The 54,480-nt window shown below is 59.1% G+C and carries 57 protein-coding genes, 4 tRNA genes and 1 pseudogene (2 of these 62 running past the window's edge); 37 read left to right on the top strand and 25 right to left on the bottom strand.

Annotation, left to right across the window (positions count from 1 at the left end; translation table 11 throughout):
• Both ACGJAX_RS02190 and ACGJAX_RS02185 read left to right on the top strand, forming a co-directional pair.
• A protein-coding gene (locus ACGJAX_RS02190) for a Lon protease family protein (protein WP_247254675.1) crosses the window boundary here: on the top strand, window positions 1-1,389 show its 3' portion. 1,050 nt of this gene lie to the left of the window's left edge; only the last 1,389 of its 2,439 coding nucleotides appear in the window; its start codon lies beyond the left edge, outside the window; the stop codon is at window positions 1,387-1,389.
• A gap of 319 nt (window positions 1,390-1,708) precedes the next feature.
• A complete protein-coding gene (locus ACGJAX_RS02185) occupies window positions 1,709-2,050 on the top strand; it encodes a hypothetical protein (protein ID WP_047533476.1) in 342 nt (113 codons plus the stop codon).
• Between the two features lie 3 nt (window positions 2,051-2,053).
• Here ACGJAX_RS02185 and ACGJAX_RS02180 read toward each other — a convergent pair whose 3' ends face one another.
• A complete protein-coding gene (locus ACGJAX_RS02180; RefSeq protein ID WP_390957309.1) occupies window positions 2,054-3,883 on the bottom strand; it encodes a hypothetical protein in 1,830 nt (609 codons plus the stop codon).
• A 170-nt stretch (window positions 3,884-4,053) separates the two neighbouring features.
• Here ACGJAX_RS02180 and ACGJAX_RS02175 point away from each other — a divergent pair, with 170 nt between their 5' ends.
• The 3 genes from ACGJAX_RS02175 to ACGJAX_RS02165 all read left to right on the top strand — a co-directional run bounded on the left by ACGJAX_RS02175 (window position 4,054) and on the right by ACGJAX_RS02165 (window position 5,715).
• Entirely contained in the window at window positions 4,054-4,542 is a 489-nt protein-coding gene (locus tag ACGJAX_RS02175) for a TIGR00645 family protein (protein WP_090325297.1), read from the top strand.
• Between the two features lie 122 nt (window positions 4,543-4,664).
• Window positions 4,665-4,976: a DUF6482 family protein gene (locus ACGJAX_RS02170; protein WP_090325295.1), complete on the top strand. Its 312-nt coding sequence runs from the start codon at window positions 4,665-4,667 to the stop codon at window positions 4,974-4,976.
• A gap of 121 nt (window positions 4,977-5,097) precedes the next feature.
• Complete coding sequence (locus ACGJAX_RS02165; RefSeq protein ID WP_090325294.1) at window positions 5,098-5,715, top strand: FKBP-type peptidyl-prolyl cis-trans isomerase; 618 nt, start codon at window positions 5,098-5,100, stop codon at window positions 5,713-5,715.
• Window positions 5,716-5,844: 129 nt separating this feature from the next.
• Here ACGJAX_RS02165 and ACGJAX_RS02160 read toward each other — a convergent pair whose 3' ends face one another.
• From ACGJAX_RS02160 to ACGJAX_RS02150, 3 genes are all read right to left on the bottom strand, one after another.
• Entirely contained in the window at window positions 5,845-6,102 is a 258-nt protein-coding gene (locus tag ACGJAX_RS02160; protein WP_090325293.1) for a hypothetical protein, read from the bottom strand.
• A gap of 197 nt (window positions 6,103-6,299) precedes the next feature.
• Window positions 6,300-6,641, bottom strand: a complete 342-nt coding sequence (locus ACGJAX_RS02155; RefSeq protein ID WP_090325292.1) for a zinc ribbon domain-containing protein YjdM — start codon at window positions 6,639-6,641, stop codon at window positions 6,300-6,302.
• A gap of 205 nt (window positions 6,642-6,846) precedes the next feature.
• The gene (locus tag ACGJAX_RS02150) at window positions 6,847-7,815 is read right to left on the bottom strand and encodes a polyprenyl synthetase family protein (protein WP_090325291.1); all 969 of its coding nucleotides are present in this window, start codon (window positions 7,813-7,815) and stop codon (window positions 6,847-6,849) included.
• A gap of 240 nt (window positions 7,816-8,055) precedes the next feature.
• Here ACGJAX_RS02150 and rplU point away from each other — a divergent pair, with 240 nt between their 5' ends.
• The 5 genes from rplU to ACGJAX_RS02125 all read left to right on the top strand — a co-directional run bounded on the left by rplU (window position 8,056) and on the right by ACGJAX_RS02125 (window position 11,812).
• Window positions 8,056-8,370, top strand: a complete 315-nt coding sequence (gene rplU, locus ACGJAX_RS02145) for a 50S ribosomal protein L21 (RefSeq protein ID WP_007950961.1) — start codon at window positions 8,056-8,058, stop codon at window positions 8,368-8,370.
• Window positions 8,371-8,405: 35 nt separating this feature from the next.
• Complete coding sequence (gene rpmA / locus ACGJAX_RS02140; protein ID WP_003281574.1) at window positions 8,406-8,663, top strand: 50S ribosomal protein L27; 258 nt, start codon at window positions 8,406-8,408, stop codon at window positions 8,661-8,663.
• A gap of 195 nt (window positions 8,664-8,858) precedes the next feature.
• A complete protein-coding gene (cgtA, locus tag ACGJAX_RS02135) occupies window positions 8,859-10,082 on the top strand; it encodes an Obg family GTPase CgtA (RefSeq protein WP_077047081.1) in 1,224 nt (407 codons plus the stop codon).
• A gap of 134 nt (window positions 10,083-10,216) precedes the next feature.
• On the top strand, window positions 10,217-11,335 hold the full coding sequence (gene proB, locus ACGJAX_RS02130) for a glutamate 5-kinase (protein ID WP_390959790.1): 1,119 nt from the start codon (window positions 10,217-10,219) through the stop codon (window positions 11,333-11,335).
• A gap of 12 nt (window positions 11,336-11,347) precedes the next feature.
• Window positions 11,348-11,812, top strand: a complete 465-nt coding sequence (locus ACGJAX_RS02125; protein ID WP_390957308.1) for a CreA family protein — start codon at window positions 11,348-11,350, stop codon at window positions 11,810-11,812.
• Between the two features lie 124 nt (window positions 11,813-11,936).
• Here ACGJAX_RS02125 and rpsT read toward each other — a convergent pair whose 3' ends face one another.
• Window positions 11,937-12,215: a 30S ribosomal protein S20 gene (gene rpsT, locus ACGJAX_RS02120; RefSeq protein ID WP_007970922.1), complete on the bottom strand. Its 279-nt coding sequence runs from the start codon at window positions 12,213-12,215 to the stop codon at window positions 11,937-11,939.
• 252 nt (window positions 12,216-12,467) lie between these two features.
• Here rpsT and murJ point away from each other — a divergent pair, with 252 nt between their 5' ends.
• Window positions 12,468-14,006: a murein biosynthesis integral membrane protein MurJ gene (gene murJ, locus ACGJAX_RS02115; RefSeq protein WP_248915573.1), complete on the top strand. Its 1,539-nt coding sequence runs from the start codon at window positions 12,468-12,470 to the stop codon at window positions 14,004-14,006.
• On the opposite strand, the gene ACGJAX_RS02110 is transcribed toward murJ, so the two are convergent.
• Entirely contained in the window at window positions 13,953-14,219 is a 267-nt protein-coding gene (locus tag ACGJAX_RS02110; RefSeq protein ID WP_247254717.1) for a hypothetical protein, read from the bottom strand. The genes murJ and ACGJAX_RS02110 overlap by 54 nt on opposite strands.
• Here ACGJAX_RS02110 and ribF point away from each other — a divergent pair.
• The 5 genes from ribF (at window position 14,136) to ispH (ending at window position 19,961) form a co-directional block, all read left to right on the top strand.
• Window positions 14,136-15,086, top strand: coding sequence for a bifunctional riboflavin kinase/FAD synthetase (gene ribF / locus ACGJAX_RS02105; RefSeq protein WP_008058292.1), 951 nt, complete (start codon window positions 14,136-14,138; stop codon window positions 15,084-15,086). The two genes, ACGJAX_RS02110 and ribF, sit on opposite strands and share 84 nt — an antisense overlap.
• Complete coding sequence (gene ileS / locus ACGJAX_RS02100; protein ID WP_248915572.1) at window positions 15,087-17,918, top strand: isoleucine--tRNA ligase; 2,832 nt, start codon at window positions 15,087-15,089, stop codon at window positions 17,916-17,918.
• Entirely contained in the window at window positions 17,911-18,423 is a 513-nt protein-coding gene (gene lspA, locus ACGJAX_RS02095) for a signal peptidase II (protein ID WP_090325278.1), read from the top strand. Before ileS ends, lspA begins: the two co-directional genes overlap by 8 nt.
• Window positions 18,424-18,430: 7 nt before the next feature.
• Window positions 18,431-18,868: an FKBP-type peptidyl-prolyl cis-trans isomerase gene (gene fkpB, locus ACGJAX_RS02090; protein WP_174552507.1), complete on the top strand. Its 438-nt coding sequence runs from the start codon at window positions 18,431-18,433 to the stop codon at window positions 18,866-18,868.
• A 145-nt stretch (window positions 18,869-19,013) separates the two neighbouring features.
• On the top strand, window positions 19,014-19,961 hold the full coding sequence (gene ispH / locus ACGJAX_RS02085; RefSeq protein ID WP_390957307.1) for a 4-hydroxy-3-methylbut-2-enyl diphosphate reductase: 948 nt from the start codon (window positions 19,014-19,016) through the stop codon (window positions 19,959-19,961).
• On the opposite strand, the gene ACGJAX_RS02080 is transcribed toward ispH, so the two are convergent.
• Window positions 19,930-20,481, bottom strand: coding sequence for a GspH/FimT family pseudopilin (locus tag ACGJAX_RS02080; RefSeq protein ID WP_390957306.1), 552 nt, complete (start codon window positions 20,479-20,481; stop codon window positions 19,930-19,932). The two genes, ispH and ACGJAX_RS02080, sit on opposite strands and share 32 nt — an antisense overlap.
• 130 nt (window positions 20,482-20,611) lie before the next feature.
• Between ACGJAX_RS02080 and ACGJAX_RS02075 the strand changes: the two genes are divergently transcribed.
• Genes ACGJAX_RS02075 through thiO form a run of 7 tightly spaced genes read left to right on the top strand, consistent with a single transcriptional unit; the run spans window position 20,612 to window position 24,709 of the window.
• Complete coding sequence (locus tag ACGJAX_RS02075) at window positions 20,612-21,085, top strand: GspH/FimT family pseudopilin (protein ID WP_090325271.1); 474 nt, start codon at window positions 20,612-20,614, stop codon at window positions 21,083-21,085.
• Entirely contained in the window at window positions 21,082-21,531 is a 450-nt protein-coding gene (pilV, locus tag ACGJAX_RS02070; RefSeq protein ID WP_390957305.1) for a type IV pilus modification protein PilV, read from the top strand. Before ACGJAX_RS02075 ends, pilV begins: the two co-directional genes overlap by 4 nt.
• Complete coding sequence (locus tag ACGJAX_RS02065) at window positions 21,528-22,241, top strand: prepilin-type N-terminal cleavage/methylation domain-containing protein (RefSeq protein WP_390957304.1); 714 nt, start codon at window positions 21,528-21,530, stop codon at window positions 22,239-22,241. Before pilV ends, ACGJAX_RS02065 begins: the two co-directional genes overlap by 4 nt.
• Before the next feature lie 11 nt (window positions 22,242-22,252).
• Window positions 22,253-22,732: a PilX N-terminal domain-containing pilus assembly protein gene (locus ACGJAX_RS02060; RefSeq protein ID WP_390957303.1), complete on the top strand. Its 480-nt coding sequence runs from the start codon at window positions 22,253-22,255 to the stop codon at window positions 22,730-22,732.
• Entirely contained in the window at window positions 22,719-23,135 is a 417-nt protein-coding gene (locus ACGJAX_RS02055; RefSeq protein WP_390957302.1) for a hypothetical protein, read from the top strand. The genes ACGJAX_RS02060 and ACGJAX_RS02055 overlap by 14 nt, the downstream gene beginning before the upstream one ends.
• A 14-nt stretch (window positions 23,136-23,149) precedes the next feature.
• Window positions 23,150-23,551, top strand: coding sequence for a type IV pilin protein (locus ACGJAX_RS02050; protein WP_090325261.1), 402 nt, complete (start codon window positions 23,150-23,152; stop codon window positions 23,549-23,551).
• 57 nt (window positions 23,552-23,608) lie between these two features.
• Window positions 23,609-24,709 (top strand): glycine oxidase ThiO, encoded by a 1,101-nt coding sequence (gene thiO / locus ACGJAX_RS02045; RefSeq protein WP_390957301.1) that lies wholly within the window; start codon window positions 23,609-23,611, stop codon window positions 24,707-24,709.
• A gap of 18 nt (window positions 24,710-24,727) precedes the next feature.
• Here the strand turns inward: thiO and ACGJAX_RS02040 are convergent, their stop codons facing one another.
• The 4 genes from ACGJAX_RS02040 to ACGJAX_RS02025 all read right to left on the bottom strand — a co-directional run bounded on the left by ACGJAX_RS02040 (window position 24,728) and on the right by ACGJAX_RS02025 (window position 29,032).
• The gene (locus tag ACGJAX_RS02040; RefSeq protein WP_390957300.1) at window positions 24,728-26,065 is read right to left on the bottom strand and encodes a sigma 54-interacting transcriptional regulator; all 1,338 of its coding nucleotides are present in this window, start codon (window positions 26,063-26,065) and stop codon (window positions 24,728-24,730) included.
• Entirely contained in the window at window positions 26,062-27,651 is a 1,590-nt protein-coding gene (locus ACGJAX_RS02035; protein ID WP_390957299.1) for an ATP-binding protein, read from the bottom strand. The genes ACGJAX_RS02040 and ACGJAX_RS02035 overlap by 4 nt, the downstream gene beginning before the upstream one ends.
• Window positions 27,641-27,874 carry a PP0621 family protein gene (locus ACGJAX_RS02030; RefSeq protein ID WP_090325254.1) on the bottom strand — a complete coding sequence of 78 codons (234 nt, stop codon included), beginning with the start codon at window positions 27,872-27,874 and terminating at the stop codon, window positions 27,641-27,643. Before ACGJAX_RS02030 ends, ACGJAX_RS02035 begins: the two co-directional genes overlap by 11 nt.
• A 135-nt stretch (window positions 27,875-28,009) precedes the next feature.
• Window positions 28,010-29,032, bottom strand: coding sequence for an outer membrane protein assembly factor BamD (locus ACGJAX_RS02025; RefSeq protein WP_390957298.1), 1,023 nt, complete (start codon window positions 29,030-29,032; stop codon window positions 28,010-28,012).
• A gap of 151 nt (window positions 29,033-29,183) precedes the next feature.
• Here ACGJAX_RS02025 and rluD point away from each other — a divergent pair, with 151 nt between their 5' ends.
• From rluD to ACGJAX_RS01980, 9 genes and pseudogenes are all read left to right on the top strand, one after another.
• Window positions 29,184-30,146, top strand: a complete 963-nt coding sequence (gene rluD, locus ACGJAX_RS02020; protein WP_090325250.1) for a 23S rRNA pseudouridine(1911/1915/1917) synthase RluD — start codon at window positions 29,184-29,186, stop codon at window positions 30,144-30,146.
• Complete coding sequence (gene pgeF, locus ACGJAX_RS02015; protein WP_090325248.1) at window positions 30,143-30,862, top strand: peptidoglycan editing factor PgeF; 720 nt, start codon at window positions 30,143-30,145, stop codon at window positions 30,860-30,862. Before rluD ends, pgeF begins: the two co-directional genes overlap by 4 nt.
• 179 nt (window positions 30,863-31,041) lie before the next feature.
• On the top strand, window positions 31,042-33,606 hold the full coding sequence (gene clpB, locus ACGJAX_RS02010) for an ATP-dependent chaperone ClpB (RefSeq protein WP_090325246.1): 2,565 nt from the start codon (window positions 31,042-31,044) through the stop codon (window positions 33,604-33,606).
• 401 nt (window positions 33,607-34,007) lie between these two features.
• Window positions 34,008-34,083 (top strand) — tRNA-Asn (locus ACGJAX_RS02005).
• Window positions 34,084-34,092: 9 nt separating this feature from the next.
• Window positions 34,093-34,169 (top strand) — tRNA-Pro (locus ACGJAX_RS02000).
• Between the two features lie 5 nt (window positions 34,170-34,174).
• Window positions 34,175-34,250, top strand: a tRNA-Lys gene (locus tag ACGJAX_RS01995).
• A gap of 95 nt (window positions 34,251-34,345) precedes the next feature.
• Window positions 34,346-34,422 (top strand) — tRNA-Pro (locus ACGJAX_RS01990).
• A gap of 144 nt (window positions 34,423-34,566) precedes the next feature.
• Window positions 34,567-35,289: pseudogene (locus ACGJAX_RS01985) on the top strand (MCP four helix bundle domain-containing protein); the annotation flags it as partial.
• Window positions 35,290-35,328: 39 nt separating this feature from the next.
• On the top strand, window positions 35,329-36,192 hold the full coding sequence (locus ACGJAX_RS01980) for a methyl-accepting chemotaxis protein (RefSeq protein WP_390959788.1): 864 nt from the start codon (window positions 35,329-35,331) through the stop codon (window positions 36,190-36,192).
• Between the two features lie 119 nt (window positions 36,193-36,311).
• On the opposite strand, the gene ACGJAX_RS01975 is transcribed toward ACGJAX_RS01980, so the two are convergent.
• Genes ACGJAX_RS01975 through ACGJAX_RS01960 form a run of 4 tightly spaced genes read right to left on the bottom strand, consistent with a single transcriptional unit; the run spans window position 36,312 to window position 39,049 of the window.
• A complete protein-coding gene (locus ACGJAX_RS01975; RefSeq protein ID WP_247254691.1) occupies window positions 36,312-37,610 on the bottom strand; it encodes an NAD(P)/FAD-dependent oxidoreductase in 1,299 nt (432 codons plus the stop codon).
• Window positions 37,611-37,670: 60 nt separating this feature from the next.
• On the bottom strand, window positions 37,671-37,844 hold the full coding sequence (locus tag ACGJAX_RS01970; RefSeq protein ID WP_047533382.1) for a DUF3094 family protein: 174 nt from the start codon (window positions 37,842-37,844) through the stop codon (window positions 37,671-37,673).
• Between the two features lie 54 nt (window positions 37,845-37,898).
• Window positions 37,899-38,426 carry an MOSC domain-containing protein gene (locus tag ACGJAX_RS01965; protein WP_390957296.1) on the bottom strand — a complete coding sequence of 176 codons (528 nt, stop codon included), beginning with the start codon at window positions 38,424-38,426 and terminating at the stop codon, window positions 37,899-37,901.
• Window positions 38,423-39,049: a DUF1780 domain-containing protein gene (locus ACGJAX_RS01960; RefSeq protein ID WP_090325235.1), complete on the bottom strand. Its 627-nt coding sequence runs from the start codon at window positions 39,047-39,049 to the stop codon at window positions 38,423-38,425. The genes ACGJAX_RS01965 and ACGJAX_RS01960 overlap by 4 nt, the downstream gene beginning before the upstream one ends.
• A 127-nt stretch (window positions 39,050-39,176) precedes the next feature.
• Here ACGJAX_RS01960 and ACGJAX_RS01955 point away from each other — a divergent pair, with 127 nt between their 5' ends.
• The 3 genes from ACGJAX_RS01955 (at window position 39,177) to ACGJAX_RS01945 (ending at window position 40,609) form a co-directional block, all read left to right on the top strand.
• Window positions 39,177-39,644: an FAD/FMN-containing dehydrogenase gene (locus tag ACGJAX_RS01955; RefSeq protein ID WP_390957295.1), complete on the top strand. Its 468-nt coding sequence runs from the start codon at window positions 39,177-39,179 to the stop codon at window positions 39,642-39,644.
• Window positions 39,641-40,330, top strand: coding sequence for an energy-coupling factor ABC transporter permease (locus tag ACGJAX_RS01950; RefSeq protein ID WP_247254694.1), 690 nt, complete (start codon window positions 39,641-39,643; stop codon window positions 40,328-40,330). The genes ACGJAX_RS01955 and ACGJAX_RS01950 overlap by 4 nt, the downstream gene beginning before the upstream one ends.
• 63 nt (window positions 40,331-40,393) lie before the next feature.
• Window positions 40,394-40,609, top strand: coding sequence for a hypothetical protein (locus tag ACGJAX_RS01945; protein ID WP_047533370.1), 216 nt, complete (start codon window positions 40,394-40,396; stop codon window positions 40,607-40,609).
• A 9-nt stretch (window positions 40,610-40,618) separates the two neighbouring features.
• Here the strand turns inward: ACGJAX_RS01945 and yacG are convergent, their stop codons facing one another.
• From yacG to ACGJAX_RS01925, 4 genes are read right to left on the bottom strand one after another with little or no spacing between them, the layout of a single operon-like run.
• Entirely contained in the window at window positions 40,619-40,819 is a 201-nt protein-coding gene (gene yacG / locus ACGJAX_RS01940) for a DNA gyrase inhibitor YacG (protein WP_248915558.1), read from the bottom strand.
• Window positions 40,816-41,439, bottom strand: coding sequence for a dephospho-CoA kinase (gene coaE, locus ACGJAX_RS01935; RefSeq protein WP_390957294.1), 624 nt, complete (start codon window positions 41,437-41,439; stop codon window positions 40,816-40,818). The genes yacG and coaE overlap by 4 nt, the downstream gene beginning before the upstream one ends.
• Complete coding sequence (locus ACGJAX_RS01930) at window positions 41,436-42,308, bottom strand: A24 family peptidase (RefSeq protein WP_248915556.1); 873 nt, start codon at window positions 42,306-42,308, stop codon at window positions 41,436-41,438. Before ACGJAX_RS01930 ends, coaE begins: the two co-directional genes overlap by 4 nt.
• Before the next feature lies 1 nt (window position 42,309).
• Window positions 42,310-43,527, bottom strand: a complete 1,218-nt coding sequence (locus ACGJAX_RS01925) for a type II secretion system F family protein (protein ID WP_390957293.1) — start codon at window positions 43,525-43,527, stop codon at window positions 42,310-42,312.
• A gap of 420 nt (window positions 43,528-43,947) precedes the next feature.
• Between ACGJAX_RS01925 and ACGJAX_RS01920 the strand changes: the two genes are divergently transcribed.
• Together ACGJAX_RS01920 and ACGJAX_RS01915 are read left to right on the top strand one after the other, a co-directional pair.
• Window positions 43,948-44,367, top strand: a complete 420-nt coding sequence (locus ACGJAX_RS01920; RefSeq protein ID WP_390957292.1) for a pilin — start codon at window positions 43,948-43,950, stop codon at window positions 44,365-44,367.
• A gap of 308 nt (window positions 44,368-44,675) precedes the next feature.
• Complete coding sequence (locus ACGJAX_RS01915; RefSeq protein WP_090325225.1) at window positions 44,676-45,029, top strand: BON domain-containing protein; 354 nt, start codon at window positions 44,676-44,678, stop codon at window positions 45,027-45,029.
• Window positions 45,030-45,218: 189 nt separating this feature from the next.
• Here ACGJAX_RS01915 and ACGJAX_RS01910 read toward each other — a convergent pair whose 3' ends face one another.
• The 6 genes from ACGJAX_RS01910 to panD form a co-directional block, all read right to left on the bottom strand.
• Complete coding sequence (locus ACGJAX_RS01910; protein WP_390957291.1) at window positions 45,219-48,173, bottom strand: DUF748 domain-containing protein; 2,955 nt, start codon at window positions 48,171-48,173, stop codon at window positions 45,219-45,221.
• A 93-nt stretch (window positions 48,174-48,266) separates the two neighbouring features.
• On the bottom strand, window positions 48,267-49,283 hold the full coding sequence (locus tag ACGJAX_RS01905) for a class I SAM-dependent rRNA methyltransferase (RefSeq protein ID WP_090325220.1): 1,017 nt from the start codon (window positions 49,281-49,283) through the stop codon (window positions 48,267-48,269).
• A gap of 89 nt (window positions 49,284-49,372) precedes the next feature.
• Window positions 49,373-50,245 carry an oxygenase MpaB family protein gene (locus tag ACGJAX_RS01900; RefSeq protein WP_390957290.1) on the bottom strand — a complete coding sequence of 291 codons (873 nt, stop codon included), beginning with the start codon at window positions 50,243-50,245 and terminating at the stop codon, window positions 49,373-49,375.
• Window positions 50,246-50,299: 54 nt separating this feature from the next.
• On the bottom strand, window positions 50,300-52,237 hold the full coding sequence (gene acs, locus ACGJAX_RS01895) for an acetate--CoA ligase (protein WP_390957289.1): 1,938 nt from the start codon (window positions 52,235-52,237) through the stop codon (window positions 50,300-50,302).
• A gap of 208 nt (window positions 52,238-52,445) precedes the next feature.
• Complete coding sequence (gene pgi / locus ACGJAX_RS01890; protein ID WP_390957288.1) at window positions 52,446-54,110, bottom strand: glucose-6-phosphate isomerase; 1,665 nt, start codon at window positions 54,108-54,110, stop codon at window positions 52,446-52,448.
• Between the two features lie 244 nt (window positions 54,111-54,354).
• Window positions 54,355-54,480: the 3' portion of an aspartate 1-decarboxylase gene (gene panD / locus ACGJAX_RS01885; protein WP_008153310.1), read on the bottom strand. The gene runs 255 nt beyond the window's last position; the window shows 126 of its 381 coding nt (coding positions 256-381); its start codon lies beyond the right edge, outside the window; it ends in the stop codon at window positions 54,355-54,357.

Raw genomic sequence — 54,480 nt, 5'->3', positions numbered from 1 at the left:
CTGCGGCCGGGTGCGTTGCACCGGGCCAACGGCGGTTTCCTGATCCTTGAAGCGGAAAAAATGCTCAGCGAGCCGTTTGTGTGGGACGCGCTGAAGCGCGCTCTGCAATCGCGCAAGCTGAAGATGGAATCGCCGCTTGGCGAACTGGGGCGCCTGGCCACCGTGACCCTGACCCCGCAAAACATTCCGTTGCAGGTCAAAGTCGTAATCATCGGTGCCCGCCAGCTCTATTACACGCTGCAGGACCTCGATCCGGACTTCCAGGAGATGTTCCGTGTCCTGGTGGATTTCGATGAAGATATCCCGATGGTCGACGAGAGCCTGGAGCAGTTCGCCCAGTTGCTCAAAACCCGCACTTCGGAAGAAGGCATGGCGCCGTTGACTGCCGATGCGGTGGCGCGGCTGGCGACTTACAGCGCGCGCCTCGCTGAGCACCAGGGGCGTTTGTCGGCGCGCATCGGCGATCTGTTCCAGTTGGTCAGCGAAGCGGATTTCATCCGTCACCTGGCGGGCGACGAAATGACCGATGCCGGCCATATCGAGCGTGCGCTCAAGGCCAAGGCCACCCGTACCGGGCGTGTGTCGGCGCGGATTCTCGACGACATGCTGGCCGGGATCATCCTGATCGACACCGACGGCGCGGCCGTCGGCAAGTGCAATGGCTTGACGGTGCTGGAAGTCGGCGATTCCGCCTTCGGTGTACCGGCACGGATTTCCGCCACGGTGTATCCGGGCGGCAGCGGTATTGTCGACATCGAGCGTGAGGTCAACCTCGGTCAGCCGATTCACTCCAAAGGCGTAATGATCCTCACCGGTTACCTGGGTAGTCGCTACGCCCAGGAATTCCCGTTGGCGATTTCCGCGAGTATCGCGCTGGAACAATCCTACGGTTACGTCGACGGCGACAGTGCCTCGCTGGGTGAGGCGTGCACGCTGATCTCGGCCCTGTCGAAAACGCCGCTCAAGCAGTGTTTTGCGATCACCGGCTCCATCAACCAGTTCGGTGAAGTGCAGGCGGTGGGCGGGGTCAACGAGAAGATCGAAGGTTTCTTCCGTCTCTGCGAGGCACGCGGATTGACTGGCGAGCAGGGCGCGATCATTCCCCATGCCAACGTCGCGACGCTGATGCTCGACGAGAAAGTGCTGGCGGCGGTGCGCGCGGGGCTGTTTCACGTTTACGCTGTGCGCCAGGCGGACGAGGCGCTGAGCCTGCTGGTCGGCGAGCCGGCGGGCGAGCCGGATGAGAACGGCGAGTTCCCTGAAGGCAGTGTCAACGCGCGGGTGGTTGAACGCTTGCGGGTCATTGCGGAAATGATCAGCGAAGATGATCTCAAGGAAGCCGAGAAAGAAGCGGCGCAGGAGGCGCTGGTCGAAGCCAAACCGGCCTGATACAAAACAATCCATGGATTAAACCGGTCCACTGCGGGAGCGAGCCTGCTCGCGATGACGGATTCACATTCAGCATGTTTGTTGATTGTCAGTCTGTTATCGCGAGCAGGCTCGTTCCCACATTTGTTTGTGCGTATCCCAAAGTGCCATCACTCTGGCGTCAATATTCACACTATGACCATTCGGCGCCTTCTGGTCTCACTTGACGTGCTAGTCAGACTTTTCTTCTATTATCTGCTCAAGGATATCGACAGTAATCACTGGATCGAGACAGCCTTCCCGTGGGGGCTGAATACCGGATCTAACGAGGGTCGCCGCCATGTCGCGCAACCTCTGCCTCACCCGTCAATGCCTGGGTCTTGTGACCCGTATCGAATGCGCCATCAAGCCGTTAGCAGGCGATACGGGCATGTGGACCTTACTCTTCGCCGCCGGAATGGCGGGCGAGCAACCATCAGCCATCAAGGCTCAAGGCCCGTTTCATGGCCCATTTGTCGCTGAGTCGATACTCGATACCATCGTTGAAAGCCTGACCCTGCACGGCTATGAACTGGCCGATGACCCGCAGATCTGGTGCCTGCATCTGCAAGCCCAGTTGCGGGAAATCAACGGTGGTCGTTGCCGTAGCGTCGGTGGCTTCGAGTTCCGGCCCGAGCACTAATCACTATTGGACCAGATGGGACGTGTCGGCCTTGTCGAGCTTGACCTCGAAACCATATTGCACAGTGGCGAGGTCAGTTCGCTGATAGGTTTCCAGCTGCGTGGGTTGCCCGTAGAAGTAATGCACGGCAAATAATCCAGGACCTTCCGGGCTCGCATCGTGATTGACCGCCAGAATTTCCTTCAGGTAGTTGCCGGTGTCATCCTTGGCGAAAAAACGCCAGTCCTGATCGGGAAACACTTTCAGATCCACCACCAGCGCATTGCCCTTTAGCTCAAGCCCCTTGGGCAACTGATGGGCGTCGACGGTCTTTTTTTCGACCGTCGCCAGGAACAGCGGCATGGAGCCCACCACATAGGCCGGAGTTTCCGGAAACAGGTTCAGGTCGTAGGTGATCGTGCCGCGTAGCGGATCGACCTGGTAGGCCTCGGCCGGCAGTTCGATGGGCTCGTCGCGTTTGCCGCGACTGTCCTCAGTGAAGAAACTGACGGGGCTGTCGCCGGGATTGAAGGACGAGCCAAGCAGTTCATCGTTGAAACTTCTCAGGTGACTGAATTCGACCCGTGCAGCGCTGGGGTCATCCACTGATTGGCTGATGCTGACACCTTTCTTGAGCTGTTCCTCGGTCAGCGTCGCGCCTTTGAGCCAGGTCGTGGCCTGGTCGTCATACACCACCACCGGCAGGCTCAATGGCTGGATGGTTTTCTCCGTAGTGTTGCGGTCGAAGCGACGGACCGGCAGGTTTAAATCCTTGCGAGTCACGGTGGCGCCGGAAAAATCCAGCAGGCTGACTTCGAGGGTTTCGATCGGCCCATTGAAATACACCTTCGAGTAATGACGGGTCTGCTTCTTCTCAAAGGCGCGCTGTTCTTCGTCGAGCTGTTTACCGAATGCTTCGCTCCAGGTCTTCTGCTGCTGCATTTTTGCCAGCTGTTGTTGGTAGAAGGCAATTTGCGTGGGGGTTTCGTTGATCGAGCCCGAGCGCGTGAGGAACTGTCCGGTGGTGTCCCTGGCCTGGACGATCAGAGGATTGAGCGGGGTGTCGCCGATTTCCGGCGCAAGCGGCGCGCTGTTGTTGAATTCTATTTCGGCGTAGTTATGGGCCAATTTGAGCAGGGTGACGCTGAGGTTGTCATCGGTGCGAGTCTGACCCACGTCCTTTTTCGTCAGGTTGAAGCTGTGGAGCCGGCGCGGCGCAATGACTTCCAGCTTGCCCTGCAGGCTTACCGGTTGCGGCTGGTTCTTGTGGTCGATGTCCAGGCCTTCGATGAACGGGTAGGTGACCGTGAGGTCATCGGGGTTGTTCAGGCTGGAGCTCGACGGGCTCAACTGAATGCCCGGATCGGTTTCCGACCATTCGGGCTGAAAGGTTACGACACGTTTGTTGCTCAGCGTGACCGACTGCCATTCCAGCCCATGGGGAAACAGAAACGCTGCTGGTGCGTTGAAGTTGAAGGGAAAGATCGGTTGCAGGTCGGTGAGGTAGTCGGAACTGGAGTCTTTGCGCAGCACAAAGAGGCCGTTGACGTAGGTGTCGACCAAGGCCTGGGGCGTGGGGTAGTGCTTGAGTACGGCGAGGGCGTCCTCGCCGTATTCGGTTTCAACGGGTTTGCGGTTGAGCTTGAGTTGCGCGCGCTCCAGCAGCAATAGCGAGCCGCCCAGCTCAGCCACGGCATCCTTGAGTTTTGGGTCGGTGATGGCGTCCAGGGATTTTTCGAACTGCGCGGTCCTTTCCTCGAGACTGACCTGACGCTTCTCTTCGCCGGGTGAGCAGGCGCCCAACAACAGGGCCAGGCAAATTCCAGCACTCGTCAAAGGTAGTCGCACATCCATTTCCACTCTTCCTGTCCGATATCACGGGGCTGTCAACAGTTTGGACACTAGCAGAAAAACTTTGATACACACGCGCAGGTGGCGGATTTCCCAACGGTTTCTGGCTGCTTTTGGGTAAAGACAGGCGACTGTTATACTCGCGGCCATTTTCAAACCACGTGTGAGATTCAATGGAACGCTTTGTCGAAAATGCAATGTATGCATCCCGCTGGCTGCTGGCGCCGATCTACTTCGGTCTGTCCCTGGGACTGTTGGCGCTGGCACTGAAATTTTTCCAGGAAGTCTTCCACGTCATTCCCAACGTCTTTTCGATGGCCGAGTCGGACCTGATCCTGGTGCTGCTGTCGTTGATCGACATGGCGCTGGTGGGCGGTTTGCTGGTGATGGTGATGATTTCCGGTTACGAGAACTTCGTTTCCCAACTGGATATCGACGACCACAAGGAAAAGCTCAACTGGCTGGGCACCATGGATTCGTCTTCGTTGAAGATGAAAGTGGCCGCTTCCATCGTGGCCATTTCCTCCATCCACTTGCTGCGGATTTTCATGGACGCCAAGAACGTCGACCCCGAGCATTTGAAGTGGTACGTGATCATTCACATGACGTTTGTGGTGTCGGCCTTTGCCATGGGTTACCTGGACAAGCTGACCAAGCACTGACACCGGGCAAGCCGCAACGAATTTCGCCAAAACAGACGGGCGGCATCGTTTGTGGCTTGTACTTTGACGCGCCGAGGCATATCCCTGTAGAGGTCTTGGCTCGCCCCTGTGTGAGGTGCTTCATGAACCTGCAAGAGTTGAATGCCTATGCCGTCGCCGGGAAGGTCGATGAGCTGAACCTGATCTCGATGGAAGGTGGAATTTACTTGCTGGAAGCGCGCATGCATGGCGCGGCGTATCCGTTGAGCGATGCTCGCGGACAGATGTTTCACCTGCGTTCGGTCGAGCATGCCCGTGAAGTGCTGCACTCCTTTCCCGAGTTGCCGTTCAACCTTGTGCACACTTCGGTTCATGATGAAATGTGCGGGTTCAGTGCCAGCGCCGAGGAAAGTCTGAAGGTGCCGATCAGCTTCCGTTCCATAAAGCAGGGCTGACGTCCCTCATCAACTCCATGGCATCTGTGCTAGTCTGCTGGCCCTTTTGATTCCGGGCGCTCCGGGACGCGCTGTGCACGCACGGCAAGTTTCCGGGCCGTCCGCACAGCGGAGCAGTGTCATGTCCGAAGTAAATCTGTCCACCGACGAAACCCGCGTCAGCTACGGTATTGGCCGTCAGCTGGGCGACCAGCTGCGTGACAACCCGCCACCGGGCGTTAGCCTGGACGCGATCCTGGCCGGTCTGACCGACGCATTCGCTGGTAAGCCAAGCCGCGTGGGTCAGGAAGAGATGTCCGCCAGCTTCAAGGTTATCCGCGAAATCATGCAAGCCGAAGCGGCAGCCAAAGCCGAAGCGGCCGCTGGCGAAGGCCTGGCCTTCCTGGCCGAAAACGCCAAGCGTGACGGTATCACCACCCTGGCTTCCGGCCTGCAGTTCGAAGTTCTGACTGCTGGCGAAGGCGCCAAGCCATCCCGTGAAGACACCGTGCGTACCCACTACCACGGCACCCTGATCGATGGCACTGTGTTCGACAGCTCCTACGAGCGTGGCCAGCCTGCAGAATTCCCGGTTGGCGGCGTGATTGCTGGCTGGACCGAAGCCCTGCAACTGATGAATGCCGGCAGCAAATGGCGTCTGTACGTGCCAAGCGAACTGGCTTACGGCGCTCAAGGCGTTGGCAGCATTCCGCCGCACAGCGTTCTGGTGTTCGACGTCGAGCTGCTCGACGTTCTGTAATACCCGCTGATTACCTGTAGGAGCGAGCCTGCTCGCGATGGACGTCAACGATAAGGCGGGCTGTCTGAATGCCCGCGTTGTCAGAACAACCATCGCGAACGAGCTCGCTCCTACAGTGTTTTACGTATTTCATACTTCGATTTTTGTGTGCGGTTCACTGGTCGGGCGCAAGGCCCGGGCATAGCAGAACAGAAACAGATTACGAACCAGCTCCTTCAGTACCAGCGGCTCGCTGCAACTCAGGCCATTGAAGTCCAGGTCGCCCTGATCCTGAAGTTCGCTCAAGGCCTCTTCTTCAAGCACCGCACAGACTTCCCCGGTTTCCCGATGCAGGATTCGAAGGTAAGGGTGTGGGCGATCCAGCCACGCATCGATTAAATAAGTCATGTCTCACCTCCATTGATTGGCTTGATGAGAATAATTCTTATTAATTAAATAGCAAGGGTCTATCGACGGATTGTGGTTTTTCCCGGGCAAAGAGTGCGCAAGTCAACACGGCTGGCGTCTGGCCATTGCCAGAGAGGGAGGGACGGGGGAGGGCGAAGCACCATCCCACGCTGGGCGCGGGATGGAATACAGCGCAATCAGACTTTTCTGACGAACTCGGATTTGAGTTTCATCGGGCCGATACCATCGATCTTGCAGTCGATGTCGTGATCGCCATCGCACAGGCGGATGTTCTTGACCTTGGTGCCGACCTTGACCACCAGGGACGTGCCCTTGACCTTGAGGTCCTTGATCACGGTGATGGTGTCGCCGTCCTGCAGGACATTGCCGACCGAATCCTTTTTGACGGTGTCATCGGACGTGGCTTCGGCTTCACCGCTGGCGGACCATTCGTGGGCGCACTCGGGGCAAATCAGCTGGGCGCCGTCTTCGTAGGTGTATTCGGAATTGCATTTCGGGCAGGGTGGCAACGTGCTCACTAAGGCTCCTTTGGATTCAGGATCGCTAAAAAGCGCACATTGTATAGGGTTTTAGGCGGGAGAGGGCACAGCGCAGGAAAACCTGTGGGGGAACAAACTCGTGGGAGCGAGCTTGCTCGCGATTCGGTACTTACATTCAACATTGTTGTTGTCTGAAAGGACGCTATCGCGAGCAAGCTCGCTCCCACAGTATTTTGCAGTGGTGTCAGTGCGTGCGGGCGACCGCAAACTCACTCAGCTCGACCAGGGCATCGCGGTACTCGCTGGCAGGCAGCGCCTCAAGGCATTTGATCGCGCGGGCCACGTAATCGCGAGCCAGTTGCGCGGTGTATTCCAGGGAGCCCGAGGCTTCCACCGCTTCGCGGATGCTTTCCAGGTCTTCGATACCGCCTTTCTGGATCGCCTTGCGCACGAGTGCCGCCTGTTCCGGCGTGCCTTCGCGCATGGTGTAGATCAGTGGCAGGGTCGGCTTGCCTTCGGCCAGATCGTCACCGACGTTCTTGCCCAGGGCTTCTGCATCGCCCTTGTAGTCCAGCAGGTCGTCGACCAACTGGAAGGCTACCCCCAGGTGATCGCCGAACGTGCGCATGGCTTCGGCCTGCTCCGGCGTGGCTCCGCACAGGGCTGCGGCGCTGTGGGTCGAGGCCTCGAAGAGCATCGCGGTCTTGCCACGGATGACTTCCATGTAGATTTCTTCGGTGGTGCTGGCGTCACGGACCTTGGACAGCTGCAGCACTTCGCCTTCGGCGATGATGCGGGTGGCTTGCGAGAGGATCTTCATCACTGGCATGGAGCCCAGCTCGACCATCATTTCGAAGGAGCGCGAATACAGGAAGTCGCCCACCAGCACGCTGGGAGCATTGCCCCACATGGCGTTGGCGGTCGAGCGGCCACGGCGCATGCCGGACATGTCGACCACGTCGTCGTGCAGCAGGGTCGCGGTGTGCAGGAATTCGATGGTGGCTGCCAGCAGGCGCAGGTCATCGCCTTCGCGACCCAGGGCCTTGCCGCACAGAAGCACTAATAAAGGACGAAGGCGTTTGCCGCCGGCCGAGGTGATGTAATCGCCGATTTTCGATACCAGCGGCACTCGGGAAGTCAGCTGCTTCTTGATGATGCCGTCGACGGCGCTAAAATCGTCCGCCACCGCGCGGTAAAAAGCTTGGGGTTGCATCAGCGACAGTTGCTCCAGAAGGGTTGCGCGGCATGCTAGGACCCACGTCGGCAGGTGTCAAGGCGCGATGGACGGCCTATTGCAAGGCGCTCGTGCCTTGCGTACAATCGCGCACCCTGAACTTCCTGGGCAGCACCTGCCTTACGCAATTGCAATCGGGCCTTCCAGCCCTATGCAGCCATGCCAGCCAATACCTCTTCTTATAAAGAGCTGGGTGAGCAGGATTATCGGAGAAATACCATGTCTTATGCAGTAATCGTTACTGGCGGCAAGCAGTACAAAGTCGCCCCAGGTGAATACCTGAAGATCGAAAAACTGGAAGTCGCTACCGGCGAATCCGTTACCTTTGATCGCGTTCTGTTGGTTGCCAACGGTGACGACGTGAATATCGGCGCTCCAGTTGTTGCTGGCGCTACCGTTGTGGCTGAAGTGATCTCCCAAGGTCGTCACGATAAAGTCCGCATCATCAAGTTCCGTCGCCGTAAGCACCACATGAAGCGTATGGGCCACCGCCAGTGGTACACCGAGATCAAAATCACCGGTATTCAGGCTTAATTACAGCCTAATTCCTCACTAGGAGAATTGAACTCATGGCACACAAAAAAGCTGGTGGTAGTACCCGTAACGGTCGCGACTCAGAAGCCAAACGCCTTGGCGTGAAGATGTATGGCGGCCAGGCTATCAAAGCAGGCAACATCATCGTGCGTCAGCGCGGCACCCAATTCCACGCTGGCTACGGCGTTGGCATGGGTAAAGATCACACTCTCTTCGCTAAAGTCGAAGGCGTGATCAAGTTCGAAGTAAAAGGCGCCTTCGGTCGTCGTTACGTGAGCGTAGTCGCAGCTTAATTGCGCGATCGCTGGAAAAGCCCTGTCTCGCGACGGGGCTTTTTCGTTTGTGGGGTGAGTCTCTTGCAAAACTGTTTGTATGGGCTGCCGGCGCTGGTTTTTGCGGTCGTTGATTGAGGTCGCTGCGCTCATTTTTGCAAGAGTCTTATGTCTTAGTGTTTTTCGGCTCGTCCGTATGGCGAGAGGCGTTGTGTTATGAAGTTTGTTGATGAAGTATCGATTCGAGTAAAGGCCGGCGACGGCGGTAACGGTTGCATGAGTTTCCGGCGCGAGAAATTCATCGAGAACGGTGGTCCGAACGGTGGTGATGGTGGTGATGGCGGCTCGGTCTACATGATCGCCGACGAAAACCTCAATACCCTGGTGGATTACCGTTATACCCGGCACTTCGATGCCGAGCGTGGCTCCAACGGCGGCAGCACCGATTGCACCGGCAAGAAGGGCGAGGATCTGGTTCTGCGCGTTCCGGTCGGCACCACCGTGATCGATTCCGCAACCCAGGAAGTGATTGGCGACCTGACCAAGGCTGGTCAGAAGCTGCTGGTGGCCCATGGTGGCTGGCACGGTCTGGGTAACACGCGCTTCAAATCCAGTACCAACCGTGCGCCACGCCAGACGACGCCGGGCAAGCCGGGCGAGCAGCGTGATCTCAAGCTGGAAATGAAAGTGCTGGCGGACGTGGGGCTGCTGGGCTTGCCGAACGCTGGCAAAAGTACCTTTATTCGTTCGGTCTCGGCGGCCAAGCCGAAAGTTGCCGACTACCCGTTCACCACGCTGGTGCCAAACCTCGGTGTGGTCAGTGTTGACCGCTGGAAGAGCTTCGTGGTCGCGGACATTCCGGGTCTGATCGAAGGTGCTTCCGATGGTGCTGGTCTGGGGATTCGCTTCCTCAAGCACTTGTCGCGTACCCGTTTGTTGCTGCACCTCGTCGACATGGCGCCGCTGGATGACACCAGTGCTCCAGACGCCGCTGAAGTCATCGTTAACGAGCTGACCAAGTTCAGCCCGTCCCTGGCAGAGCGTGATCGTTGGTTGATCCTGAACAAGTGCGACCAGATTCTTGAAGAAGAGCATGATGCGCGCGTCAAGGAAATCGTTGATCGCCTGGAGTGGACCGGTCCGGTCTATGTGATCTCGGCCATCGCCAAGCAGAACACCGAGCGCTTGTGCCACGACATCATGCGTTATCTGGAGGATCGTGCCGATCGTCTGGCTAACGATCCGGCCTACAAGGAAGAGTTGGCCGACCTCGATCAGCGCATCGAAGATGAGGCGCGTGCCCAGTTGCAAGCGCTGGACGATCAGCGTGCCCTGCGTCGCAGCGGCGTGAAGTCGGTCCACGACATCGGCGACGATGATTGGGACGAAGAAGACGTGGATGACGAAGACGGTCCGGAAATCATTTACGTGCGTGACTGATCCGTTGCGATAAACTTAAGCGCCGCTCAATTGAGCGGCGTTTTGGTATCTGGAAATCGGTTGGTCGCGAATAGCCACGAATAACGTCATGGGCGGTGCCAGGTCGCGCTGCCCTCAAGCTAAGGTTGAAGATGATGCGGAGCAAGGTGACAGGTGCGCGGCGTTGGGTCGTGAAGATCGGCAGCGCTTTGCTGACGGCGGACGGCAAGGGCCTGGATCGCGCGGCAATGGGTGTCTGGGTTGAGCAGATGGTGGCCTTGCATGAGGCTGGAGTCGAGCTGGTGCTGGTGTCCTCCGGGGCCGTGGCGGCCGGCATGAGCCGTCTGGGCTGGACGGCGCGACCCAGTGCAATGCACGAGCTTCAGGCTGCCGCCGCAATCGGCCAGATGGGGCTGGTGCAGGCCTGGGAATCGAGCTTCGCCAAGCATGGCCGGCACACTGCGCAGATTCTCCTGACCCACGACGACCTGTCCGACCGCAAGCGCTACCTGAATGCCCGCAGTACCTTGCGTGCGCTGGTGGAGCTGAAGGTTATTCCGGTGATCAACGAGAATGACACCGTGGTGACCGACGAAATCCGTTTCGGCGACAACGATACGTTGGCGGCGCTGGTCGCCAACCTGGTCGAGGCGGATCTGCTGGTGATCCTGACCGATCGCGATGGCATGTTTGACGCCGACCCGCGCAACAATCCCGATGCCCAGTTGATTTACGAGGCGCGTGCCGATGATCCGGCGCTTGATGCAGTGGCGGGTGGTACCGGTGGTGCGCTGGGGCGCGGCGGCATGCAGACCAAATTGCGCGCGGCGCGTCTGGCGGCGCGTTCCGGTGCCCATACGATCATCGTTGGCGGGCGCCTTGAGCGCGTGCTGGATCGTCTGAAGGCGGGTGAGCGCATCGGTACCTTGCTTTCGCCTGAGCGCGGCATGCTGGCGGCGCGCAAGCAGTGGCTGGCTGGGCATCTGCAGACCCGTGGCACATTGGTGTTGGATGAAGGGGCGGTGACGGCTTTGTCCCAGGGCAACAAGAGCTTGCTGCCAGTCGGGGTCAAGCTGGTTCAGGGCAGCTTCCGTCGCGGCGAGATGGTGGTGTGCGTGGCGCCGGACGGTCGTGAAATCGCCCGTGGCCTGGCTAACTACAGTGCACTGGAAGCACAAAAAATCATCGGTCAGTCGTCCGAGGCGATTGTCGGTCTATTGGGTTACATGGCGGAGCCGGAGCTGGTTCACCGCGATAACCTGATTCTGGTCTGAAGGAATACCTGAATGCGCGTGGCAAAAGGATTGTTGGGATTGTTGTTGGCGATGCCGTTATTGGCTTCGGCCGAGGAAATCGGTCAGGTGTCGACGGTGTTCAAGTTCGTAGGGCCCAATGACCGGATTGTGGTCGAGGCATTTGATGATCCCAAGGTCGATGGTGTGACCTGCTACTTGTCCCGTGCCAAGACTGGCGGTGTGAAAGGCGGTCTTGGATTGGCCGAGGATCGCGCCGAGGCCTCGATTGCGTGTCGGCAGGTCGGGCCGATCAGCTTCAAAGGTGAGCTGAAGGATGGCGACGAGGTCTTCAAGGAGCGCACTTCGCTGGTCTTCAAGACCATGCAGGTGGTGCGTTTCCTCGACAAGAAGCGCAATACGCTGGTGTATCTGGTTTACAGCGATCGCTTGATCGAGGGTAGTCCGCAGAATGCCGTTACAGCGATTCCGATTCTTCCTTGGACGCACGCCCAGTAATTCCACGCAAATCAAACTGTGGGGGCGGGCAAGCCCGCTCCCGCATTTTTTAAAGCGTCGAATTCATCAAATCGCAGACAATAAAAAACCGACCCTGAGGTCGGTTTTTTAATGAGCGTGTCGCTTAGGCAGCAGCGGCAACGTTCAGGGCCTTGACGTGGCCATTCAGGCGGCTCTTATGACGAGCAGCCTTGTTCTTGTGGATGATGCCTTTATCGGCCATGCGGTCGATAACTGGCACAGCCAGAACGTAAGCAGCTTGTGCTTTAGCAGCGTCTTTTGCGTCGATGGCCTTAACTACATTCTTGATGTAGGTACGAACCATGGAACGCAGGCTGGCGTTGTGGCTGCGACGCTTCTCAGCCTGTTTTGCACGTTTTTTGGCGGAAGGTGAGTTGGCCACCGTCGAGCTCCTCGAAAGACTTTTTAGGAAATAGCAAACAAAATAGGCCGCGAATCATGCCGATGAAGAGAAGTCTTGTCAAGGGCGCTTGAAACGTTCCGCTAAGTGGTAGGTATGAAGTGGCGGGATATTTATTTCCGGCGCTTGACCTGTAAACTCGCGAGCTTTGGCTCTGTGCTGTTGCGGCGCGGAGTATCGCATAAGTAGGCGCGTAGTTCGCCTGCTGTTTATCGACAGGCACAAACTCTTTCAATGAATCTGCTCAAATCGTTGGCCGCCGTCAGCTCTATCACGATGCTTTCCCGGATCCTGGGCTTCGTTCGTGACACCCTCATTGCACGTATTTTTGGCGCGGGAATGGCGACCGACGCCTTCTTCATTGCCTTCAAATTGCCCAATCTGTTGCGGCGTATCTTCGCGGAGGGCGCGTTCTCCCAGGCTTTTGTGCCGATTCTTGCCGAATATAAAAGCCAGAAGGGCGAGGAGGCGACGCGAACGTTCATTGCTTACGTCTCGGGTCTGCTGACGCTGGTGCTGGCCCTGGTGACCGCGTTGGGGATGATTGCCGCGCCGTGGGTCATCTGGGTGACTGCGCCGGGTTTTACCAATACGCCGGAAAAATTCGAGCTGACTTCCAGTTTGCTGCGGGTGACCTTTCCCTACATTTTGCTGATTTCCCTGTCCTCGCTGGCGGGCGCGATCCTCAACACCTGGAACCGCTTTTCGGTGCCGGCCTTTGTGCCGACCCTGCTGAACGTCAGCATGATCATCTTTGCGGTGTTCCTGACGCCGTACTTCGATCCGCCGGTGATGGCGCTCGGCTGGGCGGTACTGGCCGGGGGGCTGGCGCAGTTGCTGTATCAACTGCCGCACCTGAAAAAAATCGGAATGCTGGTGCTGCCGCGCCTGAATCTGCGTGATACCGGCGTCTGGCGAGTCATGAAACAGATGCTGCCGGCGATTCTCGGGGTGTCCGTGAGTCAGATCTCGCTGATCATCAACACCATTTTTGCTTCGTTCCTGGTCGCCGGTTCCGTGTCCTGGATGTACTACGCCGACCGTTTGATGGAGTTGCCCTCCGGTGTGCTAGGCGTGGCATTGGGTACGATTCTGCTGCCGACCTTGGCGAAGACCTACGCCAACAAGGATCGCCATGAATATTCGCGAATCCTCGACTGGGGCCTGCGGCTGTGCTTCGTGTTGGTGCTGCCTTGCTCCCTGGCGTTGGGGATTCTGGCCGAGCCGTTGACGGTTTCGCTGTTCCAGTACGGTCAATTCAATGCGTTTGATGCTGCCATGACCCAGCGCGCGCTGATCGCCTATTCGGTCGGGTTGCTCGGCATTATTGTGATTAAAGTTCTGGCGCCGGGCTTTTATGCGCAACAGAACATCCGCACGCCGGTAAAGATCGCAATTTTTACCCTGATCGTCACTCAGCTGTTCAACCTCATGTTGATCGGTCCGTTGGCTCACGCTGGTCTCGCGCTCGCCATCAGTGCCGGTGCCTGTATCAATGCCGGGCTGTTGTTCTATCAACTGCGCAAGCAGCAGATGTACCAGCCGCAACCGGGCTGGGCCAAGTTCGGCCTGAAGCTGGTGATCGCGGTGGCGGTGATGTCAGGGGTGCTGTTGGGGGCGATGCACTTCATGCCGGCCTGGGATCAAGGGCATATGCTCGAACGGTTTCTGCGCCTGGGGGCATTGGTGGTCGCTGGTGTGGTGGCGTATTTCGGCATGTTAGTGTTGATGGGTTTCCGCTTGCGCGACTTCAATCGCAAGGCATTGAGCTGAGGCCTGGGCCTCGGTAAACATGGTCGGGCCGACGTTTTTGTCGGCTTGATCACTTTGGGATACGGTGTTGCCTGTCGTCGGCCGCCGGGTGTGGTTATAATCGACCACTTTATGAGCAAGAAGCGCGTTATGCAGCTGGTTCGAGGCCTCCACAATCTGCGCCCCCAGCATCGGGGCTGTGTCGCCACTATAGGCAACTTTGACGGTGTACATCGTGGTCACCAGGCTATCCTGGCGCGACTGCGTGAGCGTGCGCTGGAGTTGGGCGTGCCCAGCTGCGTGGTGATTTTCGAGCCGCAGCCGCGCGAGTTTTTCGCGCCGGATACGGCGCCGGCCCGTCTGGCCCGTCTGCGCGACAAACTGCAACTGCTCGCTGCCGAAGGCGTTGACCGGGTCTTGTGTCTCGCCTTCAACCAGCGTCTGAGCAAGCTCAGCGCCAGCGAGTTCGTCGACACCATTCTGGTGGATGGCCTGGGCGTGCAGCATCTTGAAGTCGGCGACGACTTCCGTTTCGGCTGTGACCGGGTAGGCGACTTCGATTTCCTGCAACAGGCCGGCGTCATGCAGGGTTTTACCGTCGAAGCGGCGCAGACTGTCGAGCTTGACGGTATCCGGGTCAGCAGCACACAGGTGCGTAATGCGCTGGCTGCTGCTGATTTTGCCCTTGCCGAACGTCTGCTCGGTCGCCCGTACCGGATTGCCGGTCGCGTGCTGCATGGCCAGAAACTGGCGCGTCAGTTGGGTACGCCAACGGCCAACATTCAACTCAAGCGCCGTCGCGTGCCGTTTACCGGGGTCTACCTGGTCAGCGTCGATCTCGACGGCAAGACCTGGCCCGGCGTCGCCAACATCGGCGTTCGACCTACGGTCCAGGGAGATGGCAAAGCCCACCTCGAAGTACATCTTTTAGATTTTGCCGGCGATCTGTATGACCGGCGTATGACGGTGGTTTTCCACCAAAAGCTGCGTGAAGAGCAGCGTTTCGCCTCTCTGGAGGCGCTTAAGACGGCGATCAATGCGGATGTCGCCGCCGCCCGTGCCCTGTCGCACCTAGCGCCAATCGCTAATGAAGAGCCTTAAATGACCGACTATAAAGCCACGCTAAACCTTCCGGACACCGCCTTCCCAATGAAGGCCGGCCTGCCACAGCGCGAACCGCAGATTCTGCAGCGCTGGGACAGTATTGGCCTGTACGGAAAGTTGCGCGAGATTGGCAAGGATCGTCCGAAGTTCGTACTGCACGACGGTCCTCCGTACGCCAACGGCACGATTCACATCGGTCATGCGCTGAACAAGATTCTCAAGGACATGATCATCCGTTCGAAGACCCTGTCGGGCTTCGACGCGCCTTATGTTCCGGGCTGGGACTGCCACGGTCTGCCGATCGAGCACAAAGTCGAAGTGACCCACGGCAAGAACCTGGGCGCGGACAAGACCCGCGAACTCTGCCGTGCCTACGCCACCGAGCAGATCGAAGGCCAGAAATCCGAATTCATCCGTCTGGGCGTGTTGGGCGATTTCGCCAACCCATACAAGACCATGGACTTCAAGAACGAGGCCGGTGAGATCCGCGCCCTGGCTGAAATCGTCAAGGGCGGTTTCGTGTTCAAGGGCCTCAAGCCTGTGAACTGGTGCTTTGATTGCGGCTCGGCCCTGGCCGAAGCGGAAGTCGAGTACGAGAACAAGAAGTCCTCGACCATCGACGTGGCCTTCCCGATTGCCGATGAAGCCAAGCTGGCTGCCGCGTTCGGTCTGTCATCGCTGGCCAAACCGGCTTCGATCGTGATCTGGACCACCACCCCGTGGACCATTCCGGCCAACCAGGCGCTGAATGTTCACCCGGAATTCAACTACGCCCTGGTCGACGTCGGCGACAAATTGCTGGTGCTGGCTGAAGAGCTGGTCGAGTCGTGCCTGGCGCGCTACTCGCTGGAAGGCTCGGTGATTGCCACCGCCACCGGTTCCGCCCTTGAGCTGATCAACTTCCGTCACCCGTTCTACGACCGCCTGTCGCCGGTTTATCTGGCCGAGTACGTGGAATTGGGCGCCGGCACCGGCGTGGTTCACTCCGCACCGGCCTACGGCGTCGACGACTTCGTGACCTGCAAGAAATACGGCATGGTCAATGACGACATCCTCAACCCGGTACAAAGCAACGGCGTCTACGCGACTTCGCTGGAGTTCTTCGGCGGCCAGTTCATCTGGAAGGCCAACCCGGCCATCGTCGACAAGCTGACCGAAGTCGGTGCGCTGCTGCACACCACTGTTATCGAACACAGCTACATGCACTGCTGGCGCCACAAGACCCCGCTGATCTACCGCGCCACCGCGCAGTGGTTCATCGGTATGGACAAGCAGCCGGCCACCGGCGATACCCTGCGCCAGCGCTCGCTCAAAGCCATTGAAGACACCAAGTTCGTTCCGGCCTGGGGTCAGGCGCGCCTGCACTCGATGATCGCCAACCGTCCGGACTGGTGTATCTCCCGTCAGCGCAACTGGGGCGTGCCGATCCCGTTCTTCCTGAACAAGGAAAGCGGTGAGCTGCACCCACGTACCGTCGAACTGATGGAAGAAGTCGCCAAACGCGTCGAAGTCGAAGGCATCGAGGCCTGGTTCAAGCTGGACGCCGCCGAGTTGCTCGGTGACGAAGCGCCGCAGTACGACAAGATCAGCGACACCCTGGACGTCTGGTTCGACTCGGGCACCACCCATTGGCACGTCCTGCGCGGTTCGCACCCGATGGGCCATGAAAACGGTCCACGCGCCGACCTGTACCTGGAAGGTTCGGACCAGCACCGCGGCTGGTTCCACTCGTCGCTGCTGACCGGTTGCGCCATCGATAACCACGCGCCGTACCGCGAGCTGTTGACCCACGGTTTCACCGTCGACGAGTCCGGTCGCAAAATGTCCAAGTCCCTGGGCAACGTGATCGCACCGCAGAAAGTCAACGACACCTTGGGCGCCGACATCATGCGTCTGTGGGTTGCGTCTACCGATTACTCGGGCGAAATGGCGGTATCCGAGCAGATCCTGCAGCGCAGTGCGGACGCCTACCGGCGTATTCGTAACACCGCGCGTTTCCTGCTCTCGAACCTGACCGGCTTCAACCCGGCCACCGACCTGCTGCCAGCCGAAGAAATGCTGGCCCTGGACCGTTGGGCCGTGGATCGCACCTTGCTGCTGCAGCGTGAGTTGCAAGAGCACTACGGCGAATACCGCTTCTGGAACGTCTACTCCAAGATCCACAACTTCTGCGTGCAGGAGCTGGGCGGTTTCTACCTGGACATCATCAAGGACCGCCAGTACACCACAGGCGCCGACAGCAAGGCCCGTCGTTCTTGCCAGACCGCGCTGTTCCACATCTCTGAAGCGCTGGTGCGCTGGATCGCGCCGATCCTGGCGTTCACCGCTGACGAACTGTGGCAATACCTGCCGGGTGAGCGCAACGAATCGGTGATGCTCAATACCTGGTACGAAGGCCTGAGCGAACTGCCGGAAGGTTTCGAGCTCGGTCGCGCCTACTGGGATCGCATCATGGAAGTGAAGGTTGCGGTCAACAAAGAGATGGAAATCCAGCGTGCGGCGAAAGCCGTTGGTGGCAACCTGCAGGCCGAAGTGACGCTGTTCGCCGAAGACGCACTAAGCGCTGACCTGGCCAAACTGAGCAATGAACTGCGTTTTGTGCTGATCACCTCCACCGCCAGCGTCGCACCATTCGTGCAGGCTCCGGCCGATGCCGTGGTCACCGAAGTGAGCGGCTTGAAGTTGAAAATCGTCAAGTCGGCCTTCGCCAAGTGCGCCCGTTGCTGGCACTGCCGTGAAGACGTCGGCGTGAATCCGGAGCATCCGGAGATCTGCGGTCGTTGCGTCGACAATATCAGCGGCGCTGGCGAGGTTCGCCACTATGCCTAATGCCGTTGGCCGTTTCGGACGGCTGAGCTGGCTCTGGTTGAGTTTGCTGGTCCTGGTCATCGACCAGGCCAGCAAGTTCTACTTTGAAGGCAAGCTTGCGATGTACCAGCAAATCGTGGTGATTCCCGATTACTTCAGCTGGACCCTGGCCTACAACACTGGCGCGGCGTTCAGCTTCCTGGCTGACAGCTCCGGTTGGCAGCGCTGGCTGTTTGCATTGATCGCTGTGGTGGTCAGTGCGGTGCTGGTGGTCTGGCTCAAACGCCTGGGACGTAACGAAACCTGGCTGGCCATCGCCCTGGCGCTGGTGCTCGGTGGTGCGTTGGGCAATCTGTATGACCGCATTGCCCTGGGGCATGTGATCGATTTCATCCTGGTGCATTGGCAGAACCGCTGGTATTTCCCGGCGTTCAACTTTGCCGACAGTGCAATTACCGTCGGTGCCGTGATGCTGGCACTGGATATGTTCAAAAGTAAGAAGACCGGAGAAGCCGTTCATGACTGAACAGGTATTGGCTGAGCAACGCATCGGCCAGAACACGGAAGTCACCTTGCATTTCGCATTGCGCCTGGAGAATGGCGATACGGTGGACAGCACCTTCGATAAGGCCCCGGCGACCTTCAAGGTCGGTGACGGCAACCTGTTGCCAGGTTTCGAGGCGGCATTGTTCGGTTTCAAGGCAGGCGACAAGCGTAATCTGAGCATCGAGCCGGAAAACGCCTTTGGCCAGCCCAATCCGCAAAACGTACAGGTCATTCCGCGCTCGCAGTTCCAGGACATGGAGCTGTCTCCAGGCTTGCTGGTGATCTTCAACGATGCGGCCAATACTGAATTGCCAGGTGTGGTGAAAGAGTTCGACGACACGCAAGTGACCATCGACTTCAATCACCCGCTGGCAGGCAAGACGCTGACCTTTGACGTGGAAATCATTTCCGTCAAAGCGCTCTGAGGCATTACGGGGCGACTCCAGTTGCCACCGGAACCTGTGGGAGCGAGCTTGCTCGCGATGAGTGCCTGACATTCCGCCATCGCGGGCAAGCCCGCTCCCACAGTTTGTTTATCATTGTTTTCGCGCGTAAGACACGAGGCACAGCATGCAAATCAAACTCGCCAACCCCCGTGGCTTCTGCGCCGGTGTGGACCGCGCGATCGAAATCGTCAACCGCGCACTGGAAGTCTTCGGTCCGCCGATCTACGTGCGCCACGAAGTGGTCCATAACAAGTTCGTCGTCGAAGACCTGCGCGCGCGCGGGGCGGTTTTCGTCGAGGAACTGGATCAGGTGCCGGACGATGTGATCGTGATCTTCAGTGCCCATGGTGTTTCCCAAGCCGTTCGCACTGAAGCGGCCGGCCGGGGCCTGAAAGTGTTCGACGCCACCTGCCCACTGGTGACCAAGGTGCATATCGAAGTGGCGCGCTATAGCCGCGACGGTCGCGAATGCATTCTCATCGGCCACGCCGGCCACCCGGAAGTCGAAGGCACCATGGGGCAATACGACGCCAGCAATGGTGGTGCGATCTATCTGGTCGAAGATGAAAAGGACGTCGCCGAACTGCAAGTGCGCAACCCCGAGAAACTGGCATTCGTCACCCAGACGACCCTGTCCATGGACGATACCAGCCGTGTCATCGACGCTCTGCGTAAGCGTTTCCCGGCCATCGGTGGCCCTCGCAAGGACGACATCTGCTACGCCACGCAAAACCGTCAGGATGCGGTCAAGCAACTGGCCGACGAATGCGATGTCGTGTTGGTGGTTGGCAGTCCCAACAGCTCCAACTCCAATCGCCTGCGTGAACTCGCCGAACGCATGGCGACCCCGGCTTACCTGATTGATGGTGCTGAAGACCTGCAAAAAAGCTGGTTTGACGGCGTCGAGCGCATCGGCATCACGGCCGGTGCTTCTGCACCGGAAGTCCTGGTGCGTGGCGTGATCCAGCAGTTGCAAGCCTGGGGGGCTACCGGTGCTGATGAACTGGCCGGTCGCGAGGAGAACATCACGTTCTCCATGCCTAAAGAGTTACGCGTTCGTTCCCTGCTCTGATTCCGCTCCCTCCTGCGCATAATGCCTGTTCAGCTTTTTCGCTGCGCAGGCTGACGCGGCCGCTGGACGCCAGCACCACCTGGTGCCGGCTCACCGGTTCGCGGCTGGCACAGACGTGTAATGTCCCCGATTGCAAACCTTTTTTCACCGGTTCGCCCAAATGGCTGAAGCGAATCGACGTCCTGAGATGTTGATTGCCGAACACCGGCACTCGCGTGCCGCTGCGATGCTCCATCAGTAGCGGATTACTGCTGTCCTCATGCCCCTTGCCGCTGACATCCAGAACGATTCGCCAGCCCTGGCTCCAGTCATCGTTTATGCCGTGAATGACGACAGACTGGTTTCGTGTGATCGCAGCAACTCTTGCGCTACGCATGCCGCTGGCAAGTGACTTCGCTGCCTCCTCGCGATAGGCCGATTCTGACAGTGCCGCAAACGCCGGACTGACCAGGTGCAGAACAATCCCGACAATTGTCAGTCCCATGAGCAGTTCGATCAGGCTGAAACCGCGCTGATGCATGACATCTCCCTCCCTGAAGTTTTCTCACCCGAGCGATCCGTGCGCGGGCGATGGCAGTGCAACCGGGTTTTGTCGGTCGCATGTTCTGGCGAGCAATTGCAGGTATAGCCAATGGCAGCAGAGGGCACCGATGGAACATCGTTCAAATGGTTTCACGTTGCTGGAATTGCTGGTGGGGATTGCGATCTTTCTGGCCCTGATCACCCTGGCTGTACCGGCGTTTACGCGTTCGGCGCAAATCACCAGGGCCGATACCGAGATCGGTGATCTGCGACGAGTCCTGAACTTCGCGCGACTGGAGGCAATCAATCGCGGCGTGACCACTCGCGTGCGCCCAACAATGGATGGCAGCGTATGGACCGGGGAGTTGTCGGTGTATGACGGTATCGGCACGCCGGCGAATGTATTGCGGGTTGTGCCGGCAATGAGCAGTGACGCGACTCTGACGCTAACCTCGGGTGTGTCGGCCATCGATTTCAATAATCTGGGAGGGCTGGCATCACCGTCCACCGCGGTGGTGATCAGTTATGTATTGGGCAGGCAAAACAGGACGCTGAACCTGTGTTTGAACGGACGAATTCTATTGGGTGGAAGTTGCGGATGAGGCAATGGAGCAAAGCTGCACAGGAGGGCATGACGCTGATCGAAGTCCTGGTTGCCTTGTTGATTCTGAGTGTGGGTCTGTTGGGGGCGGCGGCATTGCAATTGAATGCGCTCAAGTACACGGACAGTGCGCGCATGACCAGCCAGGCCAGTTTTATCGCCTACGACATGATGGACCGCATTCGCGCCAACGCTGCTGCCGACTACACCATTACGCCACCGGCCTCGGGCAATCTGAACGTCGCCCGGGACCAGGATCTCTACGATTTCACCCGCAACATCATCAGTTTTGGCGGCGCCACTGCGACCGGCAACATCAGCCTCAATCAGGGCGTGTATACCATCACCATTAACTGGGACGACTCGCGGGCCGCCAACAACGCCGATTCCCGTCGCAGCTTCGTTCTGAGCAGCCGAGCCACTGTCGACCCGGTGGTCACGCCATGAAGGGATCCAGTCGAGGGTTCGGTCTGATCGAATTGCTCATCGCCCTGGCGTTGAGCCTGGTTGTGGTGTTGGGTGTGGTGCAGGTGTTCATCGCCGCCAAAAACACCTACGTCAGTCAGAACGCCGCCGCAGCCATGCAGGAAGATGCGCGTTTCGTGCTGAGCAAAATGATTCAGGAAATCCGTATGGTCGGCATGTTCGGCTGTCTGGAGACCATTACCGCGGACAGTTCGGCGGGTGATTTCAATGCCAGCCGGATAACACCGATCAGCTGGGACAATGCCAGCCAAAGCCTGACGCTGGTCACGGCGGATGTCGGCAGTAACGGTGGAACGCCGACATGGACCGTGGTCTCCGATTGTCGGACCAGTGCGAAGGCTTACAGCGAGTCGCGTTCGCCTGGTCCAGGCCAACTGGCATTTCCGATCCGGCGCATAGCCTATGGCTTGAGAAATGATCAGCTGACGATTGCCGTTGGCAGTGGCGCACCGCGCCGGCAGACGCTGGTGGATAACGTCAAAGCCTTCGACGTGAGCTTCGGCATTGCCAGCTCGGCTACTGATATCGCCGCGTCCAGCTATAGCAGCAATCCATCTGATCCGGCGCGCATTCGCAGCGTGCGGCTGAGCCTGACGCTCTTCGATCCTCACCATCGGGTGAGCGATCAAACCTTCAACGTGGTTGCCGCTCTGCGCAATCGCTTGCCATGAAGGGAAGGGCGATGATTTTTTCATCCGTGATTTCTTATCGCCAGCGTGGCATGGCGTTGCTGGTCAGTCTGATATTCCTGTTGTTGCTGACGCTGATAGGTGTCTCTTCGATGCAGAACGCCACCTTGCAGGAAAAAATGGCCGGTAGCGTGAGCTTGCGCAATCAGTCGTTTCAAGGCGCCGAGGCTGCCTTGCGAGTGGGCGAGAGCGCGGTTCGGCGGGACAGTTATGCGCTGCCGGTTTGCAGCGGTGGCCTTCAATGCGCGCCACCGGCCGAGTCGTCGACCATTACCTCTGCGGGTTTCAACGCCAACTCCGGAGTGATGTGGGTGGCGTCGGGAAAGGGCTTTTATGGCGTGCAAAACATCGGCGTCACCCGCGACGCCGTGAATGTGCCGATCAATACACAGGCAACCTTGTATCGGATAACGGCGGTAGGCATCGCGGGGTACTCTCGCAGTGTGGTGGAGAGTATCTATGCCAAGTACTGAGCGACTTTCCAGGTTCTCGCCGCTGCTGTGCGGTGTCATCGTAGCGCTGAACCTGTCGGTGCCGGCCCAGGCCATCACGCTGCCGGATTCACCGGCGCTGGACCGGCGAACCTGTCTTGCCAATGGCAACTGGTACGGTTTCTATCGCAACAATCATGGCCTGATACCCGTCTGCCTCAAGCTACCTGAGGCGATCAGCGCTAAGATGCTCGACAGCAACGACGATGGCGTGGTCGACAGCAACGATAGACTTTCGAACGGCGTGACCTTCATTGGAGAGAATTCGACCCCGGACGCCGACGGCAGTGACGCGGCTGCGCACGAATCCACTGGCGACGACACCCCAGGGATGGAAAAATCCGCCGGCGGCAGCCGCCGCATCATGTGGCGACAAATACAGTAAGTGAGAGTTGAGGCATGCACAGATCCAACCGCGGTTTTACCCTGATCGAAATCATGATCGTGATTGCGATCATCGGGATTGTCATGACCATTGCTGCCCCGAGTTTCACCGAATACCTGAACAAGGGCCGCCGGACCGAAATAGCCAGTCTGCTGACCGAGCAGGCACAGATCCTTGAGCGTTTCTATTCGCAAAAGAATGTCTACACCGATGCCACCGGTCTGAGCGCCGGCAACGACTACTACACCATTACCCCGACCCTGACTGATCAGACTTTCCTGCTGACGGCAGTGCGCAAGCCTGGTACGAGCATGGCTGCGGACAAGTGCGGAGATTTCACTATGACCAATACCGGTGTCCGTGGCATGGTCAACGCCACGGCCGGCCTGACCACCAAGGATTGCTGGGGTCGCTGAGTTTCCTTTTCGGACGCCCCTTTGCGTCCACTGTCTATTTATCGGTTGGATCAGAACATGACCAGGCAACAGCAAGTGGTGATTGTCGGCGGCGGGGTAATCGGTCTGCTGACGGCATTCAATCTCGCGTCCGAAGTGCAGAGCGTTGTGCTGCTGGACCGCTCGAACGTGGGCCAGGAATCATCCTGGGCAGGCGGCGGGATCGTTTCTCCGCTTTATCCTTGGCGTTATAGCCCGGCGGTCACGGCACTGGCCCATTGGTCCCAGGATTTTTATCCGCAGTTGGGTGAGCGCCTGTTTGCTGCCACCGGGGTTGATCCCGAGGTGCATATCACCGGTCTGTACTGGCTGGATCTGGATGACGAGGCCGAGGCGCTGGCCTGGGCTGCGCGGGAGAACCGTCCGTTACGGGCCGTGGATATCTCGGCGGCGCACGATGCGGTACCGGTGCTCGGTGGCAGTTTCTCACGGGCGATCTACATGGCCGATGTGGCCAACGTGCGCAATCCACGCCTGGTGAAGTCGCTCAGGGCGGCGTTGCTGGCGCTGCCGAACGTGACGATCCACGAGCAATGCGAAGTCAGCGGGTTTATCCGTGAAGGCGATACAGTCGTTGGCGTGCATACCTCGACAGGGAGTGTCCATGCGGATCAAGTGGTCCTGACGGCGGGCGCCTGGAGCGGCGACTTGCTCAAGGGCCTCGGACTGGCGTTGCCGGTCGAGCCAGTAAAGGGTCAGATGATTCTCTACAAGTGCGCGGCTGACTTTCTGCCGAGCATGGTGCTGGCCAAGGGGCGTTACGCGATTCCGCGGCGCGACGGGCACATTCTGGTTGGCAGCACCCTGGAACATGAAGGCTACGACAAGACCCCGACCGAATCGGCCCTCGAGAGCCTCAAGGCGTCGGCGGTGGAGCTGATTCCAGCGTTGGCGGATGCTGAAGTGGTGGGGCATTGGGCCGGATTACGCCCAGGTTCGCCGGAGGGTATTCCTTACATTGGTCGGGTGCCGGGTTTTGAGGGGTTGTGGCTCAACTGCGGGCACTACCGTAACGGTCTGGTACTGGCACCGGCGTCGTGTCAGTTGTTTGCTGATGTGATGCTGGGGCGTGAGCCGATTATTGATCCTGCCCCCTATGCGCCGACCGGGCGGATCTGAGGCCAGTACAAGAGCCGCTCAATCCAGGCCGAATTTCTTCAATCGGTAGCGCATCGACCGAAACGATAAATTCAACCGCTGAGCTGCTGCCGTGCGGTTCCAGCGGGTTTCTTCCAGGGCCTGGAGAATGAGCTGGCGCTCGACGTTTTCCAGGTACGCTTCCAGGTTGTCGATCTGTGTCAGGTCACGCAAGCCCGCTTCAGCGGCGCAGTTGCCCTCGGCCAGGCGCAGGTCGCTGGCCTCGATCTGTTTGTTTTCGCACAGGGTGTGGGCTCGTTCGAGCATGTTTTCAAGTTCGCGCACATTGCCTGGAAAGCGGTAGTTTTTCAGCGCGTCGAGGGCTTGCGGGTGGAGTGTTGCTGCCGGTTGCCCGGTGTCGGCGGCCAGGCGCATGAGCACATGGCTGGCAAGTGGTTCTATGTCGTCGCGGCGCTCGCGCAGGGGCGGAACCCGCAGTTCAATGACATTCAAGCGATAGTACAAATCCTGGCGAAAGCGTTCGGCAGCGACTTCGGCAGAGAGATCCTTGTGGGTGGCGCAGAGGATGCGCACATCGACCATCTCTTCCTGTTGCCCGCCGACGCTGCGCACGGCTTTTTCCTGAATCGCGCGTAGCAGTTTGACCTGCATCGGCAACGGCAGATCAGCCACTTCGTCGAGAAACAGGGTGCCGCCGTGGGCCGCCTGGAACAGTCCGGGTTTGTCTTCAATGGCACCGCTGAAGCTGCCTTTGCGATGGCCGAAGAACTCGCTCTCCATCAGTTCCGATGGAATCGCCCCACAGTTGACCGGCACAAAGGGGCGGTGGCCCCGCGGTCCTCGCTCATGGATCAGGCGCGCGACCAATTCCTTGCCGCTGCCTGACTCGCCGCTGATGTACACCGGCGCCTGGCTGCGCGCCAGTTTGTCGATCTGCTTGCGCAGGTCGCGCATGGGCAACGAATCGCCCAGCAGGCGACGATCGATGGCATTGCCGGGAACAGCAAGCAGCAAGGTGCTGGTGACCAGTTCCCGCAGGCGGCCAAGGTCCACCGGTTTGCTCAGGAAGTCGAAGGCGCCGGCCTTCAGTGCATTGATCGCCGTTTCGACATTGCCGAAGGCGGTGATCATGGCCACCGGAACTTGCGGGTAACGTTGCTGGATGTGCTGCACCAGCTCAAGACCGGTACCGTCCGGCAAGCGCATGTCGGTCAGGCACAGGTCGAACGTTTCGCGCTTGAGCAGACCCAGGGCCTCGCCAACATTGCGGGCGCCGCAGGTGTGGAGTTTCATCCGTCCCAGGGTAATTTCAAGGAGTTCGCGGATGTCCGGTTCGTCGTCGACGATCAGGACTTTTTGCCGTGGTCTCTTGTTCAACCTTGTTTCCGTCCGTGAGCAAAGGTAATGCGAAAGCAGCCGCCCTCCTGGCGTGGCTTGAAGTCCAGGCGGGCCTGATTGCTTTCGCACAGCTCACGGGACAGGTAGAGACCCAGGCCAGTGCCATTCTGACGGGTGGTGAAGAAGGGTTCGAACAGGTGTGCTTGATCATCCGAGGGCACGCCAGGACCGTCATCGACAATTTCCAGGATCGGCAACTGGCTAATTGGATCAATGAACAATTCAAGCCAGACCTGCGCCTGCTCGCGGTGCAAGCCACTGTGGCGCCAGGCGTTGCCCACCAGGTTGTCGAGAACCTGCCGCAATTGGTCGGGATCCATCAGCGTCTTGAAGTCCGCGCCAGTGATGTGCAAGTGAATCTGCTGGCGCCCGGTTGCTGCCTCGCGGGTTTCGCCCACGAACCGTTCCAGCCACGGCATCAAGTCGAGCCGTTGCGGTAGAGTTTGCTGGCGGCGGGACAGTTGCAGGACGTTTTCGATTACCCGATTCATTCGCTCAGAGTGGTCTTGAATAATCTGCGTCAGACGCCGATCCCCGCTGTTCAGTTCCTCCGATTCTTGCAATAGCTGCGCAGCATGACTGATGGCGCCCAGCGGGTTGCGGATTTCATGGGCGATGCCGGCGGTCAGGCGACCAAGGGCGACCAGCTTCAATTGTTGTGCCTGCTGCGTGATCTGGGCGAGATCTTCGAGAAAGACCAGGGTCCGGCGGTTCGGGCCGGTGTCCAGGGTGATGAAGCTTGGGCGCAGCTCCAGACCGCTATTGGTGATCTTCACGCAGTGGGGGCGCAGCGTCGGATTGTTGCGCCAAAGGACCAGGCGCTCGACCAGGGAAGGGCAGTGCTCGTCAATCAGATGGCCCTCGAGACCCTCGCAACCGAACAGTGCCAAGGCGCTGTGGTTGGCAAGCTGTACCCGTCTGTGCTCGTCGAGCACCAGAATGCCGGTGCGCATGCGTTGCAGGATCAGTGCATTGAGGGTTTCCAGGCCGATGACTTCACTGGCTCTTTGTTCGGCGAGGTTTTCGCTGAATTCCAGGCGTCGGGTGAGTCCTTGCACGAACAAGGCCGCTGCAAAGCACAGGGTGCCGAGGATGCCGACCTGCGCGTAATCGCTGGGACTGGCGGGATGGCTGAAGCTCAGCAGGATACTCAAGCCGACGATGCCGAGCGCACCGACCGCAGCGATCAGCAAGCCGATTCGCTCTCGCAACAGGGTGTTGCTGATGGCCACGGACACGATCAACAGGTTGCCAATGGCACTGGCCACACCGCCCGCGGCATAGAACAGAGCGCACAGCAGCAGGACGTCAACCAACGCCAGGCTGAACAATTGCGCCGGACGACGGGTGTTCTCGAAGAACACCACCAGCAGAATGTTCAGTATCAGGTACAGCCAGCTGCCGCCGCGCAGCAACGCGTCGTGGCTGGACGTCAGCAACTGATTGTCCATGTCGCTGGAAATCAACAGCACCAGGATGATGCCGACGCTCAAACGGTAGAGGTGATACAGGCGCAGGAGTCGCTGGGCCTGGTTGCTGCCGGTATGGGGTGCCTCAGCGGTCACTGGAACCGGGGCCTTGCTCCAGGTGAGCCTGGCTGCAGTACCACTTTTGTTGAAGGCTTAGCGCCCGGTCGCGGGGCAGGTGCACGCCGCAATGGGCGCAGCGGACCATGGGAGCCGCTTCCAGCTCGGCAGGGGACTTGGGAGAGGACGCCTGGCGCTTGTTCTTGCGCCAGAACCATATCGCCGCAACTATCAGGGCGATCCAGAATAATTTACCAAGCATGGTGAGCTGCTTTTTTGTTGATGAGCCGGCAGTTTAGCCCGGTACATCACGGGCGCACAGCGTAATGCTCTGCACAAAAAACGGCGTAATAAAAAAGGGAGACTCGAGAGTCTCCCTTTTGGCCCTGGCGGGGTGTCAGTCGAACACGCCGAAGGTCATGTAGCTGAACCACGAACGGTCGCTGTTGTTGCCTTCGGCTTCGTGATTCTGTTCTTTGATCACATCGTCACTGGAATCTTTAGGCTTGAGTTCGCTCGGAATCGCATCCTTGGCGTCCTGGAACTGCTTCTGCACGTCCTGGTTGGCGCGGGTTTCTCCCGGTGGCAGCGGAGGGCGGGACTCGATCAGGCCCAAGGTCGCCTTGCTCAACCACGAACGGTTGTCAGCTTCGGCTACCGACGGCACGAACTGGCCGTCGACCAGGCTAGGATGGTTCGGGTAGTTGAGCTTCAAGGTTTCGAGACTGGTGGCGGCCAGCTCATCCAGGTGCAGGCGCTGGTAGGCTTCGGTCATCACTGCCAGGCCGTCGCCGACCGAAGGCGTTTCCTGGAAGTTTTCCACCACGTAACGGCCACGGTTCGCGGCGGCCACATAGGCCTGACGGGTCAGGTAGTAGTTGGCCACGTGAATTTCATAGGCCGCCAGCAGGTTGCGCAGGTAGATCATGCGCTGCTTGGCATCCGGTGCGTAACGGCTGTTCGGGAAGCGGCTGGTCAGCTGGGCGAACTCGTTGTAGGAGTCGCGGGCGGCGCCCGGGTCACGCTTGGTCATGTCCAGGGGCAGGAAGCGTGCCAGCAGGCCGACGTCCTGGTCGAAAGAAGTCAGGCCCTTGAGGTAGTAGGCGTAATCGACATTCGGATGTTGTGGGTGCAGGCGAATGAAACGCTCGGCGGCGGCTTTGGCAGCCTCTGGCTCGCTGTTCTTGTAGTTGGCGTAGATGAGCTCGAGTTGAGCCTGATCGGCATAACGACCGAACGGATAACGCGATTCCAGAGCCTTCAGCTTGGCAGTGGCGCTGGTGTAGCTATTGTTGTCCAGATCGGCCTGGGCCTGTTGGTACAACTCGACTTCACTCAGGTTTTCGTCTACGACTTCCTTCGATGAGCAAGCAGCGGTCAATGCGAGGATGGCGATCAGCAGCAGGTGTTTCACTTGCATGGCGGCTTGCGTCCCTATGACGGCCGCTGTCTTGGGCGTGGCCGTCCTGTTATGATGAGCGCCCCGTTGAATAGCCTCGGGGCAAAAGACGCCGTATTTAACCACAAGCGCGCAGCCGAAACCAAAGGCTGTGCCGACGCCTAGTCTGAGCATGTCCGATAAAATTGAACTTCGCGCAGAGGTGCCGTCCGAATTGGGCGGCCAACGCCTCGATCAAGTCGCCGCACAATTATTCGCTGAGCACTCGCGCTCGCGCCTTTCCGCCTGGATCAAAGACGGCCGCCTGACTGTGGATGGGGCGGTTATCCGCCCGCGAGACATCGTTCACGGCGGCGCCATTCTTGAACTCACTGCCGAGCAGGAAGCTCAGGGCGAATGGGTCGCTCAAGACATTGCCCTGGATATCGTCTATGAAGACGACGACATCCTGGTGATCAACAAGCCTGCGGGCCTGGTGGTGCACCCGGCAGCCGGTCACGCCGATGGCACCTTGCTCAACGCCTTGCTGCACCATGTGCCGGACATTATCAATGTGCCGCGCGCCGGTATCGTGCACCGTCTGGACAAGGACACCACCGGTCTGATGGTGGTGGCCAAGACCATTCAGGCGCAAACTCAACTGGTGACTCAGTTGCAGAGCCGCAGTGTCAGCCGGATCTACGAGTGCATCGTGATTGGCGTGGTGACGGCTGGCGGCAAGATCAATGCGCCGATCGGTCGTCATGGTCAGCAGCGCCAGCGCATGGCGGTGATGGAAGGGGGCAAGCAAGCCGTCAGCCATTACCGTGTGCTCGAGCGTTTCCGCTCCCACACTCACGTGCGGGTGAAGCTGGAAACCGGTCGTACGCACCAGATTCGCGTGCATATGGCGCACATCAACTTCCCGTTGGTCGGAGATCCTGCCTACGGCGGTCGTTTCCGTATTCCACCGGCAGCCAACCCGACGATGGTCGAATCCTTGAAAAACTTCCCGCGTCAGGCGCTGCATGCGCGCTTCCTGGAGCTGGATCATCCGACCACCGGTCAACGCATGAGCTGGGAATCGCCATTGCCGGAAGATTTCGTCTGGTTGCTGACCCTGCTCAAGCAAGACCGCGAGGCGTTCATCGGATGAGTGACTGGCTGATTCCTGACTGGCCCGCGCCGGCCGGGGTCAAGGCCTGTGTGACCACCCGTGCGGGCGGCGTCAGTCAGGCGCCGTTCGACAGCCTCAACCTTGGCGATCACGTCGACGACAGTCCTGAAGCTGTCGCCGAAAATCGCCGTCGCCTCACCGATCATTTCTCCATTCAACCGGCCTGGCTGCAACAGGTCCACGGCATTGTCGTGGCCCATGCCGACCCGAGCCAGGTGGTCACTGCTGACGCCAGCTGGACGGCGACGCCCGGCATCGCTTGCGCGGCCATGACTGCCGACTGCCTGCCAGCGTTGTTTTGCGACCGCGCCGGCACTCGCGTCGCGGCGGCCCATGCCGGTTGGCGCGGGTTGGCGGCTGGCGTGCTGGAAGCCACTCTCGACAGCCTGGACGTGCCACCCGCCGACGTATTGGTATGGCTCGGCCCGGCCATCGGCCCGCAAGCCTTTGAAGTCGGCCCGGAAGTGCGCGAAACCTTCGTTCAGCAATTGCCGCAAGCAGCGGATGCTTTCGTGCCAAGCGTAAACGCCGGCAAATTCATGGCCGACATCTATAGGTTGGCGCGTTTGCGTTTGGCAGCCCGCGGTGTCACCGCCGTTTATGGTGGCGGTTTCTGCACCGTGACCGATCAACGCTTCTTTTCTTATCGCCGTGCGTCCCGCACTGGCCGGTTTGCCTCCCTTATCTGGCTGTAGTGCCCTGAATAAAGAGTGCTGTTACTCGTAAGGCAGGGCACCACGCTAGACTTGTCTGATCTGCATCAACATCACGACGCTTGAATCTCCCAGAATCGACCGCATCTATTGTGCTATCTGGCAGGTTTCTTCATTCAGGATGTTTTATAGGTCCGGCCTGCTCAAAAGGAAGGTGACCCATGCGTATAGACCGTTTGACCAGCAAATTGCAGTTAGCCTTGTCCGACGCCCAATCCCTGGCCGTCGGTCTCGACCATCCGGCCATTGAACCGGCGCACTTGATGCAGGCCCTGCTCGAGCAGCAGGGTGGTTCGATCAAACCTCTGTTGATGCAAACAGGCTTCGACATCAACAGCCTGCGTAAAGAGCTGACCAAAGAGCTCGACCAGCTGCCGAAAATCCAGAACCCGACCGGCGACGTCAACATGTCGCAGGATCTGGCGCGCCTGCTCAATCAGGCCGATCGGCTGGCCCAGCAGAAGGGCGACCAGTTCATCTCCAGCGAGCTGGTGCTGCTTGCTGCCATGGACGAGAACAGCAAGCTCGGCAAATTGTTGCTCGGCCAGGGCGTGAGCAAGAAAGCCCTGGAAAATGCGATCAACAACCTGCGCGGTGGCGAGGCGGTCAATGATCCTAACCACGAAGAGTCGCGTCAGGCGCTGGATAAGTACACGGTCGACCTGACCAAGCGCGCCGAAGAGGGCAAGCTGGATCCGGTGATTGGCCGTGACGACGAAATTCGCCGGACCATTCAGGTGCTGCAACGCCGCACCAAGAACAATCCGGTATTGATCGGTGAGCCTGGGGTCGGCAAGACCGCCATCGCTGAAGGTCTGGCCCAGCGCATCATCAACGGCGAAGTGCCGGACGGCCTCAAGGGCAAGCGCCTGCTGTCCCTGGACATGGGGGCGTTGATTGCCGGCGCCAAGTATCGCGGCGAATTCGAAGAACGCCTGAAGTCCCTGCTCAATGAACTGTCGAAGCAGGAAGGTCAGATCATTCTGTTCATCGACGAATTGCACACCATGGTCGGCGCCGGCAAGGGCGAAGGTTCGATGGACGCGGGCAACATGCTCAAGCCGGCATTGGCTCGCGGTGAACTGCATTGCGTCGGCGCAACCACACTCAATGAGTACCGCCAATATATAGAGAAGGACGCCGCCCTCGAGCGACGCTTCCAGAAAGTGTTGGTGGACGAGCCGAGTGAAGAAGACACCATCGCGATCCTGCGGGGCCTGAAAGAGCGTTACGAGGTTCACCACAAGGTGGCGATCACCGACGGTGCGATTATCGCGGCGGCCAAGCTCAGCCACCGCTATATTACTGACCGCCAGTTGCCGGACAAGGCCATCGACCTGATCGATGAAGCCGCCAGCCGCATCCGCATGGAGATCGACTCCAAGCCGGAAGTGCTGGACCGCCTGGAACGTCGCTTGATTCAGTTGAAGGTGGAATCCCAGGCGCTGAAGAAAGAAAGCGATGACGCGGCGAAGAAACGTCTGGAAAAACTCCAGGAAGAAATCGTTCGCCTTGAGCGTGAGTACTCGGATCTCGAAGAAATCTGGAACTCGGAAAAGGCCGAGGTTCAGGGCTCTGCGCAGATTCAGCAAAAGATCGAACAGTCCCGTCAGGAACTGGAAACCGCGCGCCGCAAAGGCGACCTGAACCGCATGGCCGAGTTGCAGTACGGGGTGATCCCGGACCTGGAGCGCAGTCTGCAGATGGTCGACCAGCATGGCAAAAGCGAAAACCAGTTGCTGCGCAGCAAGGTGACTGAAGAAGAGATCGCCGAAGTCGTGTCGAAATGGACCGGGATTCCTGTGTCGAAAATGCTTGAAGGCGAGCGCGACAAGCTTATGAAGATGGAAAGCCTGTTGCACCAGCGCGTGATCGGCCAGGACGAAGCGGTGGTCGCGGTCTCCAACGCGGTGCGGCGTTCCCGTGCCGGTTTGGCCGACCCGAATCGCCCGAGTGGTTCGTTCATGTTCCTCGGCCCGACCGGTGTCGGTAAAACCGAGCTGTGCAAGGCACTGGCGGAGTTCCTCTTTGATACTGAAGAGGCGATGGTGCGCATTGATATGTCCGAGTTCATGGAGAAGCATTCCGTGGCTCGCCTGATCGGTGCTCCACCGGGCTACGTAGGCTATGAGGAGGGCGGTTACCTGACCGAGGCGGTGCGTCGCAAGCCTTACTCGGTGATCCTGCTGGACGAGGTCGAGAAGGCGCATCCGGATGTGTTCAACATCTTGCTGCAAGTGCTCGAGGATGGGCGGTTGACTGACAGCCATGGCCGCACGGTGGATTTCAAAAATACCGTGATTGTCATGACGTCCAACCTGGGCTCGGTGCAGATCCAGGAATTGGTCGGTGATCGCGAGGCCCAGCGTGCAGCGGTAATGGACGCGATTTCCTCGCACTTCCGGCCGGAGTTCATCAACCGGGTCGACGAAGTGGTGATCTTCGAGCCTTTGGCGCGGGATCAGATTGCCGGAATTACCGAGATCCAGTTGGGGCGTCTGCGCAGTCGCCTGACCGAGCGGGAACTGAAGCTGGAACTCAGCCCTGAGGCCATGGATAAGCTGATCGCGGTAGGCTACGACCCGGTTTATGGCGCTCGCCCGCTGAAACGAGCGATCCAGCGCTGGATCGAAAACCCGCTGGCTCAGTTGATTCTGTCGGGTCGTTTCATGCCCGGCGACACTGCCAAGGGCGTTGTGGAGAACGACGAAATCGTCTTCGTTTGATCCACTGCAGGAGCGAGCCAGCTCGCGATGGTCGTTAACGATAACGCGTGTTATCTGGCTAAACGCAGCGCTCAAGAGTTCTTCGCGAGCAAGCTGGCTTCTACAAAAACGCGTAACTGAACAGGAGGCCTCGCATTGCGAGGCCTTTTTTTCGTTAGGCTGTTGAACTTAAAGGAAAAGGCTTGTAAAGTGCGCCCCGCAGTCAGTCACCCGCCAGGGTTTCCGCTCCCCAAGCAGGAATCCAAAATAAGTTGCAAATCATTAACTTGAAAGCAATTTAGGGGGTTGACAGAGGTGCTGAAGATTGTAGAATAGCGCGCCTCAGACACACGAACGCAGCGATGCGAACGAGTCGAAGAGAACGCAGTAAAGCTTCACCGTTGTAAATTGAAATATGTAGTTCCGTGATAGCTCAGTCGGTAGAGCAAATGACTGTTAATCATTGGGTCCCAGGTTCGAGTCCTGGTCACGGAGCCAATTTCAAACCGGGGTATAGCGCAGTCCGGTAGCGCGCCTGCTTTGGGAGCAGGATGTCAGGAGTTCGAATCCCCTTACCCCGACCATTTTTGGGTCGTTAGCTCAGTTGGTAGAGCAGTTGGCTTTTAACCAATTGGTCGTAGGTTCGAATCCCACACGACCCACCATTTTTGAAACCAGTTAAGTCTGGGATCAAATCTTAAGATCAGACGCCAAAAGCTCTGTTCGCAGAAGGCGCCTTTCAAAGGTGCCTTTTTTTTACCGGGGTATAGCGCAGTCCGGTAGCGCGCCTGCTTTGGGAGCAGGATGTCAGGAGTTCGAATCCCCTTACCCCGACCATATTAAAAATCCTCGTATCGAAAGATACGGGGATTTTTTTTGCCTGCGAAAAAGCATTTCGTTTCAAGTCATCGTACAACTTGCCGATAACGAGCTGTCGGGGCACAGCCCCCACTCAAGCCAACAACAAGAAAGGCGCTCGTTATGTTTCTTCGACAGTTGAATATTGCCCCACGTGCTGCGTTGGGTTTCGCCTTGATTGCGGTGCTGGTGGCGCTGCTCGGAATATTTGCGCTGGGGCAAATGTCGAGCATCCGCGAGAGTGAGGTGGCGGTGGAGAAACAGTGGCTGCCGAGTATTCGTGGTGGCGACGAGATCCGCGAGATCATGCTGCGCATCCGCACGATATCCCTGCGCATGGCCCTGGATCAGGACCCGAAGAACATCACCCAATACCGCAGCCAAATGGATACCCGCGACAAGGAACTGAGCGAAAAGATTGCCGCCTACGACAAGCTGGTCACCACGGCTGAAGGCAAGGCGCTGTACGAGCAATTCAAAAATACCTTTGCGGCCTATCGCGCCGGCATTGCCCAGTCGTTCACCCTGGCCGAACAGGGGCGTCGTGACGAATTGACCAAACTGTTGCTGGTGGACATGAAGACTGTGGTCGACGGTTCCGGCAAGCAACTCAGTGATCTGGCTGAACTGTTTACCAAACAAGTCGCGGCGGAAAGCGACAAGTCCAAAGATCACTACGAAACCTCACGCACCATTGTGAGTGTGTTCATCGCCCTGGCGGCATTGGCCACGGTTGGCCTGGCCATGTTGCTGACCCGTAGCATCGTGCGCCCCCTGAGTGACGCTGTGAGCGCTGCAGAGCACGTGGCGCAGGGCGATCTGACCCGCCCGATCGAAACCCATGGCAATGACGAAGTCAGTCGTTTGCTCAAAGCGTTGGCGACCATGCAGCAAACCCTGCGGGACACCCTGCAGGGTATCAGCGGATCGGCCACGCAATTGGCCACGGCGGCCGATGAGCTGAGTGCCGTGACCCTCGATAGCACCCAGGGCCTGCAACAGCAGAACAACGAGATTGAGCAAGCGGCTACGGCGGTCAATGAAATGACCATTGCTGTTGAAGAGGTTGCGCGCAACGCGGTCTCCACGTCCGATGCCACCCGCCAGTCCAGTGAGTCCGCGCATCAAGGGCAAGAGAGAGTCAGCGAAACCGCCAGTGCGATCAGTGCACTGGCCGACGACGTGCAGAGTACCGGTGCGCTGGTGCAATCGCTGGCCAATCAATCCCAGGATATCGGCAAGGTGCTGGATGTGATTCGCGCCATCGCCGAACAAACCAACTTGCTGGCGCTCAACGCGGCCATTGAAGCCGCACGCGCGGGCGAGAGTGGTCGCGGGTTTGCGGTGGTGGCCGATGAAGTGCGCGCGTTGGCCTATCGCACGCAGCAATCGACCCAGGAAATCGAACAGATGGTGCAGGGCATGCGCAATGGTTCGAGCCTGGCCCTGGAGGCCATGAACGCCAGCGCCTCCCGTGCCGCCAGCACGCTGGTGCTGGCCAAGAGGGCAGGTGAAGCGCTGCAAACCATCACGACGTCGGTGCATCAGATTCACGAGCGAAACCTGGTGATCGCCAGTGCGGCCGAGGAGCAGGCCCAAGTGGCGCGTGAGGTCGATCGCAATCTGGTGAATATCCGTGACCTGTCTGTGCGTTCGGCTGCCGGGGCCGATCAGACCAGCGCATCGAGCCATGAACTGTCGCAGTTGGCGAATGCCCTGCAGGGGATGGTGCGGCGCTTCCGGGTGTAATGTTCCCGGAAAAAATGTGGGAGCGAGCCTGCTCGCGAAAGCGGTATGACATTCAGCGCATTAGTTGAATGTTAAACCGTCATCGCGAGCAGGCTCACTCCCACAGTGGTTGTGCGGTATCAGTGCAACTTGAGCCGTGGCTCGGTGCCGCGTCCGATCTTGCTGCCCAGCATCAGCATTGCCGTGCGGAACGGCCCGTACAGCGCCATCTGGTGCATGCGGTACAGCGACACGTAAAACATCCGCGCCAGCCATCCTTCAAGCATCACGCTGCCGGTGAGATTGCCCATCAAGTTACCCACCGCAGAAAACCGCGACAGCGAGATCAGCGAGCCGTAATCGGTGTACTTGTACTCAGGCAATGCCTTGCCTTCAATCCGCAGTTTCAGCGACTTGGCCAGCAGCGACGCCTGTTGATGCGCAGCTTGCGCGCGCGGCGGCACGTTGCGGTCGGTGCCCGGTTGCGGGCAGGCCGCACAGTCACCGAAGGCGAAGATATTCTCGTCACGGGTGGTTTGCAGGGTCGGCAACACTTGCAGTTGATTGATGCGGTTGGTTTCCAGGCCGTCGATGTCCTTGAGGAAGCCCGGTGCACGAATGCCGGCGGCCCAGACTTTCAGGCTGGCGTTGATGACTTTGCCATCGACGGTGATCAGGCTGTCCGCCGTCACTTCGCTGACCGCAGCGTTGGTCATGACATTGACCCCGAGCTTCTCGAGGGTTTTATGCACAGGCCCGCCAATTCGCTCTGGCAGCGCCGGCAGAACCCGTGGCCCGGCTTCGATCAGGGTGATGTGCATGTTTTCCGGCTTGATCCGATCCAGGCCATAGGCCGCCAGTTCGTGGGCCGCATTGTGCAGTTCGGCGGCCAGTTCGACTCCGGTGGCACCGGCGCCGACGATGGCAACGCTGATCTGTTCGACCTTGTCGGTCTGCCCGGCATGCGCTCGCAGGTAATGGTTGAGCAACTGCTGGTGGAAGCGCTCGGCCTGTTTGCGGGTGTCGAGGAACAGGCAATGCTGGGCCGCGCCCTGGGTGCCGAAATCGTTGGTCGTGCTGCCGACGGAAATCACCAGCGAGTCGTAAGCCACCTCCCGCGCCGGAACCAGCTCCAGGCCGGCTTCGTCATAAGTGGCGGCCAGCTGGATTTTCTTCTGCGTGCGATCGAGCCCGCTCATGCGCCCCAACTGGAACTCGAAGTGGTTCCATTTTGCCTGGGCAACATAATTGAGTTCGTCTTCGGAAGAATTCAGGGAACCGGCCGCCACTTCGTGCAGCAGCGGTTTCCAGATGTGGGTCAGATTCGCGTCGACCAGCATTACACTGGCGATGCCGCGTTTACCCAGAGTCTTACCCAGACGGGTAGCCAACTCCAGACCGCCGGCGCCGCCGCCAACGATGACAATACGATGAGTCATGGGGATATCTCGCAAGGCTAAAGGAAATCGGTGCAGTCAACCGAGCGAGCGCGAAGCGGCTCATAGCGTCAGGTAACTGATAAGTCGGCTCAACAAGCCCAGACCAATGGTCACGGCCAACACCAGCACAAGGAGCATCCACGGCCGGAAGGGCCGGCGCTCGACTCGGTGCTGGGACAGATGCAGGTACTCTTCGACATGCTTCTGGTCGTCGGGGTTCAGGCGGCTGGTCATATCGGGCCTCGTCAGGGGTAGACGTTGCTGAGTGTGTAGAGGTTACAGATTGATTTAACGAACGTTGAACGGAGCATAGCCGCTGTCCGGAATCGGCTCGACGCTCACCGTGTCGTCCAGGCGAATGATTCCACTTTGTAACACTCGGGCAGTGATTCCGCCATGTCCGCGAACGGCCTGAAAGGTCCCGGGGCCGAGGCTGTTTTGCAGGCGTGCGCAAGGCTGGCACCAGCCAGTGGTTTCGAAAATGGCCTGGCCGATTTTGAAGCGACGCCCCTTGAGGCTGAACAGGTTGATGCCGCTGATAACCAGATTGCGCCGTAACTCACCAGGCAACACCGGTTTGTCAGGCGGACGGCCCATCAGCGAGCTGATCACCGCTAGATGCTCCCATTGAATCAACGTCACTTGCCGTGCATTGCGTACACCCGGCCGGGCTCGATCACCGGTCAAGCCAGCCTCCAGTCGCGCTTCCACGGCCTCCAGTTCGATCATCGGTACGTGAGGTTGTGGGCGCACGCCAATCCAGCGTACGCGACCGATTTGCGGGACTTCGGCGATCAGTTCCTGCAATGGGCTCACAGACTGATCCCGACGTCGAAAACAATGCTGCGCCCCAGGTTGCTGCGCAGGAAATCCGGAGCATCGGGATGCGCAAACAGTACTCGGGCGAAGGTCGGCCCCACCAGTGACAGTGAGCGCCAGCCTTGGCGCAAGTATTCGGTGGGCGGCGGGAAATGGCTGTTGAGGTCCAGCACTTCGCGCTTGAGGCTGGCAAAGGCGATGATGTCCAGTTCGCCCAGATCCATGCCGCGTTCTTTGTAGTTGTGCGCTTTTTTGCGCAAGGTCGGCGCCAGTCGCAGCAAGAATTCGTTGGCCGGGATGCGCCGCGGCTTGGCCTCGCGCCGTACCAGCTGGCTCAGGGAGAACGCGCTGCGTCGCCGTTGCAGCTCATCGCGCCATTCGTCGTTGAGACGCCGGCCTTCGTCGAGAACGAAGAACACCTCGAAACTGGCATCGCGAAACAACACGTCCGGCGGCTCGCCGGCCGGGGCGAATTCGTCGGCACGATAAGAAATGTTCAAGCCTTGCAGCAGGCGCTGGCAGACCCAACGCTCCCGCTCCCATTTGCGGGCATTGGACAGGAACGCGTTGGCTTGCTCGGCCGCGATGGTCAGCAGGCGTAAGTAATCTGAGTCATCCATAGGCCCAAGCTTAGCGTTCAATTGCGACAAGCAGAAAGCGTTAAGCGGTAAACCGCGTGACTGGGCACTCGGAAACGGCGGTGTAGACTGATGGCCACCACTCGTACGATCGACCAAGGGGTTGAATGTGAAATATTGGACGGTGTTGTTGCTCGGGCTTCTACCCCTCTGGGCCAATGCGCTTGAGGTCGGCGAGCATGTGGCGCCCTGGACGCTGCTTGATCAGTTCGATCAGGCCTTTACCCTCGATAATCGCACTCAGACGCTGCTGGTGGCTCGCAGCATGGAGGGGGCCAAGTTGGTCAACGCTGCGTTGCAAGGCCAGCCCAAAGGCTATCTGGAGGCTCGCCATGCCGTGTTTCTCGCGGATATCCAGCGCATGCCACGGCTGATCGCCAAAATGTTCGCCATACCGGCCATGCGCGATTATTCCTACCGGGTAATGCTGGATCGCGACGGCCGCGTTGCTCCGAAGTATCCCGGTGCCGAGGATAAAGTGCTGTGGTTACAGCTCAAGGACGGCCAATTGGTGGCGCAGCACGAATACGCCACGGCTGCGCAGTTGCGTGAGGCATTGGAGGCGTCTCGCCCATGATCGGCGCCGAGCTGCTGTCATCGCAAAGTCTGACAGTCGGCTGGCTGATTTATGTGCCGGTGTTGCTCTGGGCAATCTGGCGTGCGCCCTGGGTCGAGCTGTTCACCGACAGCCGTCGTCAGCACTTGCTGTTCGGCACGGTGTTCGCGCTGTTCATGTTGTGGCTGGTGCGGCGGGATTTCGATACCGGCGTGTCCTATCACTTCATCGGCATGACGGCGGTGACGCTGTTGCTGGACTGGCCGCTGGCTATCGTCGGCGGGCTGGTGGCGCAGTTGGGGCTGGTGGCGCTCGGGCGACAGGATTTGATGGCGGTCGGGGTCAATGGCGCGTTGCTGATCCTGTTGCCGGTGCTGGTGACCGAGTGCTGCGCGATCCTGGTGGAGCGTGCTCAGCCGCGAAATCCCTTTGTGTATATCTTCGTGTCCGGTTTTTTTGCGGCGGCCCTGTCGGCGTTGCTGTGCCTGCTGCTGGCGTTGTGGCTGCTGTGGTTCGACGAGCGCTTTGAGATGCCGTACTGGCTGGAGGATTTTGTCGGGTACCTGTGGTTGCTGATTTTTCCCGAGGCTTTTATCAACGGCATGGTGGTCAGCGCATTGGTGGTGTTCTGCCCGGAATGGCTGGAGACCTTCAACCGCACACGCTACCTTTCGGCGCCCTGGAAGGATGACGATCCGAAGTCTTGACTCACATCAAAGCCTGAAAACGCCGGCAATCCCATGCTCGGCAAAACCTTCAGGAGTTTCGTCATGAGTGTTTACGAGTGGGCAAGGCAGGAGTTGAGGCAGAGTCTGGATTCGGCGCAAGCCGAGGGATTTGATCCCGGGTTGAGCCTGCGCGCCTTGCTCAGTGCCGTGGTGCAGCAAAGCAAGGCGGTACGCAGTGCGGAGGATTTGGCCGACGAGCTGCATTTCCTGGCGGAAAACCTCGACGACGGTCAGGACTACGGCTTCATGCGCCCCTGACGACGGTCATCAGTGACGCGGATCGAAATCGCCGCTGAACAACTCGTCCTCGGCATCGGGGGCCACTGGGATCTTGTGTTCTTCCGCCGCCCAGGCGCCCAGGTCGATCAGTTTGCAACGGTCCGAACAGAACGGACGGAATTTGCTCTCGGGACTCCATTCGACAGGGGCGCCGCAAGTCGGGCATTCGACGGTTGGGGTTTGGCTCATGACTGGCCTCCACGCAAAGTAAGGTAAAAGTGATGCAGGCGTTCAACCTCGCTGTGCAGCCAGGCGAGGTCGCGGTCGTTGACCACCACCTCGTCGGCATGTCGTAGGCGATCCTGGCGGCTGGATTGGGCCTTGAGGATCGCCTGGACCTGCTGCTCGCTTGTCTGGTCACGCAGCAGTGTGCGTTCGATCTGAAGCTGTTCAGGGGCATCGATCACCAGCACCCGTTGAGTCATGGCGTACTGCCCGGACTCGATCAACAGCGGCGAAACCAGAATCGCGTAAGGCGATTTTGCCAGCGCCAGATGATGAGCGATTTCCTCGGCGATCAGCGGATGCAGCAACGCTTCGAGCCAGCGGCGTTCTTCCGGCACTTCGAAGATCAGTTTGCGCAGCGCGGCGCGGTCCAGTTGTCCGTCGGGCAGCAACACGCCCGGGCCAAAATGCTCGGCGATCTTCGCCAGCGCCGGCCGCCCCGGTTCGACCACCCAGCGGGCAGCATGATCGGCATCGACCACATGCACGCCGAGGTCGATGAAATGTTGGGCCGCCGCGCTTTTTCCGCTGCCGATGCCGCCGGTGAGGCCGAGAATCCAGGGTTTTTCCACAGGGGTATTCATTTCAAACCGACAAACTGCCAATAGAAGTCGGTTATTTGAACACCCCAGAGCAAGGCAATCCAGCCAGCAATGGCCAGATAGGGCCCAAAGGGGATCGGTGTCGAGGTTTTTGCCTTGCGCAGGCGCAAGCAAATCAAGCCAATAAAGGCGCCTGCGAGGGACGAAAGCAGGATAGTGAGCGGCAATATCTGCCAGCCACCCCAGGCGCCAAACATCGCCAGCAATTTGAAATCGCCATAGCCCATGCCGTCCTTGCCGGTGATCAGTTTGAACAACCAAAACACCGACCACAGCGCCATATAGCCGGCGACTGCGCCCCATAATGCATCCTGCAACGGCACGAACAGGCCGAGACTGTTGACGATCAGCCCCAGCCACATCAGCGGCAGCACCAGCACGTCCGGTAACAGTTGATGCCTGGCGTCGATCAGGCTCATGGCCAGCAGTCCCCAGGTCAGCAGCAGAGTCATGCAGGCTGCCCAGCCGAAGCCGAAGTGCCAGGCGATGAATGCCGACACCAGGCTGCAGGCGAGCTCAGTCAGCGGGTAGCGTTTGCTGATCGGTGCCGCACAGGCCGAACAGCGTCCGCGCAGCAGAACGAAACTGAGCAGCGGAATGTTTTCCCAGGCCCGAATCCGGTGACCGCAGTGCGGGCACTGGGAGTGGGGGAGCAGCAGGTTGTAGGTCGGCAGCGGTGTTTCGCCGGGAAGCCCGAGAATGTCATGGGCCTGCATGCGCCACTCGCGCTCGAGCATTTTCGGCAGGCGCCAGATCAGCACATTGAGAAAGCTGCCGACGAGCAGGCCGATCACCCCGGCGATGACGACAAAGGCTAGCGGGTAGTGGGCAAGAATTTCGTTCAGGGGCATATCAGATCGCTGAGCCGAGTTGGAAGATGGGCAGGTACATTGCGACGACCAGGCCACCGACGATAACACCCAGCACCACCATGATGAACGGTTCCATCAGGCTGGTGAGGTTATCGACCATATGATCGACGTCGTCCTCGTAGAAACCCGCGACCTTGTCGAGCATGCCGTCCAGCGTACCGGACTCCTCGCCAATGGCGGTCATCTGGATGGCCATGTTCGGAAAGATACCGGAAGTACGCATGGCGAAATTCAGCTGCATGCCCGTCGAGACATCCTGCCTGATGCGTTGCACGGCGCGCTTGAACACGATATTGCCGGTCGCGCCAGCCACCGACTCCAGCGCTTCAACCAACGGCACGCCAGCGGCGAACGTGGTCGACAGCGTACGGGCGAAGCGGGCCACGGCGGATTTGTACATCAAGGTGCCCACCAGCGGCAGTTTCAACAACCCGGTGTCCATTCGGTCGCGAAAAGCCTGGGACGTCCTCAAGGCATGACGAATGGCGAACAACGCCACGATCGTGACCCCGAGCATCATCCACCAGCTGTCCTGCATGAACCGCGACAAACCAATGACCATCACAGTGAAGGCGGGCAACTCGGCTCCGAATCCCTGGAATACCGACTGGAATTGCGGGACCACTTTGACCAGAAGAATCCCGGTGACGATGATCGCGACGAACACCACCATCAGCGGGTAGGTCATGGCTTTCTTGATCTTGGACTTGAGGCTTTCGCTCTTTTCCTTATAAGTCGCCACCCGTTCCAACAGAGTATCCAGCGCTCCGGCCTGTTCGCCGGCGTCCACCAGATTGCAGTACAACTCATCGAAATACCGGGGCTTTTTGCGCAGGGCCGCGGCAAAGCTGTTACCCGCCGCGACGTCCTGTTTCACGTCGTCCACCAGCGTGCGCATGGCCGGGTTATCGAAGCCTTCACCGATGATGTCGAACGACTGCAGTAACGGCACCCCGGCTTTCATCATGGTTGCCATTTGCCGGGTGAACAGGGCGATGTCCTGGGCCTTGATGCGTTTGCCCAGACTGAGCAGCGACGGGGTTTTCTTGCGGACCTTACCGGGATTGATGCCTTGCTTGCGCAATTTCGCCTTGATCAGCGCCGGGTTCTGTCCGCTCAGCTCGCCGGTTATTCGGGCACCTTTGCGATCGGTGCCTTCCCAGGCATACACACTGATTTTTGCTGCTTTGACCGCCATGTTCAGTCCTTGGTGACTTGCCACTTCATGAATCCCGATTCGCCCGTTGTAGCCATCGTTGCAGTGTTCGCACCCGACTGGCTCATAGATCGTGAATGTGCCGATGCGTTCCTCGGGGAAACTTCCTTGAGCCGGGCCTTGCGGGGGAGTTTCCGCCGGCCGGGGCCGATTGCCTGACCAGATCGTAGAAGGCGATGCCATGCATTGAAGTACCCGGGGCGCGATCTAGAGCCTAGTCAAACGGTGGAACCAGACCACCAGGGGTAGGTGACAAAAACTGTCAGATAGTGCGGATTCTGGGAGTAGGAAAGGGTGTTGGGCGGGTCGTGCACCCCGCCAACAGAGGGCACGGTGCCTGGCATGGGCTGTGCTCTAACAGCTTCAGATCATGAGAATTCGACTCATGCATGGAGGCTGTCAATGAACCAACAAAAAGGCTTTACCCTGATTGAGCTACTGATCGTGGTCGCAATCATCGGGATTCTGGCAACGTTCGCGATTCCTGCGTATTCCAAATACCAGGCCCGGGCCAAGGTGACGGCGGGGCTGGCGGAGATTTCGGCCTTGAAGGTGCCGTTCGAAGATGTCATCAATCAAGGCGACGATCCGGATCTGAAGACGGTGGGTGGCACCCCGACCACCTCCAATTGCACAACGACAGCGTCCGGTAAAGCGGCGGATGGCACAGGCACTATTGCCTGCACAATCGTGAATGCACCCGGCCCGGTGCTGAACAAAACCATTACCCTGACGCGTACCCTGACGGGGTGGACGTGCGCCACCACGGTCGATCAGGACTATGCGCCCAAAGGCTGTACGGGCGTCGCCCCGAAAGTCTGATCCATGACCTGATTGCCAGTACCCCGCCTTTCGCGGGGTATTTTTTTGTCCTGTTTTATACAAACCAGGTCTTCAGGAAAACCCGCGTTAATTCATGGCCTTAGGCCTGCGGTAAAACCCGCAACTTGCATGTAGGGAATTTCGAAGTCATGCATTTTGCATGATTCCGGAAATTTACGTTTTTTATAAGTTATTGATTTATATGCATTTATTGTTTATTTCAAAGTTGGCACAGCGTTCGCAATATCTCTGGTAACCCTGCTGAAAAGAAATCCAGCAGACTTTCCAGAAAAACAGGAGTTACTCGTATGAAGAAGTTCGCTATCGCTGCCGCTACTGTAACCGCGCTGACCCTGACCATGGCCAATGCTGCATTTGCACAGACTCAAGCCACCCAGGCACCCATGACACTGGCGGCCGGTGAAATGACCAAAGCCGAGGAAGCTACTTCCGATACCTGGATCACAACCAAAGTCAAAAGTGACCTGCTCACCGAAAAAGGTATTCCTGGCACCGACATCAAGGTTGAAACCAACAAAGGCGTCGTGTCCCTGTCATCCACCGTTGCGGTGACTGACGCTCAGAAAGCCACTGCCGTGGCGATCACCAAGAAAATCAAAGGCGTCAAAGCGGTCTCCGCTGACGGCCTGAAAGCCGAGTAAGGCACGACTTCTCGCCTGGACTGGGAGAAGGCGCGGCAGGCGGGCCGAGTGATACGCCTGTCGCATCTGAGGAGTTCATGCGAACGGCCATAAGGATGTGGCCATTACAGGCCCCGGCATTCGTGTCGGGGCCTGTTCTATTGTGGCGCTGCACATTAACTGGAGATCAGTTCTCGCGTTACTTTTCCTTCACTCGGCGTCCAGATGCAGGGGCGTAACCACCTTGCCGTCCTTTTCCGCTTCGCCCAGTTGGGCATCGATAAAGTACACGCGGTCATCGGCGAGTTGGCCCTTGTCGACCAGATAATCCTTAATGCTGCTGGCGCGATCCTGCCCCAACTGGCGCAACAGCACGTCGCTGGTACTCCAGAATTTGATCACGTCAGCGCGCATTTTCGCCGTGCGTTCCTCTTTGCCCAAGTCCTTCCATTCGGCGGGTGGCTGAGTTTTCAGGCGAGTGCGATAAATCCCTTCCAGCAGCGCGCCTTTCTCGTTGTCCGGCACTACCAGCATCGAAGCCTGGGCCGGCACTTTGTCACCACGGCGCTGGAGCATTTTGTAGTAGTTGTACTGGTATTCCCGTTCCAGTCGCTGTTCGGCGATCAACGGGCCGTCGCTGCTTTGCGCCGCCGTGCCTTCAATTTCCAGACGCAGGGCAGGACGTTCCTTGAGCGCGTTGGACAGTTTGACCAACGCCGCTTCAGCGTCCTTGCTCAGGTCGCTGGAACCAGGGGCAAAAGACACGCTCCCCAAGTCTTCCGAGCCACCGCCGCTGACCAGCCCGCCAATCAGCTTGAATGGCGCCGCCGCGGCTTTCACGATCAGGTTGCGCAGGGTCTGCCAGACGATCGGCATGATGCTGAACTGCGGGTTATTGAGGTCGCCGGTGACCGGCAGCTCGATGGAAATCTTGCCATCGACGTCCTTGAGCAAGGCAATCGCCAGTTTCAGCGGCAGGCTCACGGCGTCGGGGCTGTCGACCTTTTCGCCCAGTTGCAGTTGTTCAACCACCACTTTGTTTTCGGCCTTGAGCTGGCCTTTGGTGATCAGGTAATGCAGATCAAGATTGAGTCGGCCCTTACGGATACGGTAACCGGCGAACTTGCCGGAGTAGGGCGTCAGCGTGGTCAGTTCCACGCGTTTGAAGCTGGTGGCGATGTCGAGGCTGGCCATCGGGTCGAACGGATTGACCGCGCCCTTAATGGTCACCGGTGCATAGCGGTCGACCTTGCCCTTGACGTCGACACTGGCGGGCTTGGCCTGGCGGCTGTCGATGGTGCCGATTTGCCCGTTGAGTTGTTGGATGGCGGTTGCAAAGTTCGGCGTCAGGCTGAAGTCGGCGAAGTTGGCCGAGCCGTCATTGATGGCAATCCCGCCGATATGGATGCCCAGTGGCTTGTCCTTGCTGGCGGCAGGTTTGGCGGCGGCAGGCCTGGCACCGGAATCAGCCGGCTGCGGAATCAACAAGTCATCGATGTTGGTGGTGCGGTCATCGTTGATCATGAAGCGTACATAAGGCTGCATCAGGTTGATCTTGTCGATCGACAGGCTGTCACCGTGTTGATAGTTCAGGCCTTCGACCATGACCTGCTGCCATTTGAGAAAGTCGCGGGTTTTCAGGGTGTCGAGCGTATGCAGCTGATCGACCTGGGCGCGCCCGGTAACGCTGAACGCCAAGGGTTCAGTGCTTTTCAGATTGACCGCCAGATCGCTGCCAAGCATGCCGCTGCGCAGTTCCAGGCGTATGAAAGGAGTGATGTAGGACTGGGCGACTCGCAGGTCGATGTCCTTGGTCTGGACGTTGAGTCTGGCGCTGATCGGGGCCAGATTGACCTCACCGTCTGCCAGAAGCTTGCCTTGCTTGCCCACGCCAGAGTCGAGCTTGAGGGTAAAAGGCGAGCCGTTGAGACTGTCGAACTTCTGCAGGTCGAGATTCAGTGGTCCCAATTCCAGCGCGACGGCCGGTTGTGCCTTGCGGTCAGCCAGATGCACCTGATAGTCGCGCAGTTGCACGTCGTTGAGCAGGACCTGCCAAGGTTTGCTCGGTGGAGCAGGGGCCGGCTTGGGTGAATCGGCTGCTGCCGGCGTGCTGGCCGGTTCGGCGTTGGCCTTGGCGGCCGGTTTGGACGGCTGGCTGGCGAACAGCTTCTGCCAATCGAGTTGACCATCCGCTTCGAGGGCCGCCCAGGTTTCCAGCTTGTGGCTGCGGATTTTGCCGACCACTACCTGCTGCTTGGCCAGGTCCAGGGTGGTATCGCTGACGTCCAGCCGCTCAAGCTTCACCAGCGGCCGGCCATCCGGGGCCTTGATGGCGAAAGGTGCAACACTGACCGCGACATTGCTCAGCAGTAATTCGGTCTGCTTTGACAGGTTGAGTTTGTAGTCGGTGCTGAGATTGACCACCCCGCTTTCGAGGTCCAGGGGCACCGCGTCGCGCACGTAGGGCCAGAAGGACTTCATCTTGCCGTCAGTGATTTTCAACCTACCTTCGGAGGCAATCGGGATCAGGCTGAAGTTACCCGTCCAGTCGACCTGCCCGCCGCCCGGGCCGATGGCGACCAATGTCATGTCGGCACTGTCTTCGGGGCGGGTACTGAGGTGTTTAAGCTCGAAATCGAGTTTGTCGTAGAGAAATTCGATGGGCTCGCTGGGGCGCTCATCCTTGAAGTGCACGACACCGCCGGCCAGATTGATCCGGTCTATGCGCAACGGGAACGGTTTGGCATTGGGATCGGCAGGCGTCGGTTCGCTCTGTGGCAGTTTGAACAAGCCGAGCAGGTTGAGTTTGCCGTCCTTGCCGAAGAGGATCTCGGTCTTGGATTTTTCCAGTTCGATATCGGACAGATGCAGCGTCCTGGTCCAGAGGCTATCGAGCTGCAGGTTGGCGTACAGGCGTTCGAAGCCGACCTGCTCCTTGCCGGGCTCGCCGATACTCAAGCCCCAAAGGGTCACTTCGAGGCTGAACGGGTTGATTTCGATCCGCTGAAGGGTGGCGGGCATCGTGGCGTAGTTGGCCAGTTGTTGGTTGGCAACACGCAGGGCGATGCCCGGTAAAATCAGAAAGCCCAACAGACTGTAGAGGGCCAGAGCAGTCAACAAGGCGCCGACGGCGCGAATCAATCCTTTGTACATGTGTGGCTTCATCTGTCTGAATCGGAGTGCCTTGGAGTATGGCACGCGTTTGCGGTTCCGAAGCAAACAGCCCGTTCAGGAACTTTCAGATTTGTCTGACACGAATCAAAGCTGCAGGATCAGGGTTTTCAGCGGCGGTTGTTGATCCATGGACGGGAAATCAGCACCGGGTTTCATCACCGTCCACTCTCGTACCGGCCGCCCGGCCTTCTCGGCGCAGCGCAGGACTTGTTCGCGCCAGTCGTCCATGCTGACCTTGGCCAGGTTGTTGCAGCAGATCAGCACGCCATTGTCGGCAGTGGTCAGCAATGCCGGCTTCAGCAGGCTTTGATAGTCGCGCAGCAGGTCGACGGTGCCGAAAGCACTCTTGGCCCAGGCTGGCGGATCAAGCAGGACCAGATCGTACTGGCGCTGTTCCAGGCGCTGATAGCTTGGCAGTTTCTGCCCGCGTCGCTGGCTGATCGGCAGGCCGGCCAATTGGCGGATGGCGGGGAAATAATCGGACTGAATGAACGTCATGGTCGGCAATTGCGGGTTGAGCAGGCCATTTTCACGACCGACTGCCAGATTGCCTTCGGCGAAGTCCAGGTTGCACACCTCGCTGGCGCCACCGGCCGCGGCGCTGAGGCCGACCCCACAGGTGTAGGCGAACAGGTTCAACACACTTTTGTTTTTGCTGTGGTCCTTGACCCAGCCGCGCGTGTTGCGCAGGTCGAGGAACAGCAAAGGGTCTTGCCCGGCGTGGCGCCCGCGGACCCGGTAATTGAGCCCCCATTCGTGGCCGACCAGATCTTGCAGCGCCGCTTCGTCGGCGCGGTAGACGGTGTCTTCGCGATCGATACGCGAGTTGCCACGGGAGCGGTCGTTGTAGACCAGCAGCAGGTCGAGGCCCATATGTTGGTTGACGATTTCATGCAGTTGCAGCAGCGCTTCGCGTTCCAGCGACTGGTGGAAGCTTTGCACCAATAGTTGCGGGCCGTAGCGGTCAATCGTCAGGCCCCCGGCGCCTTCCTGGCTGCCATGGAACAGGCGATAGCAGTCGGTGCCTTGCTGGTGCAGTTCGGCCAGCAGGTCCTGGCGATATTCAAGGGCGGCGCGCAGCGCCTGATTCAAGGAAGACATGCTGGGCGCCTTGCAGGAGGGAATTGGGCGCGGGAGTTTAACAGTTACTGAGCTTCAAGCTTCAAGCTTCAAGCTTGCAGCTCTGAGCATCAGGTCAACAGCCCCATGCGCCGTTTGGCGCGCTGCACCGAGCCATTACGCACCGCCCAGCGCAGCATCGGCGCACTGCGGTTGACGCTGGCGCGGATCAGTTTGCGTTGCAACGGGCTCTGGCTGACGCCGAGCATGTCACTGGCCCAGTCCGGCAGCAGGTCGATCCCGGCCTGCATCATCATCCCGCCGAAAGGCTTGGCCAGACGGCTGGGAGACGGGGCGTTCAACAGTAACCGCAACACTTCGCGACTGCGTTCGTCGCAGAGCAATTGCGGGCGGATGCGTTCAAGGTATTCGGCAACTTCCCGTCGTGAACGCGGCACATCACGGGCCCCCAGGCGTTCGGCGACCAATGCGATTTCTGCGTAATAGCGATCCTGATCGACCAGGGACAGATGCGGGTTGCGATAGCGCAGGTGCGCGGCCAGGAAGTTGCTGACCTCGGCCACATGCACCCAGGTCAGCAGGTCGGGGTCGCTGGCGGCATAGGGGCGACCATCGGGTGCCGTGCCGATCACTTGCAGATGAATGGTGCGGACTTTCTCGATCAGCCAGTCGGCGTCCTGTCGCGAACCAAAGGTGGTGCCGGAAATGAACTGTCCAGTGCGGCGCAGGCGGCCGAGCATGTCCTCGCGAAAATTCGAATGGTCCCAGACACCGGCCAGGGCCAGCGGGTGCAGGGCTTGTAGCATCAGGGCGCTGATACCGCCGATCAGCATGCTGCTGAAGTCGCCGTGCACTTGCCAACTCACCGAGTCAGGCCCGAACAGGCCCGGATCGCCTTTGGGGTTTTCCAGGTCGAGCTTGCCCAGGGACAGGCCGCTCAGGCTCATGATTTGGCTTTCGATACGGCTGCGAATGAATTCCATGGGGGCTCAGTCAGTTTCTGCGGGAGCGAGCAAGCTCGCTCCTACAAAGGCACGTTATTGGTTCAGGCGCTTGTCGATCAAGCCTTGCACCACGCTTGGGTCGGCCAGGGTCGAGGTATCCCCCAGGCTGTCCAGTTCGTTACAGGCGATCTTGCGCAGGATACGCCGCATGATCTTGCCCGAACGGGTTTTCGGCAAGGCGGGCGCCCACTGGATCAGATCCGGTTTGGCGAAGCTGCCGATTTCCTTGCTGACGTGGGCCAGCAGTTCCTTTTTCAGGTCATCACTGGGATCGGTGCCGTTCATGGGGGTGACGAAGGCGTAGATGCCCTGGCCCTTGACGTCATGGGGATAACCGACCACGGCGGCTTCGGCAATGCTGTCGTGCAGCACGAGGGCGCTTTCCACCTCGGCGGTGCCGATGCGGTGCCCGGAAACGTTGATCACATCGTCGATACGCCCGGTGATCCAGTAGTCGCCATCCTCGTCGCGACGTGCGCCGTCGCCGGTGAAGTAGTAGCCGGGATAGGGTTTGAAGTAGGTGTCGACCATTCGTTGCGGGTCGCGGTAGACGCTGCGGATCTGCGCTGGCCAGCTCGACTTAATGGCCAGCACGCCGCTGCCGGCACCTTTGATTTCCTTGCCATGCTCGTCGAGCACCACCGGTTGCACGCCGAACATCGGCTGGGTGGCGCAGCCGGGTTTGATTCGTTGCGCGCTGACCAGCGGGCTGAGCATGATGCCGCCGGTTTCGGTCTGCCACCAGGTGTCGACAATCGGGCAACGCTCTTCGCCGACCACATGGAAGTACCATTCCCAAGCTTCCGGGTTGATGGGCTCACCCACGGTGCCGAGCAGTCTGACGCTGGCGCGGGAGGTTTCCTTCAGCGGTTCTGGACCTTCACGCATCAAGGCGCGCAGGGCAGTGGGGGCGGTGTAGAAGATGTTGACTTTGTGTTTATCGATCACTTGCCAGAAGCGAGAAGTGCTCGGATAGCTCGGTACCCCTTCGAAGATCAGCGTGGTCGCGCCGTTGGCCAGCGGGCCATAGACGATATAGCTGTGACCGGTCACCCAGCCGACATCGGCGGTGCACCAGAAGACTTCGCCATCGCGGTAGTCCAGCACGTATTTGAAGGTCATTGCCGCTTGTAGCAGGTAGCCACCCGTGGTGTGCAACACCCCCTTGGGTTTGCCGGTGCTGCCGGAGGTGTAGAGGATGAACAGTGGATCTTCGGCGTCCATCGGTTCGGGTGGACAGTCGTCGGTGACATCGCGCAACGCTTGGTGGTACCAGATATCCCGGCCTTCGACCCAGTTCACCTGATTCTGTGTGCGTTCGACCACCACCACTGTGCTGACGTCAGGGCAACTCTGCAGCGCTTTGTCGACATTCTGTTTGAGTGGCACGAACTTGCCGCCGCGCACGCCCTCATCGGCGGTGATTACGGTGCGGCAATCGGCGTCGAGTATCCGGTCGCGCAACGAATCGGGGGAGAAACCGCCGAACACCACGGAGTGCACGGCACCGATTCGCGTGCAGGCAAGCATGGCGAACGCCGCTTCGGGAATCATCGGCATGTAGATGCATACCCGGTCGCCTTTTTTCACGCCACGGCTTTTGAGCACGTTGGCCAGGCGACAGACGTTGTGATGCAGTTTTTTGTAGGTGATCTGTGTAGATTCGGCGGGATCGTCGCCTTCCCAGATAATCGCAGTTTGATCGCCACGCTTTTCCAGATGACGGTCGATGCAGTTGTAGCTGACGTTCAACTGGCCGCCGGCAAACCAGCTGGCCTCGCCGGTTTTCAAGTCATAGCGCTGGACGGTCTGCCACGGTGCGCTCCAGTCGAGAAAACGGTTGGCCTGTTCGGCCCAGAAAGTGCTGGGGTGTTCAATGGATTCGCGGTACAGGCGATGGTAGTCGTCCTGACTCAACTGTGCAGCCCGGCGGACGGCATCGGCTTTGGGAAACGTGCTGATATCGAACATGACGGTTCCTTATTCTTGTTTTGCGACAAAGATAAAGATGCGCCGAGAGACCAAAGGGTTCAAGAGGGGAGCTGTGCGACCCTCGCAGGAGCTGGCTTGCCAGCGAAAGCGGTGTGACAGTCAGCATTCATTTGACTGACCCACCCTCTTCGCTGGCAAGCCAGCTCCCACAGGGAATGGGGGGCATTGTTGCCCCCCCTCCATCAAATCAACCGCGGTGACGACCACGGAAGTAGTTGATCAAGCCTTGGGTGGACGCGTCGTCAGCCGGAGATTCTTCGCTGCCAACCAGACGGTTGTAGACGCCTTTGCCCAACTCCTTGCCCAGCTCCACGCCCCACTGGTCGAAGGCGTTGATGCCCCAGATCACGCTTTGTACGAAGACCTTGTGCTCGTACATCGCCACCAGTGCACCGAGGCGGCGCGGGCTGATGCGCTCGACCACCAGGGTGTTGCTCGGACGGTTGCCCGGGATCACTTTGTGGGGCGCGAGTCGTTGCACTTCGGCTTCGCTCATGCCCTTGTCACGCAGCTCGGCTTGCGCCTCGGCGAGGGTTTTGCCGAGCATCAGCGCCTGGCTTTGCGACAGGCAGTTGGCGTACAGCCACTGGTGGTGGTCGGCCACCGGGTTGAAGCTGACGATCGGCACGATGAAGTCGGCCGGAATCAATTGGGTGCCCTGGTGCAGCAACTGGTGGTAAGCGTGCTGACCGTTGCAACCCACGCCGCCCCAGATCACCGGCCCGGTATCGGTCGAAACGGCGGTGCCGTCCTGACGCACGCTCTTGCCGTTGGATTCCATGTCCAGCTGTTGCAAGTGCTTGGTGATGTTGCGCAGGTAATGGTCGTACGGCAGGATCGCGTGGCTCTGGGCACCCCAGAAATTGCCATACCACACGCCGAGCAAGGCCAGCAGCACTGGCATGTTCTGTTCGAACGGCGCGGTCAGGAAGTGCTGGTCCATGGTGTAGGCACCGGACAGCAGCTCCTTGAAGTTCGACATACCGATGGCCAGTGCGATCGGCAGACCAATGGCCGACCACAGCGAGTAACGTCCGCCAACCCAGTCCCACATCGGGAAGATGTTCTCTTCGCGGATACCGAACGCCACGGCGGCGGCGTTGTTGCTCGACACCGCGATGAAGTGACGATGCAGCTCGGCTTCCGAGCCACCCTGAGCCAGGTACCAGGCGCGGGCGGCCTGGGCGTTTTTCAGGGTTTCGAGGGTGTTGAAGGATTTCGACGAGACGATGAACAGCGTGGTTTCGGCGCGCAACTTCATGGCCAGTTCGTGGAACTCACTGCCGTCGATGTTCGCCAGGTAGTGGCAGCGCACGCCTTTCTGGGCGTAGGCCAGCAGTGCCTCGGACACCAGCTCAGGGCCGAGGAACGAGCCACCGATACCGATGTTTACCACGTCAGTGATTGGCTTCTCGGTGTAACCGCGCCACAGGCCGTCGTGGATACGGCCGACGAGGTCAGTGATCTGGTTCAGCACCTTGTGCACTTCCGGCATCACGTTGACGCCATTGACCGACAGCTTGTCGCCAACCGGGCGACGCAGCGCGGTGTGCAGGGCAGGGCGGCCTTCGGAGGCGTTGACGATTTCGCCGTCGAACAGCGACTTGATCGCGCCCTTGAGGTCGACTTCGTTGGCCAGACCCACCAGCAGATTGCGGGTCTCGGCATTGATCAGGTTTTTCGAGTAATCGAGAAACAGGCCGCAGCTGCTGAGGGTGAATTGAGTAAAGCGCTGCGGGTCGGCATTGAAGGCCTCGCGCATGCTGAAATCCTGCATGGCCTGGCGGTGGTCATTCAACGCTTGCCAGGCGGGCAGAGCGGTAACGTCATGAGGGGTGCGGTAATACGCCATCGCTGCTGGTTTCCTTTTTACTTGAACTGCCTTTATGACACTGAAAGTCCCGGAATGTCCCGGCCACACTTGGGCGAGTCCGGTCAGCCTGCGTAGGCACGATTGAATAGCGCAGGCCGGTAACAGTAAACCTCGCGGGGGTGCTCTGTCTTGGCTTTGTCTGACCTGCGACCGGTACTTTTTTATACCGATACGGCAGGCCAGGGCAACAGGCGGTTTTTTCAGTGCGGAGAATAGCGGGTGGTCAGGCGACCTGAACCGGAATGGCATTGCTGGTGTGGCTCAGTTCATTGCCCGGCGCCATGTAGAGCATGCGCGGTTTGAAGTTGAGCAATTCGGCTTCGCTGTAGTGGGCGTAAGCGCAGATGAT

Origin of the sequence: Pseudomonas moorei (assembly GCF_042846945.1) — a bacterium.
GTDB lineage: Bacteria > Pseudomonadota > Gammaproteobacteria > Pseudomonadales > Pseudomonadaceae > Aquipseudomonas > Aquipseudomonas moorei.
This window is presented reverse-complemented; position numbering and strand designations above follow the sequence as displayed.

Bases quoted from the DNA above. Each gene is read 5' to 3' on its own strand.
- ACGJAX_RS02080 (WP_390957306.1), bottom strand. From the start codon at position 20,481: ATGCATCAGCGCGGTTTCAGCCTGATCGAACTGCTCATGGGACTGACA.
- proB (WP_390959790.1), top strand. From the start codon at position 10,217: ATGCGGAGCAAGGTGACAGGTGCGCGGCGTTGGGTCGTGAAGATCGGC.
- ACGJAX_RS01920 (WP_390957292.1), top strand. From the start codon at position 43,948: ATGAACCAACAAAAAGGCTTTACCCTGATTGAGCTACTGATCGTGGTC.
- ACGJAX_RS02165 (WP_090325294.1), top strand. From the start codon at position 5,098: ATGTCCGAAGTAAATCTGTCCACCGACGAAACCCGCGTCAGCTACGGT.
- ACGJAX_RS02170 (WP_090325295.1), top strand. From the start codon at position 4,665: ATGAACCTGCAAGAGTTGAATGCCTATGCCGTCGCCGGGAAGGTCGAT.
- ACGJAX_RS01970 (WP_047533382.1), bottom strand. From the start codon at position 37,844: ATGACCAGCCGCCTGAACCCCGACGACCAGAAGCATGTCGAAGAGTAC.
- ACGJAX_RS02150 (WP_090325291.1), bottom strand. From the start codon at position 7,815: ATGCAACCCCAAGCTTTTTACCGCGCGGTGGCGGACGATTTTAGCGCC.
- ACGJAX_RS02030 (WP_090325254.1), bottom strand. From the start codon at position 27,874: ATGCTTGGTAAATTATTCTGGATCGCCCTGATAGTTGCGGCGATATGG.
- ACGJAX_RS01900 (WP_390957290.1), bottom strand. From the start codon at position 50,245: ATGGAATTCATTCGCAGCCGTATCGAAAGCCAAATCATGAGCCTGAGC.
- pilV (WP_390957305.1), top strand. From the start codon at position 21,082: ATGAGGCAATGGAGCAAAGCTGCACAGGAGGGCATGACGCTGATCGAA.
- clpB (WP_090325246.1), top strand. From the start codon at position 31,042: ATGCGTATAGACCGTTTGACCAGCAAATTGCAGTTAGCCTTGTCCGAC.
- acs (WP_390957289.1), bottom strand. From the start codon at position 52,237: ATGTTCGATATCAGCACGTTTCCCAAAGCCGATGCCGTCCGCCGGGCT.
- ACGJAX_RS02065 (WP_390957304.1), top strand. From the start codon at position 21,528: ATGAAGGGATCCAGTCGAGGGTTCGGTCTGATCGAATTGCTCATCGCC.
- thiO (WP_390957301.1), top strand. From the start codon at position 23,609: ATGACCAGGCAACAGCAAGTGGTGATTGTCGGCGGCGGGGTAATCGGT.
- ACGJAX_RS01925 (WP_390957293.1), bottom strand. From the start codon at position 43,527: ATGGCGGTCAAAGCAGCAAAAATCAGTGTGTATGCCTGGGAAGGCACC.
- ribF (WP_008058292.1), top strand. From the start codon at position 14,136: ATGCAGCTGGTTCGAGGCCTCCACAATCTGCGCCCCCAGCATCGGGGC.
- ileS (WP_248915572.1), top strand. From the start codon at position 15,087: ATGACCGACTATAAAGCCACGCTAAACCTTCCGGACACCGCCTTCCCA.
- ACGJAX_RS02125 (WP_390957308.1), top strand. From the start codon at position 11,348: ATGCGCGTGGCAAAAGGATTGTTGGGATTGTTGTTGGCGATGCCGTTA.
- ACGJAX_RS01910 (WP_390957291.1), bottom strand. From the start codon at position 48,173: ATGAAGCCACACATGTACAAAGGATTGATTCGCGCCGTCGGCGCCTTG.
- ACGJAX_RS02025 (WP_390957298.1), bottom strand. From the start codon at position 29,032: ATGCAAGTGAAACACCTGCTGCTGATCGCCATCCTCGCATTGACCGCT.
- ACGJAX_RS02160 (WP_090325293.1), bottom strand. From the start codon at position 6,102: ATGACTTATTTAATCGATGCGTGGCTGGATCGCCCACACCCTTACCTT.
- coaE (WP_390957294.1), bottom strand. From the start codon at position 41,439: ATGAATACCCCTGTGGAAAAACCCTGGATTCTCGGCCTCACCGGCGGC.
- ACGJAX_RS01945 (WP_047533370.1), top strand. From the start codon at position 40,394: ATGAGTGTTTACGAGTGGGCAAGGCAGGAGTTGAGGCAGAGTCTGGAT.
- yacG (WP_248915558.1), bottom strand. From the start codon at position 40,819: ATGAGCCAAACCCCAACCGTCGAATGCCCGACTTGCGGCGCCCCTGTC.
- murJ (WP_248915573.1), top strand. From the start codon at position 12,468: ATGAATCTGCTCAAATCGTTGGCCGCCGTCAGCTCTATCACGATGCTT.
- ACGJAX_RS02175 (WP_090325297.1), top strand. From the start codon at position 4,054: ATGGAACGCTTTGTCGAAAATGCAATGTATGCATCCCGCTGGCTGCTG.
- ACGJAX_RS01930 (WP_248915556.1), bottom strand. From the start codon at position 42,308: ATGCCCCTGAACGAAATTCTTGCCCACTACCCGCTAGCCTTTGTCGTC.
- rplU (WP_007950961.1), top strand. From the start codon at position 8,056: ATGTCTTATGCAGTAATCGTTACTGGCGGCAAGCAGTACAAAGTCGCC.
- ACGJAX_RS02060 (WP_390957303.1), top strand. From the start codon at position 22,253: ATGATTTTTTCATCCGTGATTTCTTATCGCCAGCGTGGCATGGCGTTG.
- ACGJAX_RS01980 (WP_390959788.1), top strand. From the start codon at position 35,329: ATGCAGCAAACCCTGCGGGACACCCTGCAGGGTATCAGCGGATCGGCC.
- cgtA (WP_077047081.1), top strand. From the start codon at position 8,859: ATGAAGTTTGTTGATGAAGTATCGATTCGAGTAAAGGCCGGCGACGGC.
- ACGJAX_RS01950 (WP_247254694.1), top strand. From the start codon at position 39,641: ATGATCGGCGCCGAGCTGCTGTCATCGCAAAGTCTGACAGTCGGCTGG.
- rluD (WP_090325250.1), top strand. From the start codon at position 29,184: ATGTCCGATAAAATTGAACTTCGCGCAGAGGTGCCGTCCGAATTGGGC.
- ACGJAX_RS02185 (WP_047533476.1), top strand. From the start codon at position 1,709: ATGTCGCGCAACCTCTGCCTCACCCGTCAATGCCTGGGTCTTGTGACC.
- ACGJAX_RS01915 (WP_090325225.1), top strand. From the start codon at position 44,676: ATGAAGAAGTTCGCTATCGCTGCCGCTACTGTAACCGCGCTGACCCTG.
- ACGJAX_RS02050 (WP_090325261.1), top strand. From the start codon at position 23,150: ATGCACAGATCCAACCGCGGTTTTACCCTGATCGAAATCATGATCGTG.
- pgeF (WP_090325248.1), top strand. From the start codon at position 30,143: ATGAGTGACTGGCTGATTCCTGACTGGCCCGCGCCGGCCGGGGTCAAG.
- ACGJAX_RS01975 (WP_247254691.1), bottom strand. From the start codon at position 37,610: ATGACTCATCGTATTGTCATCGTTGGCGGCGGCGCCGGCGGTCTGGAG.
- ACGJAX_RS02180 (WP_390957309.1), bottom strand. From the start codon at position 3,883: ATGGATGTGCGACTACCTTTGACGAGTGCTGGAATTTGCCTGGCCCTG.
- ispH (WP_390957307.1), top strand. From the start codon at position 19,014: ATGCAAATCAAACTCGCCAACCCCCGTGGCTTCTGCGCCGGTGTGGAC.
- rpmA (WP_003281574.1), top strand. From the start codon at position 8,406: ATGGCACACAAAAAAGCTGGTGGTAGTACCCGTAACGGTCGCGACTCA.
- ACGJAX_RS02075 (WP_090325271.1), top strand. From the start codon at position 20,612: ATGGAACATCGTTCAAATGGTTTCACGTTGCTGGAATTGCTGGTGGGG.
- lspA (WP_090325278.1), top strand. From the start codon at position 17,911: ATGCCTAATGCCGTTGGCCGTTTCGGACGGCTGAGCTGGCTCTGGTTG.
- ACGJAX_RS02110 (WP_247254717.1), bottom strand. From the start codon at position 14,219: ATGTACACCGTCAAAGTTGCCTATAGTGGCGACACAGCCCCGATGCTG.
- pgi (WP_390957288.1), bottom strand. From the start codon at position 54,110: ATGGCGTATTACCGCACCCCTCATGACGTTACCGCTCTGCCCGCCTGG.
- ACGJAX_RS01960 (WP_090325235.1), bottom strand. From the start codon at position 39,049: ATGGATGACTCAGATTACTTACGCCTGCTGACCATCGCGGCCGAGCAA.
- ACGJAX_RS02055 (WP_390957302.1), top strand. From the start codon at position 22,719: ATGCCAAGTACTGAGCGACTTTCCAGGTTCTCGCCGCTGCTGTGCGGT.
- ACGJAX_RS01905 (WP_090325220.1), bottom strand. From the start codon at position 49,283: ATGTCTTCCTTGAATCAGGCGCTGCGCGCCGCCCTTGAATATCGCCAG.